At 43.3% G+C, this 57,671-nt stretch carries 53 protein-coding genes and 2 pseudogenes (1 of these 55 running past the window's edge); 15 read left to right on the top strand and 40 right to left on the bottom strand.

Annotation, left to right across the window (positions count from 1 at the left end):
* The 9 genes from bglX to ACSLP7_RS09710 all read right to left on the bottom strand — a co-directional run.
* Positions 1–1,928, bottom strand: partial view of a beta-glucosidase BglX gene (bglX, locus tag ACSLP7_RS09750; RefSeq protein ID WP_435579125.1) — the 5' portion only. The gene continues 358 nt to the left of window position 1, outside the view; the window shows 1,928 of its 2,286 coding nt (coding positions 1–1,928); its start codon is at positions 1,926–1,928; the stop codon falls past the left edge of the window.
* A 9-nt stretch (positions 1,929–1,937) separates the two neighbouring features.
* Positions 1,938–3,587, bottom strand: a complete 1,650-nt coding sequence (locus ACSLP7_RS09745) for a glycoside hydrolase family 16 protein (RefSeq protein ID WP_435579124.1) — start codon at positions 3,585–3,587, stop codon at positions 1,938–1,940.
* A 9-nt stretch (positions 3,588–3,596) separates the two neighbouring features.
* Positions 3,597–5,705: a hypothetical protein gene (locus tag ACSLP7_RS09740; protein WP_435579123.1), complete on the bottom strand. Its 2,109-nt coding sequence runs from the start codon at positions 5,703–5,705 to the stop codon at positions 3,597–3,599.
* Positions 5,656–7,143, bottom strand: a complete 1,488-nt coding sequence (locus tag ACSLP7_RS09735; RefSeq protein ID WP_435579122.1) for a RagB/SusD family nutrient uptake outer membrane protein — start codon at positions 7,141–7,143, stop codon at positions 5,656–5,658. The genes ACSLP7_RS09740 and ACSLP7_RS09735 overlap by 50 nt, the downstream gene beginning before the upstream one ends.
* A 4-nt stretch (positions 7,144–7,147) precedes the next feature.
* Entirely contained in the window at positions 7,148–10,174 is a 3,027-nt protein-coding gene (locus ACSLP7_RS09730) for a SusC/RagA family TonB-linked outer membrane protein (RefSeq protein WP_435579121.1), read from the bottom strand.
* A gap of 255 nt (positions 10,175–10,429) precedes the next feature.
* The gene (locus ACSLP7_RS09725; RefSeq protein ID WP_435579120.1) at positions 10,430–13,234 is read right to left on the bottom strand and encodes a two-component regulator propeller domain-containing protein; all 2,805 of its coding nucleotides are present in this window, start codon (positions 13,232–13,234) and stop codon (positions 10,430–10,432) included.
* A gap of 263 nt (positions 13,235–13,497) precedes the next feature.
* Positions 13,498–15,486 carry a cytochrome c biogenesis protein CcdA gene (locus tag ACSLP7_RS09720; RefSeq protein WP_435579119.1) on the bottom strand — a complete coding sequence of 663 codons (1,989 nt, stop codon included), beginning with the start codon at positions 15,484–15,486 and terminating at the stop codon, positions 13,498–13,500.
* Complete coding sequence (gene tilS / locus ACSLP7_RS09715) at positions 15,474–16,781, bottom strand: tRNA lysidine(34) synthetase TilS (protein ID WP_435579118.1); 1,308 nt, start codon at positions 16,779–16,781, stop codon at positions 15,474–15,476. The genes ACSLP7_RS09720 and tilS overlap by 13 nt, the downstream gene beginning before the upstream one ends.
* A 45-nt stretch (positions 16,782–16,826) precedes the next feature.
* The gene (locus tag ACSLP7_RS09710; RefSeq protein ID WP_435579117.1) at positions 16,827–18,134 is read right to left on the bottom strand and encodes an anthranilate synthase component I family protein; all 1,308 of its coding nucleotides are present in this window, start codon (positions 18,132–18,134) and stop codon (positions 16,827–16,829) included.
* Positions 18,135–18,168: 34 nt separating this feature from the next.
* Here ACSLP7_RS09710 and ACSLP7_RS09705 point away from each other — a divergent pair, with 34 nt between their 5' ends.
* Positions 18,169–21,729: a TraB/GumN family protein gene (locus ACSLP7_RS09705; protein WP_435579116.1), complete on the top strand. Its 3,561-nt coding sequence runs from the start codon at positions 18,169–18,171 to the stop codon at positions 21,727–21,729.
* Here the strand turns inward: ACSLP7_RS09705 and lpdA are convergent, their stop codons facing one another.
* The 3 genes from lpdA to ACSLP7_RS09690 all read right to left on the bottom strand — a co-directional run bounded on the left by lpdA (position 21,730) and on the right by ACSLP7_RS09690 (position 24,331).
* Complete coding sequence (gene lpdA / locus ACSLP7_RS09700) at positions 21,730–23,136, bottom strand: dihydrolipoyl dehydrogenase (RefSeq protein WP_435579115.1); 1,407 nt, start codon at positions 23,134–23,136, stop codon at positions 21,730–21,732.
* A gap of 90 nt (positions 23,137–23,226) precedes the next feature.
* A complete protein-coding gene (locus ACSLP7_RS09695; protein ID WP_435579114.1) occupies positions 23,227–23,871 on the bottom strand; it encodes a CPBP family intramembrane glutamic endopeptidase in 645 nt (214 codons plus the stop codon).
* Positions 23,864–24,331: an Lrp/AsnC family transcriptional regulator gene (locus tag ACSLP7_RS09690; protein ID WP_435579113.1), complete on the bottom strand. Its 468-nt coding sequence runs from the start codon at positions 24,329–24,331 to the stop codon at positions 23,864–23,866. Before ACSLP7_RS09690 ends, ACSLP7_RS09695 begins: the two co-directional genes overlap by 8 nt.
* Positions 24,332–24,486: 155 nt before the next feature.
* Between ACSLP7_RS09690 and ACSLP7_RS09685 the strand changes: the two genes are divergently transcribed.
* From ACSLP7_RS09685 to ribB, 9 genes and pseudogenes are all read left to right on the top strand, one after another.
* Positions 24,487–25,704 (top strand): aminotransferase class I/II-fold pyridoxal phosphate-dependent enzyme, encoded by a 1,218-nt coding sequence (locus ACSLP7_RS09685; protein WP_435579169.1) that lies wholly within the window; start codon positions 24,487–24,489, stop codon positions 25,702–25,704.
* Positions 25,705–25,819: 115 nt separating this feature from the next.
* Positions 25,820–27,292: a Na+/H+ antiporter NhaC gene (nhaC, locus tag ACSLP7_RS09680; RefSeq protein ID WP_435579112.1), complete on the top strand. Its 1,473-nt coding sequence runs from the start codon at positions 25,820–25,822 to the stop codon at positions 27,290–27,292.
* A gap of 70 nt (positions 27,293–27,362) precedes the next feature.
* Entirely contained in the window at positions 27,363–27,860 is a 498-nt protein-coding gene (tpx, locus tag ACSLP7_RS09675; RefSeq protein WP_435579111.1) for a thiol peroxidase, read from the top strand.
* Positions 27,861–27,863: 3 nt separating this feature from the next.
* Positions 27,864–28,226: a diacylglycerol kinase gene (locus ACSLP7_RS09670; protein WP_435579110.1), complete on the top strand. Its 363-nt coding sequence runs from the start codon at positions 27,864–27,866 to the stop codon at positions 28,224–28,226.
* A gap of 54 nt (positions 28,227–28,280) precedes the next feature.
* Positions 28,281–30,689: a DNA translocase FtsK gene (locus ACSLP7_RS09665; protein ID WP_435579109.1), complete on the top strand. Its 2,409-nt coding sequence runs from the start codon at positions 28,281–28,283 to the stop codon at positions 30,687–30,689.
* Positions 30,690–30,733: 44 nt separating this feature from the next.
* Positions 30,734–31,375 carry a LolA family protein gene (locus ACSLP7_RS09660; protein ID WP_435579108.1) on the top strand — a complete coding sequence of 214 codons (642 nt, stop codon included), beginning with the start codon at positions 30,734–30,736 and terminating at the stop codon, positions 31,373–31,375.
* A gap of 76 nt (positions 31,376–31,451) precedes the next feature.
* Positions 31,452–33,152: an LptF/LptG family permease gene (locus ACSLP7_RS09655; RefSeq protein ID WP_435579107.1), complete on the top strand. Its 1,701-nt coding sequence runs from the start codon at positions 31,452–31,454 to the stop codon at positions 33,150–33,152.
* Positions 33,145–33,366, top strand: a complete 222-nt coding sequence (locus ACSLP7_RS09650; RefSeq protein WP_435579106.1) for a hypothetical protein — start codon at positions 33,145–33,147, stop codon at positions 33,364–33,366. Before ACSLP7_RS09655 ends, ACSLP7_RS09650 begins: the two co-directional genes overlap by 8 nt.
* A 30-nt stretch (positions 33,367–33,396) precedes the next feature.
* Positions 33,397–34,540, top strand: a pseudogene (gene ribB / locus ACSLP7_RS09645) (3,4-dihydroxy-2-butanone-4-phosphate synthase).
* On the opposite strand, the gene ACSLP7_RS09640 reads toward ribB, so the two are convergent.
* The 3 genes from ACSLP7_RS09640 to ACSLP7_RS09630 form a co-directional block, all read right to left on the bottom strand.
* Complete coding sequence (locus tag ACSLP7_RS09640; protein WP_435579105.1) at positions 34,537–35,727, bottom strand: DegT/DnrJ/EryC1/StrS family aminotransferase; 1,191 nt, start codon at positions 35,725–35,727, stop codon at positions 34,537–34,539. The pseudogene ribB and the gene ACSLP7_RS09640 sit on opposite strands and share 4 nt — an antisense overlap.
* Before the next feature lie 64 nt (positions 35,728–35,791).
* Positions 35,792–36,430, bottom strand: coding sequence for an NAD(P)H-dependent oxidoreductase (locus ACSLP7_RS09635; RefSeq protein WP_435579104.1), 639 nt, complete (start codon positions 36,428–36,430; stop codon positions 35,792–35,794).
* An 83-nt stretch (positions 36,431–36,513) separates the two neighbouring features.
* The gene (locus ACSLP7_RS09630; RefSeq protein WP_291186192.1) at positions 36,514–37,272 is read right to left on the bottom strand and encodes a sulfite exporter TauE/SafE family protein; all 759 of its coding nucleotides are present in this window, start codon (positions 37,270–37,272) and stop codon (positions 36,514–36,516) included.
* A gap of 166 nt (positions 37,273–37,438) precedes the next feature.
* Here ACSLP7_RS09630 and ACSLP7_RS09625 point away from each other — a divergent pair, with 166 nt between their 5' ends.
* Genes ACSLP7_RS09625 through ACSLP7_RS09615 form a run of 3 tightly spaced genes read left to right on the top strand, consistent with a single transcriptional unit; the run spans position 37,439 to position 39,963 of the window.
* Complete coding sequence (locus ACSLP7_RS09625; protein ID WP_435579103.1) at positions 37,439–37,708, top strand: hypothetical protein; 270 nt, start codon at positions 37,439–37,441, stop codon at positions 37,706–37,708.
* A gap of 49 nt (positions 37,709–37,757) precedes the next feature.
* Positions 37,758–39,332: a SulP family inorganic anion transporter gene (locus ACSLP7_RS09620; protein ID WP_435579102.1), complete on the top strand. Its 1,575-nt coding sequence runs from the start codon at positions 37,758–37,760 to the stop codon at positions 39,330–39,332.
* Between the two features lie 4 nt (positions 39,333–39,336).
* A complete protein-coding gene (locus ACSLP7_RS09615; RefSeq protein ID WP_435579101.1) occupies positions 39,337–39,963 on the top strand; it encodes a carbonic anhydrase family protein in 627 nt (208 codons plus the stop codon).
* Between the two features lie 46 nt (positions 39,964–40,009).
* Here ACSLP7_RS09615 and ACSLP7_RS09610 read toward each other — a convergent pair whose 3' ends face one another.
* Entirely contained in the window at positions 40,010–40,459 is a 450-nt protein-coding gene (locus tag ACSLP7_RS09610) for a Na(+)-translocating NADH-quinone reductase subunit F (RefSeq protein WP_435579100.1), read from the bottom strand.
* Positions 40,460–40,569: 110 nt separating this feature from the next.
* On the opposite strand from ACSLP7_RS09610, the gene ACSLP7_RS09605 reads away from it, so the two are divergent.
* Positions 40,570–41,007, top strand: coding sequence for a YHS domain-containing (seleno)protein (locus ACSLP7_RS09605; protein WP_435579099.1), 438 nt, complete (start codon positions 40,570–40,572; stop codon positions 41,005–41,007).
* Between the two features lie 8 nt (positions 41,008–41,015).
* Here the strand turns inward: ACSLP7_RS09605 and ACSLP7_RS09600 are convergent, their stop codons facing one another.
* A complete protein-coding gene (locus tag ACSLP7_RS09600) occupies positions 41,016–41,474 on the bottom strand; it encodes a hypothetical protein (RefSeq protein WP_435579098.1) in 459 nt (152 codons plus the stop codon).
* Between the two features lie 199 nt (positions 41,475–41,673).
* Between ACSLP7_RS09600 and ACSLP7_RS09595 the strand changes: the two genes are divergently transcribed.
* The gene (locus ACSLP7_RS09595) at positions 41,674–42,087 is read left to right on the top strand and encodes a hypothetical protein (RefSeq protein ID WP_435579097.1); all 414 of its coding nucleotides are present in this window, start codon (positions 41,674–41,676) and stop codon (positions 42,085–42,087) included.
* On the opposite strand, the gene ACSLP7_RS09590 is transcribed toward ACSLP7_RS09595, so the two are convergent.
* The 23 genes and pseudogenes from ACSLP7_RS09590 to ACSLP7_RS09480 form a co-directional block, all read right to left on the bottom strand.
* Positions 42,088–42,372 (bottom strand): DUF2188 domain-containing protein, encoded by a 285-nt coding sequence (locus tag ACSLP7_RS09590; protein ID WP_435579096.1) that lies wholly within the window; start codon positions 42,370–42,372, stop codon positions 42,088–42,090. It abuts the gene before it with no gap.
* A gap of 18 nt (positions 42,373–42,390) precedes the next feature.
* The gene (locus tag ACSLP7_RS09585) at positions 42,391–42,780 is read right to left on the bottom strand and encodes a response regulator (RefSeq protein WP_435579095.1); all 390 of its coding nucleotides are present in this window, start codon (positions 42,778–42,780) and stop codon (positions 42,391–42,393) included.
* Between the two features lie 5 nt (positions 42,781–42,785).
* A complete protein-coding gene (locus ACSLP7_RS09580; protein ID WP_435579094.1) occupies positions 42,786–43,928 on the bottom strand; it encodes a sensor histidine kinase in 1,143 nt (380 codons plus the stop codon).
* A gap of 318 nt (positions 43,929–44,246) precedes the next feature.
* The gene (locus ACSLP7_RS09575; protein WP_435579093.1) at positions 44,247–44,603 is read right to left on the bottom strand and encodes a hypothetical protein; all 357 of its coding nucleotides are present in this window, start codon (positions 44,601–44,603) and stop codon (positions 44,247–44,249) included.
* A gap of 266 nt (positions 44,604–44,869) precedes the next feature.
* Complete coding sequence (locus tag ACSLP7_RS09570; protein WP_435579092.1) at positions 44,870–45,496, bottom strand: DUF998 domain-containing protein; 627 nt, start codon at positions 45,494–45,496, stop codon at positions 44,870–44,872.
* Between the two features lie 40 nt (positions 45,497–45,536).
* Positions 45,537–47,651: a hypothetical protein gene (locus tag ACSLP7_RS09565; RefSeq protein ID WP_435579091.1), complete on the bottom strand. Its 2,115-nt coding sequence runs from the start codon at positions 47,649–47,651 to the stop codon at positions 45,537–45,539.
* A gap of 92 nt (positions 47,652–47,743) precedes the next feature.
* Positions 47,744–48,649: a hypothetical protein gene (locus tag ACSLP7_RS09560; RefSeq protein ID WP_435579090.1), complete on the bottom strand. Its 906-nt coding sequence runs from the start codon at positions 48,647–48,649 to the stop codon at positions 47,744–47,746.
* Between the two features lie 287 nt (positions 48,650–48,936).
* Positions 48,937–49,125, bottom strand: coding sequence for an acyl-CoA thioester hydrolase/BAAT C-terminal domain-containing protein (locus ACSLP7_RS09555; RefSeq protein WP_435579168.1), 189 nt, complete (start codon positions 49,123–49,125; stop codon positions 48,937–48,939).
* Positions 49,126–49,168: 43 nt separating this feature from the next.
* The gene (locus tag ACSLP7_RS09550; RefSeq protein ID WP_435579089.1) at positions 49,169–49,801 is read right to left on the bottom strand and encodes an alpha/beta hydrolase family protein; all 633 of its coding nucleotides are present in this window, start codon (positions 49,799–49,801) and stop codon (positions 49,169–49,171) included.
* Between the two features lie 9 nt (positions 49,802–49,810).
* Positions 49,811–50,392, bottom strand: coding sequence for a GDP-mannose pyrophosphatase NudK (gene nudK, locus ACSLP7_RS09545; protein WP_435579088.1), 582 nt, complete (start codon positions 50,390–50,392; stop codon positions 49,811–49,813).
* A gap of 109 nt (positions 50,393–50,501) precedes the next feature.
* On the bottom strand, positions 50,502–50,951 hold the full coding sequence (locus ACSLP7_RS09540; protein WP_435579087.1) for a DUF4174 domain-containing protein: 450 nt from the start codon (positions 50,949–50,951) through the stop codon (positions 50,502–50,504).
* A 30-nt stretch (positions 50,952–50,981) separates the two neighbouring features.
* Entirely contained in the window at positions 50,982–51,527 is a 546-nt protein-coding gene (locus ACSLP7_RS09535; RefSeq protein WP_435579086.1) for a hypothetical protein, read from the bottom strand.
* Positions 51,528–51,534: 7 nt separating this feature from the next.
* Positions 51,535–51,891: a nuclear transport factor 2 family protein gene (locus tag ACSLP7_RS09530; protein WP_435579085.1), complete on the bottom strand. Its 357-nt coding sequence runs from the start codon at positions 51,889–51,891 to the stop codon at positions 51,535–51,537.
* Between the two features lie 43 nt (positions 51,892–51,934).
* Positions 51,935–52,789 (bottom strand): alpha/beta hydrolase family protein, encoded by an 855-nt coding sequence (locus ACSLP7_RS09525; RefSeq protein ID WP_435579084.1) that lies wholly within the window; start codon positions 52,787–52,789, stop codon positions 51,935–51,937.
* Between the two features lie 34 nt (positions 52,790–52,823).
* Positions 52,824–53,150, bottom strand: coding sequence for a hypothetical protein (locus tag ACSLP7_RS09520; RefSeq protein ID WP_435579083.1), 327 nt, complete (start codon positions 53,148–53,150; stop codon positions 52,824–52,826).
* A gap of 65 nt (positions 53,151–53,215) precedes the next feature.
* Positions 53,216–53,899, bottom strand: coding sequence for a hypothetical protein (locus ACSLP7_RS09515; protein WP_435579082.1), 684 nt, complete (start codon positions 53,897–53,899; stop codon positions 53,216–53,218).
* A 149-nt stretch (positions 53,900–54,048) separates the two neighbouring features.
* On the bottom strand, positions 54,049–54,585 hold the full coding sequence (locus ACSLP7_RS09510; protein ID WP_435579081.1) for a hypothetical protein: 537 nt from the start codon (positions 54,583–54,585) through the stop codon (positions 54,049–54,051).
* Positions 54,586–54,656: 71 nt separating this feature from the next.
* Positions 54,657–54,989 (bottom strand): DUF7677 family protein, encoded by a 333-nt coding sequence (locus ACSLP7_RS09505; protein WP_435579080.1) that lies wholly within the window; start codon positions 54,987–54,989, stop codon positions 54,657–54,659.
* A 13-nt stretch (positions 54,990–55,002) separates the two neighbouring features.
* Positions 55,003–55,578: an SMI1/KNR4 family protein gene (locus tag ACSLP7_RS09500; protein ID WP_435579079.1), complete on the bottom strand. Its 576-nt coding sequence runs from the start codon at positions 55,576–55,578 to the stop codon at positions 55,003–55,005.
* A 9-nt stretch (positions 55,579–55,587) separates the two neighbouring features.
* Positions 55,588–56,175 (bottom strand): Gfo/Idh/MocA family protein, encoded by a 588-nt coding sequence (locus tag ACSLP7_RS09495; RefSeq protein WP_435579078.1) that lies wholly within the window; start codon positions 56,173–56,175, stop codon positions 55,588–55,590.
* An 89-nt stretch (positions 56,176–56,264) separates the two neighbouring features.
* Positions 56,265–56,699 (bottom strand): Gfo/Idh/MocA family protein, encoded by a 435-nt coding sequence (locus ACSLP7_RS09490; RefSeq protein ID WP_435579077.1) that lies wholly within the window; start codon positions 56,697–56,699, stop codon positions 56,265–56,267.
* 12 nt (positions 56,700–56,711) lie between these two features.
* On the bottom strand, positions 56,712–57,407 hold the full coding sequence (locus ACSLP7_RS09485; RefSeq protein ID WP_435579167.1) for an FAD-dependent oxidoreductase: 696 nt from the start codon (positions 57,405–57,407) through the stop codon (positions 56,712–56,714).
* Positions 57,305–57,671 (bottom strand): annotated as a pseudogene (locus ACSLP7_RS09480) (hypothetical protein); the annotation flags it as partial. The pseudogene ACSLP7_RS09480 and the gene ACSLP7_RS09485, both read right to left, overlap by 103 nt.

Raw genomic sequence — 57,671 nt, 5'->3', positions numbered from 1 at the left:
CCAAATGGATACAATGGCGCATTGGATTCGTCCATATAATGCGACCAGAACACCAAGTTTGGCGCAGGAACAACAGGACGTCCTGTATTCTTATGATTGTAATATATCGGGATTTGACCTTTATCTCGAGGAGTGGTCATCGGCATCTTTCCGCTTGGGTTATAATCCCCGTAAAGCACCTGAGCAATCGCATTACCACTTTGGGTTCCCAATTGCCAAGCCTCGACGATCGCTGGAATATTCTCATCAGCCCAAGGCAAAGCCAATGGACGACCATTTTGCAACACCAATACGATATTCGGATTCACTTCATATACCGCCTCTAACAGTTCTTGTTGAACTCCTGGCAGGTCAATATTTACTCGACTTCTACCTTCTCCACTTTGCCAACCTACTTCTCCGAGATTCATGATCACTACATCGGCAGCACGTGCAACGCGGCGTGCCTCAGCAAATCCGCTTTTATCATCTTCATTGATTGCCGTTTCCATAACGAAGGAGTTCTCTCCTACGGTAACAGCAGCACCTTCTGCATAAGTAATGGAATTGTCTGGGTAGGCCGCCAAACCTTCTAACAGGGTTACTGCAGTATTATCATCAGCGGCAATTCTCCAACTACCCAGAGGGGAGTTTTTGTCATTGGCAAACTGACCGATAACGGCGATGCGTTGCCCTGACTTTTTCAAAGGGAGTAAATTGTTTTCATTCTTGAGCAGGACAATCGATTTTTTAGCCATATCCAATACAGCCTCTTGATGTTCTGCTTTACCAATAGTTTCTTGCTCACGTGCTTCATCACAGTAGCGATAAGGATCTTCAAAAAGTCCCAGTTCATACTTTACGGTAAGAATTCTACGAGCAGCATCTGTGATATAGGCTTCATCAACGCGTCCGTTACGCACTAGTTCAGCTAAATGCTCCACATACAGGTAAGATTCCATGTCCATGTCAGAACCAGCATTCGCTGCGAGTTCTGCGGCATGCTTACCGTCTTCTGCATAACCGTGTGCAACCATCTCTCCGATAGATCCCCAGTCAGATACTACAAACCCTTGGAAGTTCCATCTTCCCTTAAGGATCTCGCGTTGCAAGAATTGATCCCCCGTAGCTGGGATCCCGTTGAGCACATTAAAGCTGTTCATAAAGGTCTTTACATCGGCATCTACGGTGGCCTTGAATGGGGGTAGAACCATATTGTACAGCGTGCTGGTGCCAAAATCGGCAGTGTTGTAATCTTTTCCGCCTTCGGCAAAACCATATCCGGCAAAGTGCTTGGTACACGCTGCTATGGTAAAGGGATCTGAAAGGTCATCTCCTTGAAAGCCCTTAACACGGGCAGCAGCTATCAAACTGCCCAAGTAAGGGTCTTCTCCTGCTCCCTCCATAACGCGTCCCCAACGAGGATCACGTCCGATATCGACCATAGGAGCAAATGTCCAGTTAATTCCAGATGCCGCAGTTTCTGCTGCAGAAACTTCCGCAGATCTGCGAATAGCTTCCATATCCCAACTGGCAGATTCTGCGAGAGGGATCGGGCTTAGGGTTTTATAACCGTGGATCGCATCAAAACCAATAATCAGGGGAATTCCCAAACGAGATTCTTCCACTGCGATCTTCTGTACGGCTTTTACATTTTCGACTCCGCGAACGTTGAGCATGGATCCTACCCAACCTTTACGGAGGTGTTCGTATTTTTTATTTGCGGCTTCGTCACCTGCGGGGACAGGCCCGGTTACATTCCAGAAACCGTTGTATTGATTCATTTGACCTATTTTTTCTTCTAAGGTCATAATGCTCAATAGTGAATCCACTTGAGCCGTATAAGGACTGTCGCTGTTGGAAGCACCAGTCGCGGATCCGGATTCCGAATTACAGGCCACAAAACTTACGGCCAAAACTAATATCCCTAATAAAGCTGCTCTTTTCATTTTGGTATATTATTGATAAACGCGGATGTAATCGATTTCAAAAGTGGATTCCACAAATGCAGGGTCAATGGCTCCTCCAAAGGTTCCTCCCATGGCAACATTGACCAATAAGAAGAAGTCTTTGCGGAACGGTACCGCATCAGAATTCGGGAAGCTTAGTCCCACTACATCATTCACGTAGAAAATAATCTCATCTTCAGTCCATTCTAAGGCGTAGATGTTAAAGTCATCAGATACCCCTGGAGTAGGTGTGCTTTCTGTAATAGCATCACCTCCTGAATTACCAGGGAAGTGCAAGGAATTAAAGATCACGTCTTGGTTATTCCCAACGTGCTCCATGATGTCCATTTCTCCAGCACCTGGCCAAGGATTGGTATCAATGTCTGCACCTAGCATCCAGAATGCAGGCCATGTCCCACCACCAGTTGGCAATTTGGCGCGCATTTCAACACGGCCGTATTGGAACTCAAATTTATCTTTGGTGATCATTCGTGCAGAAGTGAAACCAGAACCTTCAAAGGTTTCTGCTCTGGCCGTGATCTTAAGCATACCGTCTTCTACAATTACGTTCTCAGGTCTGTCTGTATAGTACTGAGCCTCTCCATTACCCCAGCCACAAAGCTCAGGACAACCATCTCCAATCTCAAAGGTCCAGTTACCATCACAAGGGGCTCCTGGCACGTCAAACTCCTCTGCCCAAACAAGGACATCGTTGTTTCCGCTTCCTATATCTCCTGTAGCGCCACCAGCACAACTCGGAGCTCCTCCTCCACCACCTTCTGGTACAAAGGTGTGGTACCAAGCCAATTGGTTTCCTGGCGGATCGAATGGATCCTGAATTCCACGAACTACCAATTTATTCTCAGTAAGCTCAATGATCTCATATTCATTAATTCCAGCGAAATACGATAGCGTACTTCCAGGAACAGTCAAGGTTGAAGTTCCATCTGCCTCAATAAGGGCAAAATTGGTTTCTAAAGCGATTTGATCAGAAATGTCACGACATTCGTCTACAAACTCTCCAGGACTGGCATCCGGGAAGAAACGCTTCACCTCTGTCCAGTTAATGAAAGTTGCATCGCCAGGATTCAAAGTGTAAAAGAATCCTCCTGAACCGTCAAAGCTGAAGGTCAAGGTATCGTCATAAAGACAAGGATCCAATTGATTAGGCGCTGCGCTAAAGAAGTTTGGAAAATCTACTGCCGGATCACCCACTCCAAAGTGACCACCAGAACCTGAATCCCAAACCCAAGTTTTGCTACCGTCGCCGGCTAAGGCAAATTGCACTTCAGGGTCCAGAGTTAAGATTACATCCAGTTCTGCAGTAAGTTGCAATGAGCTGGAAGCCCCTCCTCTGCCGAAGGCCACTACAACGATCTCTCGTGTGTACTGGCCCACTTCGATATAGCGGAAAGTGGCTTCCTGTCCATTACTAACAACTACCGGGTCAGCATCAGGCTCGAAAAAGACATGAAAATTAATGGCATTATCTGCCGTTGGTAAAACACTAACTATGCCTGATTGGTCGCTGGCAACCGATAGTTCAACTTGCAAATTTGATGGTGCAGTGACGTCTCCGAAGGCTACATCATCTTCTTGACATCCCTGAACACCCAGAATCACTGTGATGATGAAAATAAACTGATAAATACGTTTCATAGTAAGTTTTTAAAATGCAAGTTGTATGTCGTCAAAATAATAAGTGGATCCATCTCCCGGTAGGTCTACGACAAACTCAAAGAAGATGATCACACGGTCATAAGTTCCTGTTGGACTCAATGGGGCGAAATCCCAGGTCAAGGTCTCCCAAGTGTCAATGACATTGGTGTTTACGTCTAATTCCACAAATTCGCCAGGATCTGCAGAGTTTTCCAGTTTCAATCGCACTGGAATGCCCGCTTTAGGCGAATAAGTATTGATAGAGATCATTTGTGTTGCAGAGAAATCTATCGGCGTATCTAGCTCTACAATAGTTCCTGCGAAGAACTGCGCGCCAACTGTCTTAATAGTTCTAACAACAGTAGCACTGGTATTGATACCTCCTGGAACAGCATTGGCCTCTACGGCAGAATCTGCTCCTTCAAAACCAAATACGGTATAGGTTAGATCTGGATCCTCAAAGTCTACAGGCAATTCAACGCCTGGATCACCTCCAGCAAGATCCAATTCAATATCGTCAAAGTAATAGGTCGATCCATCTCCAGGCAGATCAACGATAAATTCGTAGAAGATGATCACACGGTCATAGGTTCCTGTGGCTCCGGTAAAGTTCCAAACCAAAGTCTCCCAGGTATCGATGACAGTTGTGTTTACATCGAGCTCAACGAACTCACCAGCGTCCGCAGAATTCTCCAGCTTCATACGCACTGGAATTCCTGCTTTTGGTGAGTAACTCTTCATGCGGATGCTTGTAGTCTCGCTAAAGTCGATCGGCTCTCCCAGTTGTACGATGGTTCCAGCAAAGAACTGCGCTCCTACCGTTTTGGTAGTACGAACCACATTGGCACTGGTGTTAATTCCTCCAGGTACAGGGTTGGCTTCTCTGGCCGACTCAGCGCCTTCAAATCCAACGATACCGTAGTCTAAAGAGTCGTCTTCAAAATCTACTGGAAGTGTTACGACTGCACCAGTAGTTACGTTGGCTTGTTCAATATTGTCATAGTAGAAAATATCTCCAGCTCCGGTGTTTCCGAAGTCAAAAAATACGATCACTTTAGAATATTCTTGTGTTAGATCAGCTTCTGAGAAATCAAACCCGAGTTGTTCCCACTCGTTGGTCGTAGTGGTAACCGCATCGATCTCTGTAGCAATTGCAGGGTCATCAGCGTTCTCTAATTTTAGTTTTACTGTGGAACCAGCCAAAGGCGACCACACATCAATAGTGAAGCTTTGGAAGGTGCTGAAATCAATAGGGTCTCCTAATTGCAAGATGGTTCCTGCGAAAATATCAGCCCCGTCTTCTTTAAGGAATTCAGCAACTTTTGCACTTGTGTTGATTCCAGAAGGATCTGGATTATCAATCACTTGGCTTTGTGCTCCTGCAAAATCTGTAAAGTTGTAATCAATGGTCTCTGACTCAAAGTCGATCGGTAATACAATTGGATTGCTGATCTCAATGGTCACGGTTTCTTCTGCTGTTGCTGCGCCACCACTTAAGGCGACAACGCGTACATCGTAAAACCCAACGTCCGCATAGGTATAAGAAGCGGACTCTCCCAATCCGAATGGAGTCGGCTCTTCATCAGCAACCTCTCCAAAGAACACCTCAAAACTTGCGGCAAAATCTGCTGTGGCAGATACTTCTATAGTAAAAGCATCTCCGGTTTGTAGCACATTCACCGTTAGGTTTTCTGGTGCGCGGAAAGAAACTACCACCTCTACATCTAAAGTGGTGCTTTCACCTTCTAGATTGAAAGCTGTCAGCGTTGCCGTGTAGGTTCCTTCTGCATAAACGTGAGTGTCTTGTTGCCCTGGCGTAAGCTCTTCACTAGTACCGCCTCCATCACCGTACTCGATTGTGAAAGCAGAAGCTCCCGTTGCAGTTGGTGTAAAGGTTACAGTTCCTGAATTATCCTGAGCAAGAGATACTGATAAACGCAGGTCTTGTGGCTCGGTTATTTGATCCAAAAAGTCTAGATCACGGTCCTTATCACAAGCACTAAATACCAGTAAAAAGAGCACAGTCAGCGCTCCAAGTGGCTTAAGGGTTTTCATCAAATGCTTCATATTAGTATCCAGGGTTTTGTTCCCAACGGTTACCGGCCAATTGGATTTCAATGGCTGGAATTGGGAATAATTCGTGTTTACCGGTTTGGAAACCGTCTATTTCTGTTGCAGCACGCCCAGTTCTAACTAGATCAAAGAAGTGGTGTCCTTCTCCAACCAGTTCCAAACGACGCTCTAAGTAAATGGCTTCTGTCAACGCACTTCCTGTAGCCGTTACTGGACCTAATCCTGCACGATCACGTACTTCATTCAAATACATCTGCGCAGTTACATCAGAACCACCTCCGCGGTTGTGTGCTTCTGCTGCCATCAGCAGAACATCAGCATAGCGAATTGCTCTATAATTATTAGGGTTGGTCAAGTTTTGATCTCCAATGTTGGAATCCCCTTGACGTGCGATATACTTTCTGTTGTAGAATCCGGTATGCTCAAAACCTTCTACCCAAGACACTCCCGCGCCTCCGTTAAATCCGGCATTTTCTTCAGCAAACAATTCTATATTCAAGATACCTACATCGCGGCGCAAATCACCGTCCTCATAGGCGTCATAAGTTTCTTGTGTTGGAACATTAAAACTGAATCCAGAATCGTAAAGCGGTCCGCTAAAACTTCTGATTCCATTAAATCCGACAGCTACGTTTCCTTCACTACACTGTAAGCAAACAAAGCTAGCTCCTTCTACATCGGTGTATTGGATCTCAAAGACAGATTCCGGTCCGTTCTCACCTTCGTTCTCCCAGATCTCCGCAAAATCAGCTACCAAAGAATAAGTACCTGTTGCGATCAAGTCATCCAAGACCACACGAGCCTCGCTGAATTTATTTTGGAACAAGAGCACACGTCCAAGCAAGGCTTGAGCAGCACCGCGGGTTACGCGGCCTGGCACGTCTTGCACTACCGGTAAGTTTGCAATTGAAAACTCAAGATCATCTTCTATCTGTGCATAAATAGTTGCTACTGGAGTACGTTCAATGGTAGCCTCATCTCCAAAGAGAATGCGCTGATCTACCGCAAAAGGTACATCACCAAAGAATTTCACCAGCTCAAAATAGTAATAAGCTCTAAGGAATGTGGTTTGTCCAAGCACATTGTCTTTCCCAGAAAATTCCAGGTTGTCTTTAAACTCCATAATGAAGTTTGCGCGATTTACTCCAGCATACATCCAAGCCCAAATGTCTTGCAATTGTCTGTTGATTGGAGTGTGGCGCATATCGTCTATCTCCTGAATACCTGGTACATCGATGGCACTCTCACCACCTGCCAAGGTATTGTTAGAAGCGATCTCGCCCAACATCACGTTGATGTAAGAGCTTTGAAGCAAGTCATAAGCAGCGATCAAGGCTGCTTGGTAATCCTCTTCTGTATTGAAGAAGTTCTCTGAGTTCTGATCCTCTGAATCTACATTCACAAAATCATCGCTACACGCTGCAAAGCAGAATACCACTAAGCAAAACGCAAAAACTGATCTTAAAAATTGAGCTGTATTCATAATTTTAATATCTGATGTTTAGACCTACCAAAAACTGTTGTGCTGACGGATAGAAACCTTGGTCTATCCCTGCAGTCAATCCATTGCCGTTAGAGGCAGTTGGGTCAAAACCTGAATATTCGGTAAGGGTAAATAAGTTTATAGCAGACGCATAAATGCGCAGTTGTTTCAGTTTAAGCTTCTCCAACCAAGAGTCCTTTAAAGAATATCCTACTTGAAGATTCTGAAGTCTTAAGAACGATCCGTCTTCCACGTAGAAATCAGAGAATACGGTGTTTAAAGTCGCAGCATTGGTCACACGCGGGAAACTATTGGAAGTGTTTGGTCCTGTCCAACGCGAAAGCGAAGTTACTTGACGGTTGGTCAACTGTTGATTACGCTCATAGTTTCGGACGATATCGTTTCCTAAGCTTCCAAACGCATAGGCGTTGAAATCCCAATTCTTGTATTCAAAAGATAAATTCAATCCAAAGGAAAGATCTGGAAAAGCATCTCCTATATTGGTACGGTCTTCATCATTAATCACTCCATCTCCGTTAGTATCTACAAAACGAATATCGCCAGGCTGTGCGCCTTCTTGTAAGGCATGAGCATCAATCTCGTCTTGATTTTGGAAGATACCATCAGTTTGTAATCCGAAGAAATAACCTAATGGCTGTCCGGCTTCCATTCTTGAGATGAACTGATCCTGTCCAACACCAAAGGCGATTGGCCCTGGAATGAATCCATTGTCACTCTGTACAAAAAGCACCTCGTTTTGAATGAAAGTAACGTTTCCGCTCACATTGTATTTAAAATCTTCGTTGATCTCGTCTCTCCAACCCAATTGAAGCTCAACCCCTTTGTTCTCTACAGAACCTGCATTGATCACCGGCGGAAGGCCACCAGGACCGCTGGCTCCAAGCACTCCAGAAACAGGAGCTACAACCAAAAGGTCATTGGTGCGACGGTTAAAGTAATCAACCGTAAAGTTCATGCGGCTGTTGAAGAAGCGCGAATCAATACCAATATTATAGGTCTCTTGCTCTTCCCATTGGATCTGTGGGTTTGGCAAACGTCCTTGTGCACGCCCAAAGGTGAGTTCTTCATTAAATACATACACTCCTTCTCCGTTCAACAGTGAAACGAATCCGAAGTCTGCAATTCTATCGTTTCCAATGATACCGTAAGAAGCACGTAGTTTAAGGAAATCCAACCAGTCGGTGTTTTCCATAAAGGCCTCATCAGAAATAACCCAACCTGCTGAGAATGAAGGGAAGTACCCAAACTTGTTTCTTGGACCAAACTTGGTTGAACCATCGCGTCTGATCACGGCAGAGAATAAATATTTTCCTTTGTAATCGTACTGTGCACGTGCGAAATACGACAGCAAGCGCGCATCAAAGGTGTTACCTCCGTTAGGGAAGTTGTCAATTACATCACTGGCCTGAGCAATGGATGCATTGGCCACGTCGTTGTCAATAATATCAAAACCAGTCTGTCCTGTAAATTCTCCAACCGTTTGGAAAACAGAGGTACCAGCCGTTACTTTTACGTTATGCGCATCGTTGAAGCTTCTTTCATACTTTACAAAAGCGTCAAACGTATAATCTTTAAAGGTGTTTAGGGATTCGCCGACAGCACTTCTTTCAATATTGAAAACCTTACCTGCTCCATAATCTACGATTGGAGAGAAGAACCAGCCCTCAACTTCTGAATAGTTACCCTGGAAGCGCGCTTCTGCTGAGAATGCATCTAAGAAATCGTAGCGCAAACCTACGCTACCCCCAATTTTACGGGTTCTTCCTCGGTTAAATGTATTTTCAATCTGTGCAACCGGGTTGATCACCTCGTTTCCTAGACCTTCCGCTTTAGTGAATTCTCCGTTAGAATCACGAACCGCAAAGGTTGGCGCGTTATTAATAGCATTATAAAGAACGGATCCAATAGTGTTCTCTAGAATTCCCCGCCCTTCTACATCAGAATAAATGGCACTTGTAAATACATTGAAATTTTCTAAAAAGTCAAGGTTGTAGTTCAAACGAGCCGTTTTACGCTCAAAGTTTGATTTTTCTCCTCCACCGACAATACCGTCTTGGGTTAAATAGGAAACACTAAAGGAATATCTGGAGTTTTCTCCACCACCATCACCAGAGAGCTCTATACTTCCGATGGCGGCCGTTTTAAATACTTCATCTTGCCAATCTGTTCCTTGTCCAAAGCCACTGACATTGGTAAAAGGCGGTTGGCTTCCACCATTGGCAAAGGATTCATTTACCAATAGACCGTATTCTGTTGCATTGAGCACGGGTAACTTCCGCGTAGTATTTTGGAATCCTGTATACGTATTTAATGCTAAAGAAAGGGGTTGATTTTTACGTCCTGATTTAGTCGTAATAAGGATTACACCGTTTGCTGCACGTACACCGTAAATACCGGCAGTTGCATCTTTCAATACATTAATAGACTCAATATCCGTTGGATTCAGTACGCTCAGATCTTCAATCACGTTTCCGTCTACCAAAATCAAAGGCCTTGAATCTCCGTTAGTACCAATACCACGAATTCTAATATTCAAAGCACTTCCTGGTGCTCCAGAACCCGAAGTTACCTGAACCCCAGCTACCTGACCTTGAAGTGCTTGCTCTACTCGTTGTGGCTTTAATTCTTCAATAGTTTCTGAAGATAACACCGCGACGGCACCAGTAATCTCTTTACGCTTCTGTGTTCCGTATCCGACTACTACGACTTGATCAAGCGCCTGAGCGTCTTCTTCCATCGTAACGTTTAGTGTACCCGCACTATTCACAGTACGTGTGACAGTCTTAAATCCTAAATAGGTAAATTCTACAACGGATCCTTCTGGAACATTTTGAATCTCATAATTACCATCAAAATCTGTAATGGCTCCGAGGTTTGTATTTTGAACTACAACATTAACTCCTCCCAAGGGGATGTTTTGATTGTCGTAAACCGTTCCGTTGATGTTGAGTTGCTGACCCGATACAGTCAGGATAAAAAAGCCGAAAATTGCGGTAAAGAGCAGTTTCATAAATGTACTTTAATATTACATCCACTAAATTACACCACTACAATAGCGAATTCTCAATTTCCACCCCTACAAAATATATACATACTAAAATTTTAACATTTAAATTGATATATTGATAATATCAATTACCTAAAGCCTTAATTTACAGATACTTAATTACTTTGCTGTAAAGGCCGTTCGGATAAGATAGCACAGGTTTAGGTTAATATTGTATAGGTAATGTTGAGGGTAATTTAACAAATAAACGCCTCAACATTAAATGGAAAGAATGTGATCTACAAGAATAATGCCCGATGGCAGTTCCATTTTTTTGCGGAGTCGGTATCTACTTATCTCTACAGAACGAACAGAAATGTTTAGTAAAGGAGCAATCTCTTTAGAACTTAAATTAAGCCTTAAATAGGTGCATAATTTAAGGTCATTTGGGGTCAACTTTGGATACTTTGATTTTAAGGTTTTAATGAAATCCTTATCCACATTATTGAAGGCCTTTTGAAACAACTCCCAATCACTGGAATCATTTAGATTTTCTTCAATTATAGATTTCACGCGTTTTAAAAGCGCTCTTGCGTCCTTCTCGTCAATTTTATCCAAGTCTTTCTTAATGCCTTGTAGGGCCTCGTTTTTCCGAGCCATCCCCATAGTTGCAGTGGCCAATTCTTGGTTCTTACTAGCCATATCACGCTCCAGATTGGCATTTTTCAAGGCAATACTCTGCTTTTCATTTTTAAGGCGCTCTAGTTCTAATTGCTGATTGTTCTCGCGTTCGATCTTCTGTTTTTGCTTTTTATAGCGTCTACGATACACCTCATTCACCACCAGCATTGAAATTAAACCGAGAACTACATAACAACCAACCGCCCAATTTGAGGCATACCAAGGCTTAGCAATGGTAAAATTCATTCTGGCTGTATTAGTCGAAGAATTCAAGCCAATACGCGATTGCGCCTCTAGGGTATAGCTGCCTGGCGGCAGATTCTCGAAAACCACATTGTTGTCTGCGCCCCAAGTACTCCACTGTTCTCTATAATCAAGCAAACGGTATCGGAATTCTTTGCTGAGGTAAGTATCGTAATTAGGCGTATTGAGTTTGAGGTGTAAACTGTTAAAGCCAGACACAAAATCGGTATCCTCAGCAGCAATATCGCGCCGCTCCCCTTTCTCGCTTAACATATAACCATTACCTATATATACCGTATTGAGTCTAGGCACAAAGCCGGAGATGTCTAAAGTGAGGTACCCGCTGGTGGTCCCTAAAATATGGTCTCCTTCACTGGTATTACCTACTTCTTCAAATCCTATGACTTGATTGCGGATATCTTCTGAAAGTGATATGTTTTTCATTACTATAGAACGTCCAAAGGAACTCGGTCCATAGATCTTGATCTGATTGGCTCCAAACAACCAAAGGTTTTCCTGCTTGTCCACGTCCAATTGACCGGTAACGTATTGGTTGTCTAATTGGTAGGCTGAAGAGAGTAAACTGTCACGTTGAAATTCAGAATTACCTTCCTTTACATAAACCCCAGATTCCGTAGCGTAAACCAAGCGGTCCTTATAACTTACCATTCCTGAATTCTTCCCCAATGGAAGCGTTGTATCTCTTGTAATTTCAGTGATCTCTCGCTGTTCTAGATTTAGTTTTAAGTGATATACGCCTTTATACTCGTGATTGACCCATAGGTCTCCAGAAGAGTCATACAATAGAAAACGTGCAGAATAGGCAAAACCTTCCAGCACTCCTGCAAATTCCCAAGTGTTGTTATTTTTTGACAACAAACTTATGCCTTGATAGTTACCAACTAAGATCTTGTCAGGATCATCATTAACCGCTAAAAAGGTCCAACTCCCGGAATGACCGGAGAGCATCTTAGCAGAAGTTCCATCAATCAAAAAGGTTCCATCATTATGCGCACAAAATAAGGCATCACCAATGCGTTGTAGTTCCCATACTTGCCCATTGGTGCCATCAATACGCCTGAAATCCTCAACACTATTAATCGATCTGTAGAACAATCCTTGATTGGTGCCAAGATACAACCGACCCTCATGCTCAACAGCCGTATAAACACTCCCAATGGTGCCATTTATGTCGGTATATATCTTAAGAGGTGCATTTAGATTCAATACATCAATGCCATTATCTAAACCTGCCCATAAATTGTTATCTGCATCCTCATAAAGTGCTAAAATCGTATTGTTGGACAGACCGTTACGCTGATTGAACTGCGTGAGCAAATTTCCTTGACTGTCTAGGATCATCAAGCCATAGGCGACTGTACCAACAGCAAAATTGCCGTTCTCTAACTGAATAGCAGCATAAACTCGTAGATCACTGGCCATGTTATCTAAAGCTGTGGGCCAAGGGGTGTATCCTTCTGGAGTCAATCGATAAAAGCCAGAAGTTTGGCTCAGCATCAAAGTCCCGGTACTGGTCGGGAACAAGGCCACAACGCGGTCTTTATCAAAATCTGAAAGGTCTTGTGTGGGCTGGGCCAGTTGTTGATCGATCCTGTAAAAATCCAGCGCGTTATCCTGAAAGTAAAAAGTGTTGCCCTGACGATACATCTTAAAAATTCCCGGAGTGGGCACCGTCTCTATTGTCGCATTGCGCGTATTGTAAATGTAAATCCTGTCTAAGGATTGGAATAAGACCAAATCATCTACTTGTTGTATACTCCAAAATTGTTCGTCCTCTACAAGCCTGCCCGCAATATCCTTACTGATGGAAGTGTATTCATAATGCCCTGTGCCGTCTTTCTCCCAATAACCAAACTCCATATAACAACCTGAATAGACACGCTCGCCAATGGCTAGAACCGAGCGCATTATGGTCTTATTGGGAGAATTATACAACGTCCAGTTATTGCCATCATAATGAAGCAGTCCTTCATTATTGGCAAAGAACAAATTGTTTTGTGTATCCTGAGTAATGCTCCAGTTTTGATTTCCTGCCTGATAGTTCTTAGAAGTGAAGGCTTTGATCGGAGGAATCTCCTGACCAAAACTCAGCCCAACTGTCAGGAAGAAAAATAATACGCAAAACCGTTTCAATCTCATAAGTTGTGAAGTTACCAAAAATGGAGGACTTAGCGCTTTTTAAGGCCTTGAAAAATACGTGGAAATACGTATAGGATTTACGTCAATACCACACTACTTTTAACCAACTAAGAAAGCGTGCTTTCGTCGTTACAATTAATAATTTTTTGTGGGGATGAATTTTTATTAATAGGCAAAGCACGTAACTGAAGCTCTAGGGCTTCAGTCTTTGCTAAGTTAGGTTTGTCTAAGCACTCTTGCACCTCGTGTTCAGAGTGCTTTTTTTATTGACTGAAATTAAACTTTAGAGCAGGTTTTTCTTTGTACTTCTCCAAACCTTGTTTTAACCAAGCTGCGTATTCTGAGGCATCTGGAGTGTATCCAATAGGCGTATTGAGCAGATTGAGATCTGCGTCCATCAGCACATAATAAGGCTGAGAATTATTTTTAAAGTTGACCGTTTGAAAGGTGGCCCATTTGTTTCCAATATTGCGAATGGACTTTAAGGAGCCGTCTGGACGAACAAAATTGAACTGCTCCTGCTCTGGCAAGGCTTCGCGGTCGTCCACGTATAGAGAGATCAAAACATACTCATCATGCAATAGGGATTTGACTACTGGTTCTACCCAGACCTGCTCTTCCATCTTTCTGCAATTCACGCAAGCCCATCCGGTAAAATCTATGATGATTGGCTTTTTAAGGCGTTTTGCCGCTGCTACGCCTTCTTCAAATGTGGCATAGGTGTATTCTCCGTGAATATCGGAGATCTCTTTGTCATAAACGCTGTAGAACATCGGTGGTGCAAACCCACTCAATACGGGTAAATTAGATTTTGGTGGATTGGGAATCCCCAAACTCATATAGCCTGCAAAAGCCACAAACAGCAATCCTAAGACCACAGGAACCGCTTTGCGCTTTCTAGGTCCATCATGCGGAAACTTGATGAAACCAAACAAATAAGCCGCTAAAGCTAAACTCAACAGTATCCAAATCCCTAAAAAGACCTCACGCTTGAGCAAGCCCCAATGAGATACCAAATCAGCATTGCTTAAAAACTTAAAGGCAAAGCCAAGCTCCAAAAACCCTAATACCACTTTAACGGTAGTCATCCATCCGCCGCTTTTGGGCAGAGAATTCAGCCAGTTTGGGAACATGGCAAATAAGGCAAATGGAAGCGCTAGGGCCAATCCAAAGCCTGCAATTCCATAGGTGAGCTGCCAAGCGCCACCATCGGAGGACAAAGAGTTTCCCAAAAGGGTTCCTAAAATCGGTCCTGTACAACTAAAAGAAACAATGGCTAGGGTGATCGCCATAAAGAAAATACCTAGGACTCCACCTAGGGAAGTCGCCTTTTGATCCATTTTAGTTCCCCAAGAACTCGGCAAAGTCAATTCGAAATAACCGAATAATGAAAAGGCAAAAACCAAAAAGATCACAAAGAACACCACATTCAGCGTCACATTGGTCGATATAGTATTGAGTATTTCTTCATTGATGGAATCCAAAACGTGAAACGGCACACTCAACAACACGTAGATCAGCGCTATAAACAGCCCGTAGAGCAAGGCGTTAACAATGCCGCGTTTTCTGTTTTCTGATCCTTTAGTGAAAAAAGAAACGGTAAGCGGAATCATCGGAAACACGCATGGAGTCAGTAAAGCGATTAGTCCACCGAGAAATCCGAGCAAAAAGTTCTTCCAACCTGAGTTTTGCTGTTCGTTCGTTTCTAAAAATTCTGTGTTGCCCATCTCCAATACCAAGGCATCGGTAAGCTCTTTGTCCTTTGCTGTAGCCTCAGGATTGTCAACAATTTCAGCACCTCCAGGCACTTTCAATGGAATAATAGCATTCTCAAATATGCAGCGCTCTGCGTCACAGGATTGGTAATCAACTACAACGCTTAAAGGAGCCCCCTTTTTGTTCTGGACCAGGCTTTGTGTAAAACGTGCGCTTTGTTCATGAATCCCGATCTCCATTTCAAAGGTCTCGTCATACTTGCGCTTCACCTCGCTTTCTACAACATCTTCTATCACGGTATAATCTCCTTCAGCAAACTCATAGGAGATCTCCGTAGGAATAGGCCCACCCTCGTCCATATAATAGGCGTAGGTATACCACTCTGGGATTATCGTCGCATCCAAGGTAATGCGAATGGTATCGCCATTCTGCTCGTTTACTTCCGCAGTCCATTTGATGGGATCAGTGACCTGAGCCTGAGTGGTAAAAGCTAAAAGAACTAAAAGAACACTGTATAAATATTTTAATCGCGCCATGTAATCTGAAGCAGGTTTTTGGTGTTGTTGCTGACTTTGAAGCGATCATCTGCCCGATGACCAACCACCCAAACTATCTTGGAGTCGCTGCAAAGTAGCCATATTTTTTCTTTTTCCAGTCGTGATATTTTCTGGTTGATGAAGTAGTCACTGAGTTTCTGTGAACCTTGCATTCCGAAGGGAAAAAATCGGTCTGCGGCCTGCCAAGTTCGCAACTTCAAGGGCCACTTGAGCAAATCCGCATCTACAATTAGGGTGTTTTTATCACAAGGGCTTAGCGCATCGATCTGCTCAAAATGCAAGTCAATGGGCAAATGATCCGTTTGTTCTGAGGATTCGATTGTATAGTGTTCAAATGATTTACTGCTGATGGATTGTAAAATCAACAATTCCCGATCCTTGAGCAATTGGTAATCATCCGTGCGGACCTCAGTGCCCGATTGGCCTATTGGCAATCGGTATACTGCATCCCAATCCGTGAACCCAAAGGGACTCAGTAATTGATACAACACTCCATTTGGCGAATTCACCCTGGAGAGCGCAGTCAGGTCAATAGACAATCCATTTGTAGTAGGATTCCAAACGACTCCTTCTAAGCCCTGCATATAGGCGGAGATTAGTTCATTGGCTTGCTGTAAATGCTGCTGCGTTTCCCTAAGCTTATCAGTAATGTTGGGAAATACCTCTTTGAGCGCAGGAACAATTGTCAAGCGCACTTGATTTCTCAAATAGGCCTCTGAGGCATTAGAACTGTCTTCACGCCATTGCAGATCATTGGCATTGGCATGCTGCAAAAGAACTTGCCGATCAAAATCCAACAACGGACGTAAAATGGTTCCATTTTGCCGAGGAATGCCCTCCAGACCCTTAACACCGCTTCCTCTACTCCAATTCATCAAGAAAGTTTCTAAAGCATCGTCTGCATGATGTGCGGTCATGACATAATCATAACCGTGAGCATCACACAAATCATCAAAGAAACTGTAACGCAGACGTCTGGCCAACATCTGCAAAGATTCCTTAGTGGTGTCGAGCATGGTTTTGGTATCAAAGACAACATCGTGCAACACCAAGTTGTGCTTTTTAGCGAGTTGCTTCACCAATTGATGATCTGCATTGCTTTCATCACCTCGCAATTGATAATTACAATGCGCCACAGCGATATCAACAGCTTGCCTTCTCATAAGATCCAAAAGTACGCAACTGTCTAATCCTCCGCTAACAGCAAGCAAAATACGCTTACCATCAAGGCTGGGTAAAATCGTTCCGAATTGTGCTGAAAAGGAATCGAGCATGCGCAAAGATAGGATAAGCCAGCTAATGGTTTTGTTAAGTCTTATCTAAGAATTATTCTCCAGAACTTCCCGCATGGCCTTGGCCTTTAGCAGACATTCTTCATATTCATCTTTGGCATTGGCCGCTGCGGTGATGGCTCCGCCGACTGGAAAACTCAAATAGCCTTTTTGAGCATTGTACAATATGCTTCTGATGACCACATTGAAATCAAAATCGCCTTTAGGATCAAAATAACCGATGGCTCCGCTGTAAACTCCGCGTTTAAAATCCTCTTGGGCTTCGGCTATCTGCATGGCAGCTAATTTAGGCGCTCCGGTCATACTTCCCATGGGAAAGGTAGCTTCAATCAGGGCTACACTGTTCGTGTTTTCAGGAACCTCAGCCGCTACTGTGCTTATGAGTTGATGCACCTGTTTAAAACTGTGCAACTCACAAAGCGCTTCTACCTGAACAGTTCCAGGAACCGCTAACTGGGAAAGATCGTTACGCACTAAATCTGTGATCATAATATTCTCACTGCGTTCCTTGGGATTATTCTCAAGTGCTTCTTTTAAAGCAAGATCTTCTTCTGGAGTAGCCCCGCGTTTCGCTGTTCCTTTGATCGGTTGAGATATCACACGAGCACCGTTTCGTTTTAAATAGCGCTCTGGTGATGAGGAAAGTATGTAATGGTCGTCAAAACGCACAAAGGTGCTGAAAGGAGCTTCTGCTATGGCGTTGAGATGATCATAAATACGCCATGGATCAATGGTAGCATCCATGGCATAGAATTCTTGACAGAAATTCGTTTCATAGATATCTCCGCGTTGTAAATGATGCTGAATCTTATCAAAACGCTCAAAATAAGTGTCTTTAGTAGTTCTTAATCGCACCCGAATCGACTTCTCAGTATTGGTATATTCTACAGGCATATCGACAAGGGTGGCGCGGATGCCTTGGAGATCTGGGATAATTAAATCGATTAAATCCTCAGGATAACTGAAACTACAGATCTCCCCTTTAAGAATGATCAAGCGCTGTGGAACTACAAAATGCAAGTCAGGAAATCCCAAAACATCAGTGTTGTTAGAGCTCAGGTTCTCCAATTCATTTTTAAGATCGTAACCCAAATACCCAAACATCCAATCGGGATGGGCTTCACGAAAGTCCTTTAATGCTTGAAAAGCGGTACCTGCTTGGGTTGCCAAACTCGCCAAAGATCCTAGGGCAAACGCACAATCAAAGGCAGCTCCAGTGGAATTTTCGGTGTTGGAGTCCAAGCAAACCACCTGATCAAATTGCCTGCTCCACGCAAAGAGTTGTTGTTTGAATCGACCTGGGGATTCTAATTTAAATCGGTAAGTTTTCCTCAAGAAATAGAAATATTATGCCTTAAAATTACTATTATTGAGTGTTACAAATCCCTTTATTTATAAACAATTGAACTACCTGCGCTCTTCGGCCAGCAAATCTGGTCTTTTACCGACACTCTTACTCTGTTTATTAACCGTTCTCACCTCCTTTGGACAAGACAGCGGGCATCAGTTGCTGTGGAAGATCAGCGCAGCAGATAACTCCCGTGTTTCTTACCTATATGGGACTATGCATTTACAAGACAAACGGGTGTTTAATATCAGTGACTCACTACTTCCTGCTATAAAACGTTCTGAGGTGTTTGCTTTGGAGCTCCACCCAGACAGCATGACCAGCTATATCGATGATGAGCTTTCCGAAGCTTACAAAGAGAACATTTATAAACGCATACTCTCTGAAGAGGATTACAAAAGGTTGGATGATAAATTCATGGCTGCTAAAGGGATGGCCTTGGAGGACTATTATACCTTCAATCCAGACATTGTTGAGGCCGCCTTAAACGACATAGAATACGGAACCAAAGACATGCCCAACTTTTTGGACGGCTACCTCTACTCCATTGCCTTTCAGAATGGAAAGATAATTAATGGGCTGGAACAGGTAGAAGATCAAATAGAACTTCCAGAAGAGATTGATGATGAGGCTTTAAAAGCACGAATACTCGAAATGATCGAGGTATCTCCGGACCAGTACCGAGAGACGGTTGAGCAAATGATCAACCTTTACAATTCTGGCGCCATTGACTCCATTCACGACTTCATTATGGAGAACGATCAATACGACGACACCATGGTGCGTCGCAACAAGGTTATGCTAAGCAGCATGGTAGAAATTATGAGCAATAAGAGCTTATTTGCTGCTGTGGGAGCCGCGCATTTGCCAGGAGATGAAGGTTTGATCAATTTACTGCGCAACGAAGGCTACACTGTGGAGCCGGTTGAAGTGACTTTCAACAATGCCAATAATTATGAAGACTATCAACCTGATCCATCAGGCTGGTTTGAAAGCAAGCATCCAAAATACGGCTTGACACTGCGCACGCCTATCCAACCGGAGTATTATCAAAGAGATCCTCTTTTGATCTATTACACGCCTGACCTGCTTTCCGGCTTGACCTTTGCCTATATGCTTAGTGAAGAATTGCCGATGCCAGTGATCTCTGAAAAGAACATCAAAGGCTTTTTGGCGGATTATTTCTCAGACGATGACAATACAGAATTAAACATTATAAGCGAGCGTGAATTCAAAATTGACGGGCAGGATTTCTACGAATGTGTTGTTAAGAACTCAGACGATGAATATTTGCGCTTTGCCATCAATGTGGAGTCAGATCAATTTATGGCCTTTTTGATAGAAACAACCGAAATGGGCGTAAACAGCGGCAGCGCTGATGCCTTTTTTGAATCCATAAGCCTGACTAAACCGGACCCAGATGCCACCTATCAAGGAAAATGGCGTCGCTACACCAATGAAAAAGGTGCCTTTAGCGTTGAAATTCCGGATGTGGAAATGCAGGATATGGATCGCGAAGTAGAGAATCCGTTGGATCCTGAGGGAGAGCCTTATTATATGAACATTGATTTTATTTCTGATCCTCAATTAGATTACAACTACTTAATTCGATACAATGATCAACCCGAAGGTTATTATTTGGTCAATCAGGAAGAAATTTTAGAGACTCTAGGAGCCGAATTACGAGCTGGAATTGAATTGGTTGGTGAACCCATTAAGTTTGAAGAGCAAGGCGTTAGAGGCTTTATTGCGTATTTGAACTTCTTTAATACGTACAACGGAGTCTTCAAGTTTTACTTCCGCGGCAACAGAAGTTATGCCTTAATGGCGCAGGCCAAAGAGAAAGGCGAAGAAGTAGATCCAAATTCTCGATTCTTTACCAGTTTTAAGCTGGAACCCTTTTTGGAAGACGAGGTCTCCGATTTCAAATACGAAGATCTGTTCACCATGGAATCTCCTGCTGCCTTGACGCTCTTCTCTGAAGAAGAAGGCACCGATGCGGACGAATTCTTATACACCAAATCCTACACGGCCACCTCAGCAAATACAGGCGGGTTGTATATGATGGAAACCAGCAAATTGAATCCGCTCTATCGCACCAAAGACATAGACGCCTATTTGGATACAGCCTTGGTTGACATTTTAGAGTACCAAGACTCCATTGCAGAAAAAGAGTTGATCAACATCAAAGGAATACCTGGCATCAAAGCCCGTATTGTGAATCCTAACAGCAATGTACAGCAGTTTATTCAAACCATGTATGTAGATGATCATTTGGTTCAGCTCTACACCTGTTTGGGACAAGACGAAGTAGATAAAGGCCTACAGGAATTATTTTTAGAATCCTTCAAATACACGCGTAAAAGGCCAAAAATGGACGTGCGCGCCTCTAAAACCAAAGAGATCGTAGCGGCACTGATGAGCCCTGACACCTTACAGGTTAAGCGAGGACAAACTGCCCTGCTCTATCACGATTTCACCACGGAAGATGTAGACCTTTTGCTTACTGCTCTGCCCTACAAAGCCATTGAAATAGAAGGTTACGAGCTCAACAAAACGGATTTGATCGTACCGATAACCAAATACGGTAACAAAAAACATATGGAAAAGTTGTTGGATTACTACCGATCAGAATCTACCGAAGAAAATATCAAAGAGGAGATCGTGAGTGAATTCTTGAACTTCCAAGATATGCAAGCAGATCGTATTTTGATGGATCTTTTGGTAAAGAATCCACCCAAGCGTACAGACGAGTATTTCTTGGCTTTCTATCAACTGGAAGACAGTCTGGATATCTTGAAGCGTTATCCGAGAGAATTGGCGCAGCTATACAGCAATGATGACTTTAAGGATCAACTCATCGGTCTTTATGTGGACCATATGATGGGTATGGATGAGCTGCCAGAATTATTCTCAGAATTGCAACAGCGTATCATTGATGACATTCCAAATCAAATGGCCAAGTACCAAGACACTGTATTACGCAATCAAAGTTTCCATTTGAATGAGAACCTGCTTTATTACTATATGAGTATAGCCGAATCTGATCCGGCGGTGAACGCAGAAGACAGCGGCGAGATTCTCAAACAGATCTTTACACCCTATGCCAAAGATCCTTGGACCAAAACGGAATCCATGCTCAAATACATGGCCATGGGCTTTACTGTAGAGCCAGACATTCTCAAACAGTATATGGATCCCTTTTACTCGCGTTACGAGATCATGGAGGCTTTAGTGGATGCCGAATTGAGCGATCTGATCCCAGCGGAGTATTTGGAACCCAATGCGTTTACAGAGCTCTGTGTATACAATTATGTGGGTGATTACGTCTCGGAATACAACAACGAGGTGAAAAAACTCGGAGAGATTGAAGATGATGGCGTCACTTACGGAATCTACAAGATCATTTCCACCTCAGACGATAGCGAACCCGTAATGGCGCTAGGGATCATTTCAGCACCAAATCTCAACGATTTTGGTACCAATGATGCCTTCACCGAGTTCGATGAGATCAAAACGGCCTGGAAACTGCAAGCGCGTTCCTTGATTCGTCAATACAAACGCGCGATGAGCGAGGAATGATTAAATGTGTAATGGACGTTTGTCTGTAGCATCCAATGCAGCCTCTTTTACAGCTTCTGCATAGGTTGGGTGCGCGTGACTCATACGTGCAATATCTTCTGCACTGGCGCGGAACTCCATAGCAGTAACCGCCTCACTGATCAAATCAGCAACACGAGCTCCTACCATATGAACGCCCAATACCTCATCCGTAGCAGCATCGGCAAGAATTTTCACAAATCCATCGATATCACCACTGGCACGAGATCTACCTAAGGCGCGCATTCCAAACTGTCCCACTTTGTAGTCTACTCCAGCTTCTTTGAGTTGATCCTCTGTTTTCCCAACAGAAGCAACTTCTGGCCAGGTGTATACTACTCCAGGAATTAAGTTGTAGTTGATATGTGGTTGCTGACCGGCAATGGTCTCTGCAACAAACACACCTTCTTCCTCTGCCTTGTGTGCCAACATAGCTCCTTTTACTACATCTCCAATAGCGTAGATGTTTGAGACGTTGGTTTGCAAGTGTTCATTTACCTCAATACGACCGCGTTCGTCAATTTGGATTCCAGCTTTATCAGCGGCCAACCCATCCGTATACGGACGACGCCCTACAGAAACCAAACAATAATCTCCGGTAAAGCTTACTTCTTCACCTTTTTTATTGTTGGCCTTGATGGTCACTTCGTCGCCATTGCGCTCTACAGAAGTAACTTGGTGAGAAACGTGGAATTTCACCCCTTGCTTTTTCATCACTTTAGTGAGTTCTTTACTCTGCGCACGGTCCATGGTCGGAATGATTCGATCCATGTACTCAATAACAGAAACATCAGCACCCAAACGGCGGTAAACCTGTCCGAGCTCCAATCCAATAACTCCTCCACCGATGATCACTAAGTGTTTAGGGATTTCTGGCATTTTAAGCGCTTCAGTAGAAGTGATGATGCGCTCTTTATCAATAGTTATGAAAGGTAAGGTCGATGGCTTACTTCCTGTAGCAACAATAATGTTCTTGGCTTCCAGGGTTTCTTCTCCACCTTCAGTCAAATCAACTTTTACGTGAGTGGAATCTACAAAAGAACCCATCCCGTGAAATACGGTGATTTCGTTCTTTTTCATTAAATAGTCGATCCCTGAAGTAGTTTGATCTACCACCGATTGCTTGCGCGCGATCATTTTCTCTAAGTTCACTTTCACTTCACCCGGAACTTCAATTCCGTGCTCCTCAAAATGCTTAACTGCATCCTCGTAGTGGTGAGAAGAATCCAAAAGGGCCTTACTTGGAATACAACCTACATTTAAGCAGGTTCCTCCTAAGGTATTGTACTTTTCGATCAGGGCAGTTTTCATCCCCAATTGTGCACAACGAATGGCTGCAACATAGCCCCCAGGGCCAGATCCAATTACTACTACATCAAATGAACTCATAAAAAATGATTTTAAATCGACTGCAAATTTACAAAGCTTTTGGCGTTCTACCTAAGTCCTTAGTCGCAATATTACCTCCCTCCTTAAGTCTTAAGCTGCACAGGCATCCATCCCTGGAAAAGCCAGCATATCTCCCATCCCAACCGTAAATAGCCAGTTGCCGTAAACCGCGTGTTCAATACTGACTAGTAAGGTCGATCGCGTTTTAAAATACGTATAAGCAAACAGCAACCCGCCAATAAAGGTCAATACGGTTACCAAGGTATTCCTAAAGAATATGTGAGCCAATGAAAAGACCACGGCATTTACAAAGATCAGCACCTTCTTAGATGGAAATAAGGCCTCAAAACGACTAAAGAAATACGTTCGGTAGATCAATTCCTGCGGCCATACGGACAGAAAGGTATAGACTCCTAAGATCTTTACAAACAATTCTGGGTCACTCTTAGGCACACAAAACAAACTGCTGGGCGCCTTCCACAAAACAAAGAGCGTGGTCACAATCCCAATGATTAAGAACTGCAGTCCAATGCGCTTCCAGAAGGGCTTCCACGGATAGTTTTTAAACCACTTTAAGGGTTTGTCAGGATCCTTGACCAAACGCACAATGATATAGGTCAATCCCGCTACGGCCAAGCCTGCTTTGATCCAGATGGAATAATCCCAAGCAAAGCTCACGGGCAAAAGAGCGAAGAAGATCAAAAACTCTGCCCCGAGCAGGTATTTGTTACGCATGATCCATGACATGTTTGGTAGTGTGTTTCACCGCACTAATCACAAAAGAACTGTGTGTGTTTCCGATATACTGCAAGGTGGTCAATTTAGTCACCATAAACGCCCTGTAGGCCTCCATATCCTCAACGGCTACCTTTAAAAGATAGTCGTAATCCCCACTGATGTGATGACATTCTAATACTTCTGGCAAGGCAATGATGTCTTGCTCAAAGGTGGTCAAATAGTCTTTGGCGTGTTGGAGTAGCCTGATCTGGCAAAAAACAACAAAGTCTCTTTGAATTTTACTCTCGTCCAAGAGCGCCACATAATTTTTGATGATTTCATTACGCTCCAATTTTTTGATGCGCTCATAAATGGCAGTTGGAGATAAATTGAGTCTTGAGGAAAGCTCTTTATTGGTGATTTTTGCGTCTTCTTGCAGAATATTTAGAATCTGCTTATCTGTTTGGTCAAGTTGCATAGAAAATTTTTCGGTGTTCGTAGCTATTTTCAGAATGGAGCATAAATTTTTAACTAAGATATGGCTTTTTAGCCAAATAAATTACTAATTAAATGTAACAATTTGGTTAAATCTACAAATCCCAATTAAATTTGATGAATAAAACCCTAGTTAAAATGGCATTTAAACCTGCAAACAATATTCAAGACCTCCAATACTTTGGAGAATTTGGTGGTGTCAACCCTTCCATCTCGGATTCCTCCACCTATACCTTCCTTTCAGCAAAGACGATGTTTGACACTTTTGAAGGCAACGCTGACGGTTGTTATCTCTACTCGCGACACAGCTCACCGAGCAACCTGTATTTGGGAGAAGCGCTGGCCGCTTTAGAAGGCACAGAGACGGCCAATGTGACCGCAAGTGGTATGGGCGCTATCTGTCCGGTTTTGCTGCAGTTATGTGGTCAAGGCGATCATATTGTTTCAAGCAGAACGATCTATGGAGGAACCTATGCTTTCTTAAAGAACTTCACCCCAAGAATGGGCATAAGCACTAGTTTTGTTGACATTACTAAATTGGATTTGGTTGAGGCAGCTATTACTGAAAACACCAAGGTCCTCTACTGTGAAGCCGTCAGCAACCCGCTCTTGGAGGTTGCCGATATTGCAGCCTTATCACAATTGGCCAAAAAACACGGATTGAAGTTGGTGGTTGATAATACCTTCTCCCCGCTTTCTATTCCTGCGGGCCGACTAGGTGCCGATGTGATCATTCACAGTTTGACCAAATTCATCAACGGATCTTCGGATACGGTTGGTGGAGTTATCTGCGGAACTCAAGAATTTATCGATCAGCTGCGCAACGTCAATGATGGTGCGGCCATGCTTTTGGGCAGCACCATGGACAGTATGCGGGCAGCGTCTATTTTAAAGAACCTTCGTACGCTTCATATCCGCATGAAACAACACAGTCATAATGCATTCTACTTGGCGCAAGCCTTTGAGAGTTTAGGCCTAAAAACAGTTTACCCAGGCTTACCTTCGCATCCAAGTCATAAAGTGTTCTCACAAATGATGAATGCAGAGTACGGCTTTGGCGGTATGTTGACTGTTGACGTAGGTAGCTTAGATAAAGCCAACGAACTCATGGAATTGATGCAAGAGCGCAATCTGGGTTATTTAGCGGTTAGTCTTGGATTTTACAAAACCCTTTTCAGTGCACCAGGGAGCTCTACCTCTTCTGAGATCCCTGCAGATGAACAAGAAGCAATGGGTCTGAGTGATGGGTTGATTCGTTTTTCTGTCGGCTTGGATAATGATATCGCTCGTACCTTCAAACAGATGAAAGCCTGTATGGAAGCCGTTGGAGTGCTACAGACTGCGGAACTGGTTTAAGCACAACCACTTGAAAACACAAACGGGCCTCGCGCCCGTTTTTTGTTTTGCCCCAATGCTGCGTTTGCAATTCGGAGGCTAAAATCGTAACATTACAGTTCTATAAACTAACAGCATGCAGAACGATCCCGACAATATTGAAAAGATCCCCATTGAAGATCAAAAAATCATAGACAATAAAGAGCTGAACATTTTGGAAGCTCTGGTACCTGTGGTCATCCTTATGGGGCTTTTGGCTTATAACATCTTTGTCAAAGACGGGGCTTGGTTGGGAGATTTCTCCAATCAATTCATCCTGCTTATCGGCGGTGGAGTTGCCTTAATTCTAGGGCTTTTCAATAAAGTGACCATATCGCAGATGATTCAAGAGGTTTGGGAGAACCTAAAAAGTGTGTTTGTACCTATCTTGATTTTATTGCTTGTGGGAGCATTAGCGGGAACCTGGCTGGTCAGCGGTGTTATTCCGGCAATGGTTTATTACGGCTTAAAGGTGTTGAGCCCTGAGATCTTTTTACCCGCATCTGTTATAATCTCTGCCATTATCTCTATTGCAACCGGAAGTAGCTGGACCACCTCTGCCACAGTAGGTATTGCCCTTGTGGGAATTGGGGTTGCATTAGGCATTTCTGGAGGTATGATCGCTGGAGCGGTTATTTCTGGAGCGTATTTTGGCGATAAGATGTCGCCGCTAAGTGATACCACCAATCTAGCACCAGCAATGGCTGGGACAGACCTCTTTACGCATATCAAATACATGGCGATCACGACAGTGCCTTCTATTGTGATCACCCTTATTGTATTTAGCATTCTAAGTTTTAGTGCCGATGTTAGTGGAGACGCCGATGTCTCTTCTATCCTAGCCACTATTGACGCAACATTCAACATCAACCCTTGGCTGTTTGGTGTACCCTTGGTAGTAATTGGAATGATCCTTTTAAAGGCCAAACCCTTAGTTGCGCTTTCCGGAGGAATCGTTGCGGCGATAATCTTTGCGCTGATTTTTCAGGCCGATGTTCTTGGGCGAATCGCAGATTCTAATATCACAGCTGTTTTCAATGCGATCTTTGTAGATACGGCTGTGGAGACTGACAACCCAGACCTGAACGATCTTTTTGCCGCTGGCGGCATGTGGGGCATGAATTGGACCATTGCTCTAATCCTTTGCGCTATGGTCTTTGGAGGCGTCATGGATGCCATTGGTGCTCTGGCAAGAATCACCAAAGCATTATTGAGTCTTGCGGATTCTGTTTTTGGTTTGTTCGCTTCTACGGTGATCAGCTGTTTAGGGCTCAATGTCGTAGCTTCAGATCAGTATTTGGCATTAGTTATTCCAGGGAAAATGTTTAAGCAGGCCTATGAGGACCGCGGATTGGCTCCGGAGAACTTATCCAGAACCCTCGAAGACAGCGGTACGGTAACATCTGTATTGGTGCCATGGAATACTTGCGGAGCTTACCAGAGTGGCGTTTTAGGTGTTCCCGTAGTTGACTATTTTGCCTTTGCGATCTTTAATTGGTTGAGCCCATTTATGACTTTGATCTTCGCTGCTTTCCGTATCAAGATCCGTCAATTAGCGACCTCAAAATAATCGACATTTTTTAAGAGTTCCTTAATGATATCTCTTTAAGGGCATCGTATTTTTGTAAAAAACAACAACTATGGCTTCTATTACCTTGGGCGGAAACCCCGCCGAAACTGTAGGATCACTTCCTGCTGTTGGATCTCAAGCTCCTGACTTTAGCTTGGTAGCCAACGATATGTCAACAAAAACACTCGCAGATTACGCGGGTAAAAATGTAATCTTAAACATCTTCCCTTCTGTAAACACAGGAGTATGTGCTGCCTCTGCAAGACGCTTTAACGAGGAGGCTTCTAGATTGGAGAACACTACTGTGCTTTGCGTTTCTAAAGACCTTCCTTTTGCACAGCAACAGTTCTGTGCTGCAGAAGGTATTGAGAACGTAGAGATGCTCTCTGATTTTAAAACCGGAGCTTTTGGACAAGACTACGGTGTAACTATTAAAGGCGGAGCCTTTGATGCACTCCACTCTAGAGCTGTTGTAGTAGCAGACGCTAACGGAAACGTGATCTACAACCAGCAAGTGGCTGAAGTTGGAGAAGAGCCTGACTACGCTGCTGCACTCGCTGCGCTATAAACAATGAAAAACACCTTCATCGGCAAACGATTAATGGCGTTTAAATACGCCGGCCGCGGGGCCTGGCTGCTGCTCAAGAATGAGGCCAGTATCCAGGTTCAAGCGGTTATTGCCGTGGTGGTGACCGTAGCGGGATTCTATTTTGAGATCACCGCTACAGAATGGATCCTTCAATTTTTTGCCATTGGTTTGGTCATGGCCACAGAAGGTGCCAACACAGCGATTGAAGAAATCGCGAACTTCATCCACCCAGAGAGACATCCTAAAATTGGCTATATCAAAGACGTAGCTGCAGGCGCTGTATTTTTTGCTGCAGTTATCGCAATTGTCATTGGTTGTATCATCTATATTCCCTACTTTGGCTAAGTACTATTTACATTAGGTAAGACGTTAACAATTTGTACCTTTGTTTTACCCTTTATGGCCAAAAAGAAAACTACTAAACGCAGCGCTAAAAAAGCCAAACGATTCCAATTACCAAAACTGACCCTTAACCGGCAACAGCAGGTGGTTCTGGGGAGTTTTTTAATGCTCTTTGGTCTGGCGTTGACCCTAGCCTTTGCGAGCTTCTTTTTTAACTGGCAACAAGACCAATCCATTTTAGGGGAGTTGAGCAATAGAGATACCGAAGCCGCGAACCTCTTGAGTAAATTCGGAGCAGGTTTAGGGAACTTTTTCATTTATAAAGGTGTGGGTATTGCCGCCTTTATTTTCTCTACCCTCATCACTTTAAGTGGAATCTATTTCTTTTTTGATTTAAAGCGGACAGCACTAGGTCGTTTTTGGTTTTGGGGCTTATTGGTTATGCTTTGGTTAGCCGTTTTCTTCGGATTCTTTAGTAGCCAAGGTGGAATTTTAGCAGGAACTGTAGGATATGAAATGAACGATTTCTTGCAGGATTATTTAGGTTTCACAGGTACTGCCATTCTGATGGCCTTCTTGCTGATCGCCTATTTGGTATTGCGTTTACGAGTGACTCCGGATAAGGTTGCAGCCAAACTCAAAAAGACCAAAGAATCCATAGCAGAGGACTTTAAAGACGAAGCTTCTTCAACAGAAGAGTCCACAGAAACACAAACCATTGCTGAGTCAGAAGAAACTGTATTACCTGCACCAGAGCCCATAACGGTTACACCGGTGGCAGAAGAAAAACAGTCGAAACCTCTGGAACTCACTCCGGACCCTGAATTGGATAACATCCAACTTAAAAAACCGAAGACTGAGAAGCAAGAAGAAGAGGTCACAATGGAAGTTGAAGCGGCCGTTGAGGAAGAAGAACTTCCGGCAGATAAGACCGCTCAAAAACTAGTAGAAGACTTTGGTGAGTTTGACCCAACCTTGGAGTTAGGTAACTATAAGTTTCCGCCTTTAGAACTGCTAAAAGATTATACGGGCGGTGCGGGGATCACTATCAATCAGGAGGAACTTGAAGAAAACAAGAACCGTATTGTAGAAACCCTACGCAATTACAAGATCGCTATTGCGCAGATCAAAGCCACTGTGGGTCCTACGGTAACCCTTTATGAGATCATTCCGGAAGCCGGGATCAGAATTTCAAAGATCAAGAATCTGGAAGACGATATAGCCCTGTCACTGGCTGCCCTTGGTATTCGTATCATTGCACCGATCCCTGGGAAAGGAACCATCGGTATTGAAGTGCCCAATAAAAATCCACGCATTGTATCGATGCGCTCGGTGATTGCAGCAAATAAATTCCAACAGGCAGAAATGGCCTTGCCACTTGCCCTAGGAAAGACCATCGCCAACGAGACCTTTGTCGTGGATCTTGCTAAGATGCCACACTTGCTCATGGCAGGGGCTACGGGACAAGGTAAGTCGGTTGGATTGAACGCCATATTGACCTCCCTACTTTACAAGAAGCATCCGGCAGAGGTGAAATTCGTTTTGGTGGACCCTAAAAAGGTAGAACTGACCTTGTTCAACAAAATTGAACGCCACTATCTGGCTAAGCTACCTGACACTGAAGAAGCCATCATTACAGACACCACAAAAGTGATCTACACTTTAAACTCGCTCTGTATTGAAATGGACGCGCGTTACGACTTGCTTAAAGATGCTATGGTTCGTAACATTAAAGAATACAATACCAAGTTCAAGGCACGAAAGCTCAATCCGAATAATGGACACCGCTTTTTACCCTATATCATCTTGGTAGTTGATGAATTCGCGGATCTGATCATGACCGCAGGAAAAGAGGTGGAAACACCTATTGCTCGTTTGGCTCAGTTGGCTCGAGCAATTGGAATCCACTTGATCATTGCCACCCAAAGACCTTCTGTAAATGTAATTACGGGTATCATCAAAGCGAACTTCCCGGCACGTATTGCCTTTAGAGTAACCTCTAAGATCGACTCACGCACCATTTTGGATGCTACAGGGGCCGATCAGCTTATTGGTCGCGGAGACATGCTTTACACCCAAGGAAACGAGGTGATCCGACTGCAATGTGCTTTTGTCGATACCCCAGAGGTGTCTAAGATCACGGATTATATCGGCGGACAAAAGGCCTACCCAGATGCGCATCTGTTACCAGAATACGTAGGAGAAGAAAGTGGTACAAATCTTGATATATCTAAAGACGACCGCGATTCGCTGTTCCGTGAAGCGGCAGAAGTGCTGGTAATTGCCCAGCAAGGCTCTGCCTCTTTATTGCAGCGCAAACTCAAATTGGGATACAACCGAGCAGGACGTATCATTGATCAATTGGAGGCTGCAGGAATTGTTGGCCCTTTTGAAGGCAGTAAAGCCAGACAGGTTTTGGTCCCGACCATTGAAGCCTTGAATCAGTTGTTGGATAATGAAGTATAAATCAAAAATGAAGTTGCACTGAGCAACAAAAAAACTTAGAAACCATGAGATCGATACTACTCGGTTGTTTATTAGTTTTAAGCGGAGGATTTGCCGCTGCACAGGACGCGAAGACTTTGTTGGATGAGGTATCCGCTAAAGTGCGTTCTTATGAAAATATTGTCATCGATTTTAAATACAGCCTCAACAATGAGAAGCAAAATGTAAAGCAAGATACCCGTGGCAATGTGACCTTGGAGGGAGATAAATACCATCTCAATATGCTGGGAACTACCCGCATCAGTGATGGCGTTAATATTTACTCCATTGTCCCTGAAGATGAAGAAGTCACCATCTCTACCATTGGCAGTGATGAAAATACAGGCATTACTCCTAGTGAAATGCTGACCTTCTATGAAGAGGGCTATACGTATAAAATGGACATCGTTCAAAACGTAAAAGGACGTAAGATCCAATACGTTAAATTGATGCCGATAGACAGCAATGCAGAGATCAAGGATATCTTGCTGGGTATTGATAGCATGACCAAGCATATTTACAAGCTGATTCAAACCGATGCCAATGGGACAGAGTTTACTATTACTGTTAATTCTTTTAAAACCAATCAGCCCATTTCAAAAACCTTGTTTAGTTTTGATCAGCCTAAGTATGAAGCAGACGGCTATTATATCAACAGGCTGAACTAGCGGCATTTGAAAATTCTTGATCGTTACATACTGGTCACCTACATACGCACTTTTTTTAAGCGTATTCTTTATCCTGATGTTCATTTTTATCCTCCAGACCATCTGGTTGTATATCTCTGAACTGGCGGGAAAGGGATTGGACATGGTAGTAGTACTGAAATTTTTGATGTACTTCTCCCCCAAGCTGATTCCGCTAGTATTACCACTGACGATCCTGGTTTCATCCCTTATGGTTTTTGGGAACTTTGCAGAAAAGTACGAGTTCGCTGCCATGAAATCTACGGGTATCTCGCTGCAACGCGCTATGCGTAGCTTGACCCTCTTTATTGTGACCATAAGCTTTACGGCTTTTTGGTTTGCCAACAGTGTTATTCCATGGGCAGAATATAAATCCTTAAACCTCAGGCGGAACATTGCCCAAAAGAAACCTGCCATGGTTATTGCAGAAGGGCAATTCAGCTCTATTGGTGATGAGCTCAACATCAAGGTAGAAGAAAAGTCGGGGGATCGAGACCAGTATCTGGATCAAGTGATCATCCACAAGAAAAAACCAAAGATTGCCGGGAACTATACGGTCATGGTCGCCGAGCGTGGGGAATTGATCGGTTCTGAAGATTCCAATCTTTTATCACTCAAACTAGACAATGTATATTATTACGACGAGGTCCAAGTACGGGATGTCAAAAAGAAAAAGCGAAAACCCTTTGTCAAGAGTTATCTGGACACCTATACCATTAACATCGATCTGAGTGAGATCAACAATATTGATCTGGAAGCGGAAGGAGAACTGAGCAATCACGGGATGTATCCTATCTCTGAGCTGATCCCTGCCATCGACACCCTTTCGGATAATTTCTCGACAGACATCAAGACCTTTGCAAACACCATGTACTTGCGCTCCGGGGTTGCGAGTATTGGAGACAATTACGCACCTAAAGAACCTCTGGATTCGATTTACAACCCTTTAGACGCCTTTCAAGTTTCCGATCAGAAGAAGATCATTCAAATAGCCCAAAGTAGCATTAGCGGAACCCTACAGACCTTAGAGGCAAAGAAGGATGAGTTCTTTTTAAAGCGGAAGAACATCATCAAGCACGAAATTGCCCTGCACGAGAAATACGTTTTTGCCATTGCCTGTATCATCTTATTCTTTATTGGAGCGCCCTTGGGGGCGATCATAAGAAAAGGTGGATTTGGCTTGCCTATGGTGATTGCTATTTTGCTCTTTTTGACCTATCACTTTATTGGAATCTTTGCCAAGAACAGTGCAGAAGACGGATCTTTAAACGCTGTATTGGCCACATGGCTCTCTAGTTTGATCCTATTGCCTTTAGGAATTTGGATCACTTATAGAGCCACTACAGACCAAAACGTCTTTGATTTTGACAGTTTCTTTGGAAGATTTAGACGCAAGCGTCAATTGGCACCGGTAATGGCCAATCGGGTTGCCTTGTCCCAAGAGCAGAAAGATGAGCTATACGCCTTAGATAACGACGGGCTTATCCAAGTGGTCAAGTATCACCGAAAATTTGGATATAGCAGTACGTATCGCAATCAGGCCCTACTCTACTTGGAACAACGCGGCATCTCGGAATTGGAACTGCGCATGCAAGGCAATTTTGAAGATCATATCTACAACGAAAGCATATTGGCCTATGGCGAGTACAAGAAATACTCTAAGCAAACACTTTATTTCTACTTGATCAATCTGACTATTGTATTTGCTTGGCTGATCAGCAGTGTATATAGTGCCGGAGAATCTTCTTGGTTTGGTTGAGAAAGCCCTACCGATAATTGCCTATATCAGCTTAGGTATAACCTTGATCAAATTGATCCAAACCTTGATCTGGCACAATAAGATCTACAAAGCCATGAAAAAGAAAACTCCTATTGAAGTTTTTGTGGCGTACATTCTCTTTGGGATTCCGTTTTTCTACTTCTTTAGACGCACTTTCAACAAACGCATTGAAGCAGACATAAAACAACTATAAAGACCGTATCTTTGCATAAATTTTGAATTCATGGAGACGGCTCAATCGCAAATCACACTCAATACTATAGAAGAAGCCATTTCAGACATTCGCGCTGGTAAGGTGGTTATTGTTGTGGATGATGAGAACAGAGAGAATGAAGGTGACTTTATCGCTGCTGCGGAATCTGCAACCCCAGAGATGATCAATTTTATGGCCACTCACGGTCGCGGATTGATCTGCGCTCCGCTTTACCGAGGAGCGATGTCAAGAACTGGAACTCAATATGATGGTAGAAAACAATACGGTTTTACACCATACCCAGTTTACGGTTTCTGTGGATTTGATCGGACACGGTTGTACTACGGGTATTTCTGTACACGATCGTTCCAAAACTATCAAGGCTTTGGTGGACAAAAACACCAAGCCGCATGATTTAGGCCGTCCAGGACATATTTTCCCTTTGCGTGCCAAAGAAGGTGGGGTGCTACGTAGAACCGGGCATACAGAAGCCGCTATTGACCTTGCGCGTCTTGCTGGAATGGAACCTGCAGGAATTTTGGTGGAGATCTTAAATGAAGACGGAACCATGGCGCGTTTACCGCAATTGGTAGATGTCGCTAAGAAATTCGATCTTAAATTGATCTCTATTGAGGATTTGGTTGCCTACCGCATGCAACACGATTCCTTGATTGAGAAAATGGAAGACTTCCAGATCGCCACGAATTTTGGAAGCTACCGTTTACGTGCTTACAAGCAAACCACTAATGATCAAGTACATTTGGCCTTGACCAAAGGCAACTGGACTACTGATGAGCCTGTGGCTGTTCGTATCAATTCTACGCTAGTCAACAACGATATCCTCGGAACGCTGACCAACAACGCAGACAAGAAGCTGGACGATATGTTCAAAGCTGTGGAGAAAGAAGGAAAAGGTGCTGTGGTCTTTATCAATCAGCAATCGCAATCCTTGAATTTACTTAAGCGCTTAGGAGCATTGAAAGAGCAGCAGTCCGGAGACGAAGTGGTAAAAGCACCGCGTATTGCCATGGATAATAAAGACTTCGGAATTGGCGCTCAGATTCTACACGACCTCGGCATTGCTAAGATCCGACTGATCTCAAACAACCAACAGACCAAACGCGTTGGAATGATTGGTTACGGTCTGGAAATCACAGATTATATCAACTACTAAAGGCTAGAAAGCACTTCACGCATGGTCGCGGCACGTTCGCGGACCTGCTCCTCAGTCCACGATAGTTTTACTAAACAGGACAGGTTTCTACCCATCCAATGATCGCTCTTGGAGAAATCTCTATTTTCTAGAGACAACAACTCTGTTTTGATCGCTTCTGATAGTGGTCCTGCTCCTGTAGCATTTTTGAGATGTGCCCATCCTCGGATATAATGCCAATTGTTGTTGTACCAATAGAAACAGGCATCAATACCTGCTTCTGCTAGCGCCTTTTGCGCCTTTGCCGCTTGTTGCTCAGTATCCATAAAGAAATTGATGAAGGAATGATTACCCGCTGCTCCTTCTGGTATTCGACGTGGAGTTACATTAGGTAGATCTTTTAAAGCCTCGGCAATGATGCTGAAGTTTCTCTTCTGAATAGCGAGAATTTCATCAAACTGACTGAGCTGCCCCAAGCCCACTGCAGCTTGTAATTCACTGATGCGGTAATTGTAGCCTAAAAACGGATGGCCTTCTGCCCCACGATCGTTTCCAATATGGTCGTGCCCGTGGTCTTGGTAGTGATCGGCGCGTTTGGCAAATTCCGCATTATTGGTGATCACTCCTCCGCCTTCTCCGCAGGTAATGGTCTTTACAAAATCGAAAGAAAAACATCCCAGATCGCCATAAGCCCCTAAGGCAGTACCTTGGTAGGTTCCACCAATGGCCTGACAAGCATCTTCCAATAATAACAGATCGTGTTTCTCACAGATAGCCTTTAGCGGATCTAGATCTGCCATAGCCCCACACATATGAACCGGCATAACACATTTGGTCTTGTCAGTAATTGCAGCTTCTACGGCTTTTGGATCTAAACAAAGCGTATCATCTATGTCCACCAAAACCGGAACTGCACCTATGGCGATAATAGACTCAAAACTCGCGACAAAGGTGAAGGTGGGCATGATCACTTCATCCCCAGCTCCGATACCAGCAGCTGCTAACGCCACCGTCAAGGCGGCGGTACCGCTGCTAACCAATTGGCAATGGTCAACGCCCATTCGGTCTGCAAAGGCAGTCTCAAATTCTTTGGCCTTCCAGATGCCATCGCGTAGGCCATCAAAGCCGTAACGCATCAAAATACCAGTGTTTAAAACGTCTTGTACGTGTTGGCGTTCTGCAGCGCCAAAAAGTTCAAATCCAGGCATGAGCTATATCTTTTAAGCAAATATAGCATTTGCACGGTGCCCTCAGGCGGGCAATTGTAGAAAGTTATTCAATGTTGATAATCACGTTCTCGCTGCCGCGTCTGACCTTTTTAAGATCGGCCATAAAATCATCTTCAGCACGGTATCCTACTGGTAATACCAAGACCGAATGCAAGCCTTTGGTTTCCAAGTCTAAGAGTTCATCATAAGCCTTCGGATCAAAGCCTTCCATAGGACAGGAATCAATTTGTTCCACCGCGCAGACCGTAAGCAGATTTCCCAAGGCGATATAGGCCTGTTTATCCATCCAACGGCTAATCTCCTGCTCAGTCTTATCAGCAAAACTATCCAACAAATACTTTTCAAAAGGATCTAAGATCTCACGAGGCGTGTTGCGAATTTCCTCCACGCGCTTAAAGTGATCCTTGATGTAATTACTATCTAATGTGCGTTCGCGACAGATCACTAAAAGATGTGAGGCATCACTGACTTGCTGTTGGTTCCAGCTGTGAGCGACCAACTGCTTTTTGAGATCGGCATTGCTAATGACCACCATTTTTAAGGCCTGTAGCCCGTAGGAAGTTGCTGTGAGATTGAAGGACTCACAAAGCGTATCTACTTGCTCTTGGGTCAATTTTTTATTCGGATCGAATTTCTTGGTGGCATAACGCCAATGGAGTTTTTGTACAACTGCTGATTTCATACTGCAAAGATACGACGCTTGCCACTGCGCAGAAACCGCGATTCCATAAGAAACTCAAATAGTAGAAAAAGTACTGTCAATGGCTAGGTGGAGAAAAACCAAAGCTTGGTAGCCATCGCGAGCACCATGATCACCAAGAATATCTTGACCAGTTTATCTCCTTTGTCTACTGCCCAACGGCTCGCCAGCCAAGCCCCGCTTGCACTTCCAATGGACATGACCAAGCCGTAACTCCATTTGATATCCCCGGCCAAGGCAAAGGTCAACAGAGCACCGATGTTGAAAATAAAGACCACAAAGACCTTAACAGCATTGGACTTGACTAAACTCATTCGGTTTACCATGGACAAGACTAAAAGGATTAAAAAGCCGGTTCCGGCCTGAATGAATCCGCCATAAATACCAATGATAAAAAAGAAGCCCATACTGACCCACAAATGTTTACCACTTAGACGTTCAACAACTTCTTTTACACCGCGTTTACGTTGACTCACCAAATAGATCACCACCGCGATCATAACAAAGGCCAGAATCTTATTGAAGAGCGATTCCGGCAGGTCTATGGCGATCCTCGCCCCTATGACAGCTCCCAGCGTAGCTGGAATAGCCAGCCAAATACTGAAGGGAAAGGTATTCACTCCTTTGGAATAAAAACCTGCAGAACTCGATAGGGTTTGCAGCAGTATGCTGATTCGATTGGTTCCATTGGCCACAGCGGCGGGCAAACCCATAAAGATCAACACGGGCAGTGTCAACAACGAGCCTCCTCCCGCAAAGGTATTTACCACACCAGCTACAAAACCGGCGCCGACGAGCAATAAAAGATTCCAATCAAATTCCATCACTCGCAAAAATAAGCCATTAATACACGTAAATCTCGAGGGAGTGAACCAGAACGTTAATAATTTTTAACACCATCGGCATTAAAATCATTTATGATATTCATAAAAAGGCGTTATATTTACCTCTATGAGGAAATCCCTATTTTTATTTGTAATCTCTGGTGTATTGAGTTTATCAATATTGGCTCCCTCTGTTTGTACCTTGCTGGAAATCAGCGCAGAAACCTCTTTAGTTCAAGAAACTGATGACGAATCTAAAAAGGAAAAGACAGAGAAAGAATTAGAGGAAAAGCAATGGGACACCCCTCGTGAGAACAACGCACTTCTCGGTTTTACACAGCTCAGTCAAAATAATTTTGGCACCTACATTTCGGGCTATGCGTTACCGGCCAAGGAAGTGAGTTCCCCACCTCCAGAAGGCATGACCCGCCTCTAGGTCTCATTTCATTTTATTTCAACCGCCCTTAGGGCAAAAATTGCAAGTCATGCTAAAACACATTAAAAACGACTTGCCTGCAAGTATTGTCGTATTCTTCGTTGCACTTCCACTCTGTTTAGGAATTGCACTGGCCAGTGGAGCTCCTCTCTTCTCTGGATTAATTGCAGGTATCATTGGAGGAATTATCGTAGGATCTTTAAGTGGTTCGAGTATTGGAGTTTCTGGACCAGCCGCTGGATTGGCCGCGATCGTATCGGCCGCTATCATTTCCCTGGAAGGCTTTGAGACCTTCTTGCTCGCTGTTGTATTGGCGGGTGCTATTCAGATTGGCTTTGGATTGCTGCGCTTTGGGATCATTGCCTATTACTTCCCATCTTCAGTGATCAAAGGGATGTTAACGGGAATTGGTATTATCATTATCCTTAAAGAAATTCCGCACTTCTTTGGTTACGACAAGGACGCCACAGGCGACTTTGCTTACAACCAAATGGACGGACAGACCACCTTTTCGGAATTAGGCAATATGTTGGATTACATCAGTCCAGGAGCGACACTAATTGCAGTGATCTCTTTGGCAATTCTGATTCTGTGGGATCGTGTCCTGACTAAAAAATCAAACATCTTTAAACTTATCCAAGGCCCTTTAGTAGCGGTTGTTTTGGGGATTATCTTTTTCTCCTTCACCCTTGGGACAGAAATGGAGATCAGTAAAGAACATTTGGTACAAATTCCTGTTCCGGAAAGTTTTGATTCCTTCTTAGGGCAATTCACTTTCCCGAACTGGAGCGCCATTACCAGTTCAGGAATTTGGGTGACCGCCTTTACCATTGCCTTGGTGGCCTCTTTGGAGACGCTACTCTGTGTAGAGGCTACGGATAAACTCGATCCTGAAAAACGCGTAACACCAACCAATAGAGAACTTTTAGCTCAGGGAGCCGGAAACATGGTTTCTGGACTTATTGGAGGATTGCCAATTACTCAGGTGATTGTGCGTAGTTCCACCAACATACAGTCTGGAGGTAAGACCAAGCTTTCAGCAATCATTCACGGATTCTTCTTGATCCTCGCTGTGATTGCTATTCCTACTCTGATGAACAAAATTCCACTTTCTGTTTTGGCTGCGGTTCTACTTGTGGTTGGTTATAAACTTGCCAAGCCTGCCTTGTTTGTAAAGATGTACAATTTAGGTTGGAAGCAGTTTGTACCCTTCGTGGTGACTGTTTTGGGGATTGTTTTCTTAGACCTACTTAAAGGAATTGGTCTGGGATTGGCCGTTGGAATTGTAGTTATCTTGATCAAGAGTTACCAGAACTCACACTTCTTGAATATTGAAGACAAGAGTAATGGCAAGCGCAAGATCAAAATGACCTTGGCAGAAGAAGTTACCTTCTTTAACAAAGGAGCTATTTTGAAGGAATTAGATGCCTTAGAAGAGAACTCCTATTTAGAACTAGACGTGCGCAATACGCGCTATTTAGACAATGACATTATCGAGATACTGGAAGATTTTCAGGAGAAAGCAAGGAACAGGAATATTACTATTAATCTGATATCCGAACGCGGAACTGTTGAAAACCCTGAAAGCTATATCGAATTCTTTAAATTAAAACCCACTTCATAAACAGATGAAAGCACATACTAAAGAAACTCAGGCGGCAATGACCCCCGCCTCCGCCCTCCAAGCATTAATAGATGGTAACAAGCGTTTTATGGCGGGAAAGATGGTTGAAAGAGACCTGAATGAACAAATCGCCGACACGGCCAATGGACAGTTTCCTTTTGCTACTGTACTGCATTGTATCGACTCACGCGTGTCTGCTGAATTACTTTTTGATCAAGGGATTGGTGATGTTTTCAGTATTAGAATTGCAGGAAACTTTGTCAATGACGACATTTTAGGAAGCATGGAGTTCGCTTGTAAATTGGCAGGCACTAAGCTGGTTGTAGTATTAGGACATACTGCTTGCGGTGCCGTAAAAGGTGCTTGTGACCACGCGCGTTTAGGAAACCTAACCACACTGATCAATAAGCTAGAACCAGCTGTAGAAGCTGTTAAAGAGCCGACAGAGCCGGAAGAAAGAACTTCAAAGAACATTGACTTTGTCAATGCTGTAGCGAAGAAAAATGTCGAAATGACCATGAGAAATATTCGAAACAGATCGGCTGTACTCAAAGAAATGGAAGAAGACGGTAGTATTGCTATTGTTGGAGGAATGTATGATATCGCCGATGGAAGCGTGACCTTTTACTAGATCTAATATCACTTAAAAAAAAGCCCGGTTATTGACCGGGCTTTTTTTATGCAGTTTGCAATTGACGTTTTCTGTAAATATCTTCCAAGGCGTTTTTATGTGGTAAAAACTCTGGAATCCTGTCTAAACGACATAGTTCACTAATTGCTGCAAGCAATCCTTGGTAGATCACCTTAGGGTCTGCAGGGTCCTGGGGTCTTTTACTTCTGTGATCTAAGGGTAGATCGTATCCGCAGCCCTTTAAAAAAGCTGCTTCGATTCGCAGCAGTTCACTGGGTTGATATCCGCAATAACGACGACCGATTCCTTCATGCACTTTCCCCACATAGTTCAGATCGAGACTTCCGTGCTGATCGGAAAAATGCTTCCAGGCGCTCCATCCATTACAAAGCGTTCCTACGGCACAACGGCAAGAATCCTCTGGATGTAATTGCCCATTATAAAAACCTTCATAAAGCGCATTGAGCGCTTTGTCAAATCGTGTTGGGGTCTGCATAGCCTTGTTTTTCAGTAAAGTTAAAACGCAATCGGCAAAAAAACAATGCCTGAATTCTGTTTTTCTGTAAGGAGTTGACCAGCCAAGTGACTACACAAAAAAACAAGAAGATGTACAAACAAATCATATTCACGCTTGCTGTTGTGCTGAGCAGCGCTTCCCTATTCGCCCAAGACGTTAACGCTAAAAAAGGAGTTGCTATTCACGGCTATGACGTAGTGGCTTATTTTGACGGAAGCACACAAGAAGGGTCAAAATCTCATGAAATTCAATACGAAGGAACGACCTATCGCTTTTCTTCAGCGACTAACGCAAAGCGTTTTCAAGACAATCCAGAGGGCTTTTTACCCGAATACGGTGGTTATTGCGCCTATGCGATCGCAAAAAATGGAAAGAAGGTAGATGTAAATCCGGAAACCTATGAGATCCGTGATGGAAAGTTGTATCTGTTCTATAATTCTTGGGGAAACAATACCTTAAAAAAATGGCTTAAAGAGCCAGTGGCACTGCAGAAGTTGGCGGATGCCAATTGGAACCCACAAAACTAAGGAGTCTATCAAGGAGTGAATTCCTCCTCAACAAAATAGAATTTCTTTTTGTTGTTCTGAATTTCAATGCGCTCAATAGAATCGAAAGGAATACTAATATCATTACGCTCCGGATTCAAGAAGCTTCTAATACCGCTTAAACTATCATTTTTAAGCTCCATAGTATCAAAATAAAACACTGATTTACGCCCGTTATACTCGTATATACGGGCTTCTATGGTGGGATTGTTCTGTAAAAATTTTGACTGGCCATTCTTGTCTTTGACAAAGACGTATTCCATGTCGTAAGCATAAAAATACACGGGGCCCAGATACAGGCTATCTGTAGAGTCGAGCTGCGTAAATACAGGATACTCTAGCATTTGAATTTTAAAACTTTCGGGGCTGACTGTATAAACCTGACAGCTAATGACTCCCGCAAGAATACCCGATAAAAGCAGCAATTTGATGGCTAGTTTTTGCCCCATACGCATGGATTTACACTTAAATTCATAACAAATTATATGCCAACTATAAGGTACGAATTAATTGTTATTCAAAAAACAGCTGATATCCTTTCAGGCAAGACGATACTAAGGCATTGAAAGTGAATGTCCGTAGGGCAATTAAATAGAAAGAAGAACATAATTTTTGTAACTTCAGAAGATAAAAATCGAGCCAACCCATATGAAAACACTAAAAATATTTTGCCTTTTAGTTACCCTATTCGCTTTACCGACTCTTGTATCTGCTCAGGACGAAACCGCGGAGACCCAACAGTACGAAGCTATCTTTACTGACAAAGACAAAGGATTTTTGCGTTTGTGGTATTATGAGCAAGTCCTAAAAATGGAGTTGGCAGAGGACCAACAAGATGATTACTATACTCTGCTTACCTTCTACACTTACAAAATGACCAAGCTCGCTCTGCCTAAATACGGCTATACCGACGCAGAACAAAAGCAAAAATTTGACGATCTGGTGACGCGCTTAAATGCAGACATGAAGGACTTTTTAAGCCCTGAGAATTATAAGGTCCACTTGGAGAGTTTTAGTAATATCCGCGATAAGGTCTATGCGAAACGCGGCTGGACCGACTAGTTAATCATCAAAGCTGATTCGGTCTCGAATTCCGCCATCTTTGCGGTGAATGATCACATCGGCCTTCTTTTTACGCGCAATACTTTTAGCGCGATTGATCGCTGTACTTTGTTTTCGGTGTTTTGAAGTAATTCGCTTATTTCCTTCTCGGCGTACCGCCCATCCGTCTTCATAAGGAACAACGTGCTGGTGCCAGGTACGCGGACGTGAATTTTTCTGGGTCGCCTCAAAGATCTGAGTAATGATCTCTAATAAGGTCTTTAAGAAGGATTTCTCTTTGGCCATGGGCCGAAGTTAGGGAAATTAATCAAACACATTCATGACTTCTTGGATGGTCATATGATCCAAAGGCTTGTTGATGTATTTGACCACGGTTCTTGACTGATGAGCACGCTCAATGTCTTCTGGATTGAGCGAAGTGCTCAACATAACTACCACCAAATTTTTTCCGCCAGTTTGCTCAAGGACTTCAAAGTTCTCTAAAAACTCCCATCCGTCCATGACTGGCATATTAATGTCTAGGAACAACAGATCAACCTGCTCCTCTCCTGCCTTTAAGTATTCAAGACCTTCAATCGGATTTTCAAATGCCACAATCTCTTCAGTAACATCATTCCTGGTCAGCATAAGCTTGTTGAAGAAATTGGTGTTGTGATCATCATCGACCAACATGATTCGTTTTAATCTTTTCATAAGTACTATTTAGGGATGGTAAAATAAAAAGTGGAGCCCTTACCTACTTCCGAAGTGAGCCAGAGCTCGCCGCGGTGCAACTCAACCACTTTTTTACAGTGAGACAATCCAATTCCCGTACCCGGGTACTCAGCGCGGTTATGCAACCGCTTAAAAACGTCAAAGATTTTTCCAAAATGTTCCTCTGGAATTCCTATGCCGTTATCACTAATGGAGAAAGTATAGTGGGTGTCACTTTCTTCCATGTTTATTTCAACAAAAGGATCTGTATCTGGCGCAGTATACTTGATACCGTTTTGAATGATATTCAAAAACAAACGATGCAAATCACTTCTGTAAGCTTTTATCTTTACTGATTCACCAATGTAAGCCACTACTGCTTGGGAACTTACAATGGTATCGTTCAGGTCAATTTTTATTTCTTCAATAAGTCCGCAAACATCTACCTCGGTCATTTCTGTTTCGCGTCCGATTCGAGAATACTCCAAGAGAGAAGTAATAAAATCTTTCATTCTGTAAGCAGATCCCTGAATTACCTGTAAACATTCGTTCACTAAATCATTAGAGCTATCAATCTCTTCTTGAAGTAGTTTGGAGAAGGACAATATGGAGTTCAAAGGTTCCTGTAGATCGTGAGAAGCGATATAGGTAAACTGCTCCAATTCCTTGTTTTTATTAATTAAGGCGGTGTTCAAATCAATAAGGCGTTGGCTCGACTCCCGTTCTGAGGTATAGTTAACCACTGAAGTTATATTGTTGTGTGCACCGAGCATGCGAATGGGCTTACCCGATTCATCGCTAATCATCATTCCCCGACAACGTATGTATACCGTTGATCCGTCTTTGTGGGTGTAGCGCACAATTTGATCGTATGGAATTTGTGGGTTTTCAAAATGCCTGTTCAGCATTTCTCCAGCGATTTTTAAATCATCCTGGTTGATGATATCGCGCCAGGCAGAAGCTTCATGTGGCATTAAGGCCGGATCATAGCCCAACTCCGTCCAGAATTTAGAGCTCATCCATTCTACCTCTGGGTTTTCGAGGTCCCAATACCAAATACCATCGAGAGATCCCTTCTGAATGAAATCAAAGATTCTCGAGTCTTTTTTAACTAAATCATAAAGCTCTTTCTTTAAATAATGGTCCATGCTTTACTCTAATTAAAAAATTAGTTCAACTACATTAGGCAGTATAACTACCTGATTAAGCCACACAGGAATGGCTCCAATAAAATGGGGGGTATGTAAAATAGCCGAGGGTTCGAATTGCTACCGAATCTTCTGAATCAAAGTTTAGAATACTGCTTACAGGGAAGCGAAGCACGTTAGTCCCAAACTTATTTAACGACCCATGAACCTACAATCATGCTATCAACTGCAAGATAAGGAATAATTAAAGTAGAATTAAACTAAATAAGGAATCGAGTTCTAGAATAAAAATCTAGTAAAGCAATTTTATGCCGTCTATTATTCTGCTTTTGCCTTAAAAACTGGATTTCGAAGGTGAGCAGCAAAAACTGTCGCAATGACAATCAACAGTACAACTTCATGAGGTTTTCCTTTGTAAAGATGAATTCCTGTAATTAAACTCATATAAAGGACCAGCAATGCTGCGCCATAAAGGACTGTTCTTGGAAGAAGAAACAAGACTGTCGCGATCAATAAGAAAATTCCAGTTGCAATCATTATTGCTGGACTGTCTACAACTTTCCCAGCCTGATCCGCATTAAAGATTTTATCCAGAGCATTAGGCACATAGATTAAACAAAGTAATAAGGAAGGAAGCCAACGAAAGATCGAGGCTAGGTTTTGATTAGCTTTCATGCTATTTGGTTATTGTATCTGCCTGTATGCTCAGCAACTTCTGCTCCAACTTAAACGTAGGCATCTACTAGATATTGAATTTCGTCACTTGAATAAGGGACCAATAAAGAAAAAGAACACTAGGAGTACACAAATTACGGTAAGGATTTTAGTTTGAAGATGCCTCTTTCCATCATTTCGGGTAGTAATCCAACGATATACACCCACGTATGCAAACACTAAAACTGTGTACATGATCAAATCCGCAGCATAATCTTCTCCCGTGGCTAAACCCCTTCAGTTTTATAAAGCGTACTGGCACAAAAGAAAATCCATAACATAAAGAGCAGTTCAATGATCCTTTGAATAAATCCAATATAGGTCGATTGCGGCATGGCAAGCAAAACCAATACAAGTCCTAAAGTGAGGATTCCTGCTACTACTGAAAACTGACTTAAACGCTTAACCGACTTCAGTTTATTAAGTTCCCAGCCAATGATCATCAAGCAAATCGGCACAAATAAATACGTCAACAACCCCACTAAACTATGAATGAGCTGTGAAATACTGGGATCGATCAATTCTTTATTGCAACCGGCATCACAAGGAAAAAGAGCCACCATAACCGTAGCCAAACCGTAAAAGATGCCAACGCCCAAAAAACCGGCATTTAGCCCACGAGTCCTAGGGTAATACTTTCTTGCGGTAAAACAGAACCAAGCGATCAATAATCCGCTGGGGATGTATGCTAAAAACCGTAAATAAATGCCATACTGAGTATCAATTGCATAAGACTCGCTGATGAGTTGACTCATGAGATCATAGCCCGGAACAAGCATCCCTCCCACTGCAGTGGCAATGGCAAACAAGGTGATTCCAATAATCCCGGTCCAATAGGTTTGTTTGTTATTCAAATTGAATGGTATTTATTGATGCATGTGCAAACTAAAAGTGTCAAGCCTTCTTCTTCCCTAGAGAAACCTCATAGTCTTCAATATTCCCAACAATCTGAACACTGAGAAATTTCGTTTTACGCTTGGGGTCTACCTCTACGATCTCATCTTCTTTCATGGGGTCTGACACCGAATCGCGACGGCTGCCAAAGATCTTTTGCCAAGCGGCTTTCCTGACGGTCTTCCAAGGAATTCGCAAGGAGTAATCTATGTTTTGATCGCTGTCATGAGTGCCCGAAAGCTCCATATGCCCAAGAGAAGATTCAATGGTCATGTTGGGAATGTTGATGGTACCTCGATTCACCGACAGACTATTTTGCAGCGTATCAAAGCGGATGTTTCTCAAATTCTTATCACCCATATAATCAGACAGGGCCAACATCGGGTCAAAATCTCGCAGACGCCCATCTAAAACCTCAACCTCCATATTGATCTCTGATTGGTCCAAATCTGCAACCATATCTGGATAGATTCTAATCTTCCCGCTGATGGTAGAGGTAAGTCTTCCCATAAGGTTTTCAGAGACCAGATAATCTTGCCCGAAGTTTTCAAATTTGAAAAGCAGCTTATCCAATTCCACATTGCTCATTACCAAGTTGGGTTGTACGTAGATATGCTCTGGATCGCTTCCATTGAAATAGCCGCTAAGTCTAATGTTTCCTCCTGCGGCGTCCATATTCAAAGTATCTACATAGATATAGTGATCAGGTGTGGTTCTGAGTTCTGCTTTGATGTTTTGAAGATCGATCTTGTGGTAAATGAAGTGACCAATATCCGCCTTAAAACGCATATCTGTAAAGGGCAACTCATAGATATTGAATGCTTCTGCATGCTCGGGAACATCAGCTGTTGTTGGGTTGGTGTTCGTCGCAGGTTCAACCTCGGTGAATTGAAAATTGAACAGTTCATCAAAGTCGATATAGTTGGCCTTGACAAAAAGATAATTGTCCTGTTGTTTAACTGCTGCATCCTCACCCAAATAGTAATTCAGATCAAAATTGAAGTTTGTAGAACCGATCTCTCCGTGAAATCCTTTGACCAGCAAATGCTCGTCTTCATAAAGGATGTCTCCCCTAAAATTGGTAAAGCGCAACGGATGCACCTCCATCTTGGTGTCTAATTTATCCAAGGCCAATTCAATAGAATGCAGTGTAGAATCCTTGTAGTGCATACTTGAAGTAAAATGCAAGGCCAGATCATCAAAGATCTCGTGGCGGTAATCCTCAGGCACATAATTTTCTCCTTTATAAGAGAAGACGTCCTCTAAACGCAGTTTCTTGGAAGTCAGGTTGATGTCCAAATCCACATCTCCATTGAGCTCTGGTTGCATCCAAAAGGCAAAATCGTGAATCAGTCCGTCAAAATGAAAATCGCTATCATCAATAAATCCAGTAAAATCTACAATTTTTAAATCTGCTTCATCGATTAAGATGTCCGCGTGAAAATCGTGCAGTTTATGTGGATAGTGTTTTAAGTTGGCATTAAGACTGTCTACAAAGAATTCTCCTTTGGGCAGAAACTCCGATTCTGTGAAATCCCGTGCCGCAGCTTTAAAGGATAAGCCCAGGCTCATGTTCTCGATCTGTTCGTCGATCCCCTTGGCAATTGAATCTTGTGCACTAAATCCGCTGAGCTGAGCAATGTCGAGCTTCTTTGAAAGAATGTCTAAATGCACATCCACCGGTGTATCGGTATGATGAACTATAGCAGGTAGGTCTGACAAGAATCCGCTTATGGACAAATCAGAATTACCCATATACATTTCAAACTGTTTGAGGGTGGCCTCTTTACCATTCATGACCAGATCCACATTCAAACTGTCTAAGGGCGCGGGGAACTGCTTGGCATCCAAACTGAGATTCTCCACCTTTAAAGCGGCAAAATAAGCTTGATTGAGTTGCTGCAAAGCATTCTCTGGATGATCAATATCAATGATGTCGTGGAAGTTCATCTCTAAGGAGACACTCCCGCTTGCATTTTGTACCTGCTCCAGTTCAAAGAAGTCAGTGATAAAGTCCAGGTTAAAATTGGAATTGACCTGCATATCCACCTCTGGCGCGTTGAAATTCTTTACAAAGAGCGATCCTTCAAAATCGCCTTTTTTCCAAACTGGCACGCATGTCTGTTATGGAAAACTCCATGGTGCTGGCATCCCGATTGGCTCCGTTGGTAAAATGACCTTTGAAACCCATTTGATCAATCTTCTTCTCACTCGCCCTGTTCTCTAAAAAGGCCTTCCCAGCTCCAAATTCCGCATTGATAAAAGGTCTGTTTCCTAAATTGGCCGCTCCTTCTATGGTCGCGGAAAAGTAAATTTCCCCAGCGTTGTTGTAACGCTCCAAAAACGGGGATGACATCTGCGGGTGCAAAGGCAATCAGCATATCAAAATTGGGCTTGGTCCCGGTGATGGTAAGATCCAGATCCACATCGTTCAAAATGTCAATAGACCCGACCAACTCAAAATCGCCATTCTCCATTACGATCCCAGAAGGCTCAATATCCAATATGCCCGTATCCTCATTGTAAGAGACGTCTGTGTGGAGCTCAAAATGTTTCTTACGGATAAAGGTGGTATCGCCATCCTTGATCACGTTCAGCTCTAATTCAGTATCGATATGACCCGCAATAATACTGTCCTTTTGAATGAATCCGCCCTGTCCTGAATAAATGAATTTTTCCACATCTGTATTGGTGGCCTCATCCAGGGTGTGCACATCTAAATTCTTGAACTTGATTTTTTTCAGGTGGATGTTGGTGGTGGTTGAATCTGCTGGCGTTGGTGCTTCTAAAGCCAGTTGAATGTTGGTGGTATTGTTCTCATGGATCACCAAGTTGAACACCCCGTCCTCGACTAAAATGGATTGAATGTCGTAGTTGCCATTGACTATGTCCCACAGATTAAAACCAATATAGATGTCTTTGACATCCATTATAAGCGGGGCCCCGTCTTCTTTGGTCTCAAAGATCTGTACGTCATATACCTTGATGGAAATATCCGGAAAGTTTCCCCAAAGTGAGAGCTCACTGTCTCCAATTTTGACAAAGCCCTTGATGCTCCATATTGAGCTTGGCGATCTCCCCTTTAATGATCTCCGTTTGATGGTTTTGCACATAAACAATCAGCCCGCCAACAATTAAAATTGGGAGTGCAATCAGTGCCAATAAAATCCGTTTATGTGATTTTTTAAGCTTCAAAGCTGATGCAAATTAGTACAGGGAGTTAGTTGCTCTTTAAAAGTAACGAATTCAAGTCAAATGGATTGCCTGAATAGCAGGTTATAAGGTAAATGAGAAAGAAGTTATCAAAGTGATCGCAAAAAAAGCAGCAGTTCTTTTCGCGCAGCCTGCTTGGCATTCAAATCTCCCTCTGGGTGTACCGCCCTGATTGTAGGTGTACATTTTATCTCCGAGTCGCATTTGCCCTTGCATTTGAAGTAGATTTTTGGTCGGGATTGGTACTGATCAAATGTCCTGAAGCTTCATACTGTAGATTCTTTACCGGATATTTAAAATTGTACTTTCCCAATCGAGCTGCTATGCTATCAGCCATAGTTGCGGACGGCCAAACCTGATCGTCCTTCCCAGAGATAAGTAATACAGGACCTCTTATTTGTTCTACGGCAATGGCAGCTTCAGCAGCTTCTGGCCTTGGCTAATCCTGCGTTCCAGTATCCCAAGAGGTCTAAATGCTCTTCGCTTCCCCCCTGCATTTTTTCCATGGGCACAAAAGGGATTGCTTGTCCCTTAAAGGTCCAACTGGGTTTTAGTGCATCGGAATTATAAGGCAAGACGGTATTGGACCAACTCACCGAACTAGGCGCATAGGCCACTACACCGCTTACCCGTTGTGGAAAATTTGCGGCTACCACCAAAGCCAACTCCGCATTTCTAGATGCTCCCATCACCACAATGCGATCTGGGTCTACTTCGGGTTGTGCGATTAACCAATCCAAGGCCTTTTCAAAATATTCCAAGGCTATATCCTCTGGCAGTTGTGGTAAGTCTCCAACACCTGAGTATGGCAAGGACAGTCCATACATATTGTTTTGGGCCAGATATTGTGCCCAATAATCGCCCCATTGCCCACCACCAATTAAAATTACTGTTGTCTTTGCCTGGTCGTTGTCTTGTGCAAAATAATTGGCCCAAAGCCCGTTTTGTTGAATAGGACGCGCCTTCACGCCATTAAACAACAAGGCATAAGCAGTAAAATATCCGCCCACCAAGAATCCAATGATTCCAAGGCCTAGCAGTAGTTTTTTCATAATAATGGTTTATAGTAACTCATGAATCTTGGCATATTGCAATAACATAATGGTCTTTCCGTCCTTGATTTCTCCGGAGTCAATCATTGCTAAGGCATCATTAAAAGCGAGCTCTAAAACCTCTATGTTCTCCTGCTCTTCTTCCAAGCCTCCGCCTTCACTGACCTTCATGCTGTTGTCATACTCCGCCACAAAGAAATAAAGGATCTCGGTGACCGAACCCGGTGACATATAAGCCTCGAACGCTTTTTGAACCGTACTTATTTTATAGCCGGTCTCTTCCTCGGTTTCTTTTCTGATGCAATCCTCCGGATTGTCCTTATCCAAAAGTCCTGCACAGGCTTCTATCATCATCCCATCATCATTGCCGTTGATGTAAGTAGGCAGTCTAAATTGACGGGTAAGGATCACCGTTCCCTGCTCCTTGTTATAGAGTAAAATAGCCGCGCCGTTGCCCCGATCATAGGCTTCTCTGGCTTGGGTCTCCCAGGTTCCGTCTGGATTTTGGTAATCAAAAATGACCTTATTGAGTGTATACCAATTGTCTGAGAGGATCTGAGTTTCTTTGATTTTAACGCGTGGGTTGTTCATGTTGGGTTTTGTATAAAAATAGGATCCGAAATTTGCTCTGCGCGGATATTAAAAGTATTGATTATGCTGGAAATTAGATGTTGAGTTGAGGTCGATTTAAAGAAGAACATCAATTGTTTTTACGCTCACTTGTGCGCATCGGCATGGCATCAATGGTTCTGAACAATTCTTCGAGCGTCAGTATTTCTGTTTGACGTAGTTTTACGCCTCCGTCCAAACCAATTAAGAGTACTTCAAAGCTTTTGGAAGTTTTGAAAAGCCTTTGGATCGATCCCTGCTTTAGCTGACCAGCTTCGCGGTTTGAATCTGCTGTATAATCGACAAAATCATATTCCGAGTCACGAATCATATAAAAGACCAACTTGCGCTCTTTGAGCCCCGATTCCGCTCCTTTAAATTGCTCCAACTGTTTTTGAAGCAACTCATTATCGGCTGTATTAGCATTTATAACTAGGATCCGGTGTTTCCATTTGTGAACGCTCAGATCTTGTCCAGAAGTGTTTTGTGTCAACATAATAGTCAAGACTACAGTAAGTAATAAAGCGTAACGATTGCCCATGGTATAAGTTAATCAAAATTCAAGACACCTTTAGTAAGCGGTGCCTACAACGCCAATAGTAAACTCGCTTACCCGCTCTTCAAAATATACGGTATTGTGATCGGCATCATCGGAATCACATAGGCCCTCACGCGGGTTCACCGTGAAGTAAATACCCACATCTTCATATTCTGCATCTACTGTGCTGCAATCCATGGTATAACCCCATTCGGGTTCTCCATAAACAGCCAATACATCTTTGATCCTTAAACGTCTGTTCACTTTGAGGCCCATTTGGGTATACCCTTTCCAACGATCTGGGTGAATCGTAATAGCAAAGATCTCATGCTGCTCATCGCCCTGCATCTCAAAAAGCGAAATTCCGTCACGCTGAAAATAATGCTCATAAGAATATTGATTCCATGTAATTAGTTTAGGTTCGTCATGCAGCAGCTCCGCAGCTTCTGTAACAGACATCCCTAGTTTAATTGCACCTACACAAACGCCTTCCACAACTACTTCCTTTCTGGTGTTGGTAAAAGCGCAAAGCAGCACTAATAGTAGGACTGCGGTGATAATTCTCTGAAATGGTTTCATCTTCTGTTTATTGAGTAAGTAAGTCATCTCCTCTGCCCAAATAAGCACGTATGGCCTTGATCTGGCCTTGAGCATTGAATTGCATCACATCTACCACATAAAGCTCTTCAGTATCGTTTACGACAATTTTCAACTCTGCCGCGACCGTATCCGCATTTTCATAAGTTTCCAATACGTCTATAGTGAGCGAACGTGCAGCCTCAAAATTTTTTTTGGTTTCTATGAGCGCCAAGGATTTACCCACAACACGTATTTTCCAATCACGCAGTACAATGTCCTCTGCAAATAAGTCTTCCATAGCCTGCAGGTCTTTTTCCGCATACTTGCGCAGATACAATAGCGCTAGGTCTGTATTGGAGTTCATAGTGTTTAATGGGTTTAAGGATATTTGTTTTTAGGCGGATGTATTAGTGCTGATTAAACCAGTCTGTGGCCAAGTCCCACAGGACTTTGCGTCTTTTGCTAAAGAACTTCATATGGCCTATATCTTTAAAACCGAGTTCTTGTGGATTTAGTGTGTGTATTTTGGATTCGATCTTGCTATATACTCGGATCATATCCTTAACCGTATCCAAATTGGCAATATCATCATCGCTGGCATGTACCCATATGGAATTCAGTTCAAGGCTGTCATAATGATGATTGAGATCTTCCCTATCGAGCGCAACCTTGACATAACCTTTACCGTTACACCACTGAGACCATTGCTTTCCGACCAGTTTTGGAAGCGGCTCTCCCATGCCAACCCATTGTGACTTGGTGTGCCCAAAAAGCAAATTGCTTGTGGGGATATAAAAATTCAGAAAAAAGGCAGACATCAGTTTAAATGGATACTTCGCGTAATGCAAACTGCCCGAGGAGCTTCCAAAGTTGAACATGGAGCTTAGGTCATGCGCATTGTCCATCAAACCCACAAGTTGCCCGCCAGCGCTATGCCCTACCAGATGATAGTTCGTATTTGGCAACTGCTCCTTAAGCGTATTTAAGGCTGCCGAAAGGTCCAACTTACCCCAATTTATGAGCGAAGCATTTACCCCGTTCAACGAATCCCCTTTAGAGCCTCCAATGCCTCGGTTGTCAAAGGTCAAAGTAGCAAAGCCATTTTTCGCTAAATGCGTAGCAAAGGATGCGTAAAACTCTTTTTTGATTCCGGTGGCCGGGGCGATCATCACGGCTGCCTTTACCTCATCCGAAGTATAAAGCATACCCGAAAGTTCAAAATTATCATCGCAACGTATGGAAAGCGCTTGTTTTTGGATCAAGATAACTGGGATTTGCAACTAAGATAAGACGCCTTTAGCGATTAAAAGAACTGTAACGCACTAAAGTCCAACAAAAAAATAAACCCAAAAGTCCAATGCCGTAATAACCGTAAAAAACCAGAAGTAACATTCCCAAACTGGTAAATAATGCAAAGGTCTTTAAACCGCGTTTGGGACCGCGCTTAGCCCGATTGCGTCTATAATTGATGGATTCAGAAAGGAAAACCTCATCGGACTTTTTGAGGTAGTATTCAATCTGCGCTTCTGAGAACCCCTCCTGCTCCATCTTAGCTCGGATCTCGCTGGAGCCTAGTCCTTGCATCCGCAGCGAAACACTGTAGTCCAATTTATCTTTAATCATCGTGGTAGTCCTTCTGTGCGTCTACCTAAAGATACATAAAAGACCTAATAGTTTTAGACTACAGATCACATTCCGTTTAAAGCCTGAGCGTAGGCATTATGGATGGTTTCGAGTTCAGACTCAAAATTATTTTCATTGATAGTTCCACCCAGTAATTGTTTGTTTGCACCAACAAAGACCGCTTGAAGATTTTCTATTGTTTTAAGATTCTTGTCAATGCCCTCTATCATCTCCGGAGCTAAAAACATACGATAGCCGGCTGCTGTTTTCTTTATTGGCAGCGTGCGCTGAACACCTTCCATTTTTAGTGTTAGCTGCACCACGCCCTCAGCATCTGGCTCTGTAGCTCCTATAAACTCGTAGTCGGCGGCGGTGCGAGCTTTTAATTGCGGGCCGATAAGGGTTGCGCTAAAGTTGAAGGTACGGGTTTTCATCCCTGCAAATCCATCAAGCGAGACCACAATACGCCCCTCTAGGTTTCTTTTTACGTGGCCTGGAAATTGCTCAGCCAGGCTATTTTTAAAACTTACAAAAGCTTCAGAAGTCGCCATTCCCATTTGATCAAATCGCAATATAGCAGCCGCAGAGGCTTCCTCATAGAAATACGGCAAAGGGTTGTGATCCTCTGGTTGTTGGCTTACCTGACCAAGGGCGATGACAAAATTCTCTGGAGTACTGGTATCATAAGGATCATTTGTACAGGCCAATAGCGGAATCAATAAAAAGGCAAAGAGTTTTTTTAAATGCATTTTGTTTTGAATTTCTCAAACACCCACAAATAGAATTAGCCACAGCAATTGCGTGGCGCAAAGCCTAGATCAGGTAATTTGACGTTAAAATTGGGTGGGATGAGAGTCTAAAGATAAATAAATCTGGGGATTTCTTAGACGCTAAACTACTACCGCACAACGGCCATATCAAAACCGACGTATTTGCTTTTTGTCCACATGCCCTGCTCCTTCATTTTGATATAAAGCTTGTAGGTGTAATTCTGTCTACGGCCTTCAAAGGTTTGCCAACCTTCATTATCAGTGCCTGTGCTTTTAAAGTTGCTCTTCAAATAACTCAGCAAGTGGTCGTAGAGCACCTGAGCCTGCTGGTCTGATTCTGTGTAGGTATTGGTTGAAAGCGAAAACAGATTACCGCTGGCATCAAAATGATAATCTATATCTGCAGTTTTGCCGTTGCTCAGCACGAGCTCATAGTACAAATAAAGTGCTCCATCAGCTTGTTTGTCTTCCTCATAAAGTTCAATATTAGAGCGTCTCGATTCGACTTTCTTTACACCGTTGACATCGGAATAAAACTCTGTTCCGCGTAAGGCACCACCTGTGTTTGGCAAGAGAAGTTCATCAGCCAGCACGCTTGCAGAAGTTTGCCCACTTAAACTAAGACTCATCAATATTAATGCTGTAGTAAGTATATTTTTTATCATGGAGATTGAATCTATTATACTGTCACCTCTAATTTAGTGGAATTATATTCCATTAAAAAGCACTGGATAGATTAATACAGTGTTATCTCCCACTCTTCAAAGGGTGGTTCAACAATATACGGACCTTCCTCAAAATAAATGCAAGTGGCTATAAACTGAGCTGCCCGCTTGGCGCTGTGCTCAAAGTTAAGCACGTTTCCGGCTGCGTCCATCTGAATGTTATTGGTGAAAATGCTATACATCATCTCTACGTTTGACGGATTCTCATGCAAAAGCTCAACATAAGGCACAGCGTTCAATTTGGAAACCCCAGTGACAAAAGCTAAGCTTTGATTGGAAAAGTAATACGTAAAGAATCGTATGGCGTTTTTAAGGCCGTCGGAGACCGAGTGTGTTGTGTTCATAAGACTAATTCAACTAAACCATACCATTCAAATACTCCACGAATCGGTTGCCGCGCTGCGAATCTCCTTCCAGTAAATCCAAAAAATTATCTGCGTAGCGATGGGCTGTATTCAGATCATCAATATCAATATAAACCACAGGGTAATCGTTGTTCTCTGCACTCATATTGGTATCAAAACACAGCAAGCCATAGTCCTGAAAATCTGCAAAATAGATATAACCCTTCCCTATAATTCGATCGGGTACTATCGCGTTAAAAACCAATTCTAAAAGGAAATTCAGTTCCTTATCTGGCAAGTGACTCGGGAAGTTAACGTCTTTATCTTCTATGCTCAACTCATAAAAGTGTTTGTGCTTTAGAAAGCTCTTATACGACTCGGGTAAGGCATGTCCAATTTTTGTTTCAACGACCGTCAGATCTTGATCCGTCAAAACACTTGGGATTGGTTTCCAACCCCGCCAATCATTAGAAGGCTCAATGGTCGGATCCTGCATGGCCTCTGGTATGGGTCCGGGGAACATCATTTGAACTTTTGCCTCAGCCATCTTGGCCAAAGCGATATCCACAATTTCTTGAATTCTCTGCATAGTTAAATTCTACTCTTGTAATTCTATAGTCTTATTCTGAGCAGCACTCTCTTTGGCTGCTTCTAAGATCTCTACCACCAACAAATTGTTTTCCAAAGAGTTTAGATCATAGGCTGGCAGTTCCACCTCGCCTCTAATTACTGCCGTGAAAAGTGCAAAAGGATCATCATAGGGAGCGGCACGTTCTTCTAGTTTTAACACCTCTTCATCATAACCGTCATAGCCTTCAGAAATCCGGATTCTCAAATCGTGTCTGTTGTCTGCATAGACCACACCCTCCAGACCGTAGATCTCCATGTCCTTTCTACCGATAGGCCAGTTCCAAGAGCCTTGAATAATTGCTACCGCATCATCATACTGCAAAAGTATAATGGATTCATCTTGAACCTTGGGATTGTTCTCTGCCTGTAATTGTGTAGAAATAGCAGTCACACTGTTGGGTCTTTGACCATCCATAAACCAGGTCAAGAGGTTAGCGCCGTAGCAACCAAAATCAATTTCAGCGCCTCCGCCGTTTAAAACAGGATCGGTCAACCAATCCAGAAACTCTTTATTGACCCCGATCTTTTTAGGCCCTTTGTGACCGTCATGAACCATGATCTTTCTAATGGAACCTATTCTGTTCTCTGCCTTAACAAGCTCGTAAGCCTTGTGGGTAGTTGGGTACCAGGTGGTCTCATAATTAGTTAGCAGATGAATGCCGTACTTTTCTGCAAGGCCTTCATCTTTAAGGCGTGCTCCATACTTACCGCCAAAGGCTTTTCTACCATGACGTGTATTCCAAGAGGCGCTGCAGCCTCTACTACCTCTAAGTGCGCATAGATGGTTCCAAAAGCCGTAACCGCCTCTGGTTGGGTATTGTTGAAAAGTTCATCCATGGTATCATAGACCTTATCCATGGAAAAGTTGTATTGGTCTGCATAGCGCTGGGCCAGTTCTCGGTTAGGTTCTACAATGCCTACAATTTTAATATCACCACGAGGCTCGCTGCCAAAGATCCAATGCACATGGGTATGTGTTAAGCCAATCACTCCAACACGCAGTGGCTCCTTGGCATTTTGACTGTGCAGATCAGCTCCGAATAAAACAAGACAAAGAATCAGTATTAATCTGTTTCGCATGAGTTTAAAGAATTATGATTTAGAGAGCAGCGCCTGAGCAGCTACGCGACCGGCTTCCATAGCTGCATTTAAAGAACCGTTCAATTGTGCATCACCTGCCACAAAAACAGATGCCATAACTTCAGTGCTCTCTGGAGCCATCGTCATTTTAAGATCTTGAATATCAGGCAGCGCCTGTACAATATCATAGTGCTTAATATAAGTTACTTGCTTTGCGCCTGTATACTGTTTTACCTCGGTCTCAACAGCTTCAAGGAGTTGCTGGACTGAAACGTCGCTATACTCAAGCACGGTGACGGATAAAATCGTTTTTTCAGAGGTGGCATCGGTATAGGCATAAAGGTTGTTGGTGTATTTACCAGAATCAGACACCAAAGCGATGGTCTCTTTAGGGATGTTAGTTTGATCCACCTCAAAATAGATACACATGCAAGATTTCCAAGCGTTATTGGAAAGTTCCAATCCAGATACCAGAGAAGCTGTATTACTCGTAAGGATAAGACCCCTATGCGCCAAATGCTCTCCGGAGCTCAATTCAATATGATCCGTAGTTACCGCTTTTACCTCGGTATTGAATCTGAATTCCGTGTTACTCAATTTACTCTTTAATTGTTCGCTGATAGCGCCAATACCCGCTTTAGGGATGGTCGCATAGCCTTCCCCAAACATCTTATAGACAAACTCAAACATTCTGCTTGAAGTCCGCAGGTCAGGCTCCAGGAATATCCCCGCAAAGAAGGGCTTAAAAAAGCGCGTAATGATTTGGTAGAGAACCCAAAGTTTTGGAGATACTCAAGTGTTGTGCTTTCTGGAGTTTCAAAGATCTCGGCAATTGATTTGCGTTTCAAACGCTGATTGAGTTTGAGGATCTTCAGCTTGTCTGCCAAAGAACCGATATCTGCAAGCATCGTGGAAAAAGCACCCCTAAATTCCGCAGCGGATCGCCAATACGATAAGATTTGCCTTGAGCAT

Origin of the sequence: Gilvibacter sp. (assembly GCF_965601605.1) — a bacterium.
GTDB lineage: Bacteria > Bacteroidota > Bacteroidia > Flavobacteriales > Flavobacteriaceae > Gilvibacter.
Note: the sequence above shows the minus strand (reverse complement) of the source record. Positions and strands in the feature narration are given on the sequence as shown.

Coding starts and splice junctions, on each gene's coding strand:
- ACSLP7_RS09745 (WP_435579124.1), bottom strand. CDS start 3,587: ATGAAACGTATTTATCAGTTTATTTTCATCATCACAGTGATTCTGGGT.
- ACSLP7_RS09735 (WP_435579122.1), bottom strand. CDS start 7,143: ATGAATACAGCTCAATTTTTAAGATCAGTTTTTGCGTTTTGCTTAGTG.
- ACSLP7_RS09730 (WP_435579121.1), bottom strand. CDS start 10,174: ATGAAACTGCTCTTTACCGCAATTTTCGGCTTTTTTATCCTGACTGTA.
- ACSLP7_RS09725 (WP_435579120.1), bottom strand. CDS start 13,234: ATGAGATTGAAACGGTTTTGCGTATTATTTTTCTTCCTGACAGTTGGG.
- ACSLP7_RS09720 (WP_435579119.1), bottom strand. CDS start 15,486: ATGGCGCGATTAAAATATTTATACAGTGTTCTTTTAGTTCTTTTAGCT.
- tilS (WP_435579118.1), bottom strand. CDS start 16,781: ATGCTCGATTCCTTTTCAGCACAATTCGGAACGATTTTACCCAGCCTT.
- lpdA (WP_435579115.1), bottom strand. CDS start 23,136: ATGAGTTCATTTGATGTAGTAGTAATTGGATCTGGCCCTGGGGGCTAT.
- ACSLP7_RS09695 (WP_435579114.1), bottom strand. CDS start 23,871: ATGCGTAACAAATACCTGCTCGGGGCAGAGTTTTTGATCTTCTTCGCT.
- ACSLP7_RS09690 (WP_435579113.1), bottom strand. CDS start 24,331: ATGCAACTTGACCAAACAGATAAGCAGATTCTAAATATTCTGCAAGAA.
- ACSLP7_RS09685 (WP_435579169.1), top strand. CDS start 24,487: ATGGCATTTAAACCTGCAAACAATATTCAAGACCTCCAATACTTTGGA.
- nhaC (WP_435579112.1), top strand. CDS start 25,820: ATGCAGAACGATCCCGACAATATTGAAAAGATCCCCATTGAAGATCAA.
- tpx (WP_435579111.1), top strand. CDS start 27,363: ATGGCTTCTATTACCTTGGGCGGAAACCCCGCCGAAACTGTAGGATCA.
- ACSLP7_RS09670 (WP_435579110.1), top strand. CDS start 27,864: ATGAAAAACACCTTCATCGGCAAACGATTAATGGCGTTTAAATACGCC.
- ACSLP7_RS09665 (WP_435579109.1), top strand. CDS start 28,281: ATGGCCAAAAAGAAAACTACTAAACGCAGCGCTAAAAAAGCCAAACGA.
- ACSLP7_RS09660 (WP_435579108.1), top strand. CDS start 30,734: ATGAGATCGATACTACTCGGTTGTTTATTAGTTTTAAGCGGAGGATTT.
- ACSLP7_RS09655 (WP_435579107.1), top strand. CDS start 31,452: ATGTTCATTTTTATCCTCCAGACCATCTGGTTGTATATCTCTGAACTG.
- ACSLP7_RS09640 (WP_435579105.1), bottom strand. CDS start 35,727: ATGCCTGGATTTGAACTTTTTGGCGCTGCAGAACGCCAACACGTACAA.
- ACSLP7_RS09635 (WP_435579104.1), bottom strand. CDS start 36,430: ATGAAATCAGCAGTTGTACAAAAACTCCATTGGCGTTATGCCACCAAG.
- ACSLP7_RS09630 (WP_291186192.1), bottom strand. CDS start 37,272: ATGGAATTTGATTGGAATCTTTTATTGCTCGTCGGCGCCGGTTTTGTA.
- ACSLP7_RS09620 (WP_435579102.1), top strand. CDS start 37,758: ATGCTAAAACACATTAAAAACGACTTGCCTGCAAGTATTGTCGTATTC.
- ACSLP7_RS09615 (WP_435579101.1), top strand. CDS start 39,337: ATGAAAGCACATACTAAAGAAACTCAGGCGGCAATGACCCCCGCCTCC.
- ACSLP7_RS09610 (WP_435579100.1), bottom strand. CDS start 40,459: ATGCAGACCCCAACACGATTTGACAAAGCGCTCAATGCGCTTTATGAA.
- ACSLP7_RS09605 (WP_435579099.1), top strand. CDS start 40,570: ATGTACAAACAAATCATATTCACGCTTGCTGTTGTGCTGAGCAGCGCT.
- ACSLP7_RS09600 (WP_435579098.1), bottom strand. CDS start 41,474: ATGGGGCAAAAACTAGCCATCAAATTGCTGCTTTTATCGGGTATTCTT.
- ACSLP7_RS09595 (WP_435579097.1), top strand. CDS start 41,674: ATGAAAACACTAAAAATATTTTGCCTTTTAGTTACCCTATTCGCTTTA.
- ACSLP7_RS09590 (WP_435579096.1), bottom strand. CDS start 42,372: ATGGCCAAAGAGAAATCCTTCTTAAAGACCTTATTAGAGATCATTACT.
- ACSLP7_RS09585 (WP_435579095.1), bottom strand. CDS start 42,780: ATGAAAAGATTAAAACGAATCATGTTGGTCGATGATGATCACAACACC.
- ACSLP7_RS09580 (WP_435579094.1), bottom strand. CDS start 43,928: ATGGACCATTATTTAAAGAAAGAGCTTTATGATTTAGTTAAAAAAGAC.
- ACSLP7_RS09575 (WP_435579093.1), bottom strand. CDS start 44,603: ATGAAAGCTAATCAAAACCTAGCCTCGATCTTTCGTTGGCTTCCTTCC.
- ACSLP7_RS09560 (WP_435579090.1), bottom strand. CDS start 48,649: ATGTGCAAAACCATCAAACGGAGATCATTAAAGGGGAGATCGCCAAGC.
- ACSLP7_RS09550 (WP_435579089.1), bottom strand. CDS start 49,801: ATGAAAAAACTACTGCTAGGCCTTGGAATCATTGGATTCTTGGTGGGC.
- nudK (WP_435579088.1), bottom strand. CDS start 50,392: ATGAACAACCCACGCGTTAAAATCAAAGAAACTCAGATCCTCTCAGAC.
- ACSLP7_RS09540 (WP_435579087.1), bottom strand. CDS start 50,951: ATGGGCAATCGTTACGCTTTATTACTTACTGTAGTCTTGACTATTATG.
- ACSLP7_RS09535 (WP_435579086.1), bottom strand. CDS start 51,527: ATGAAACCATTTCAGAGAATTATCACCGCAGTCCTACTATTAGTGCTG.
- ACSLP7_RS09530 (WP_435579085.1), bottom strand. CDS start 51,891: ATGAACTCCAATACAGACCTAGCGCTATTGTATCTGCGCAAGTATGCG.
- ACSLP7_RS09520 (WP_435579083.1), bottom strand. CDS start 53,150: ATGATTAAAGATAAATTGGACTACAGTGTTTCGCTGCGGATGCAAGGA.
- ACSLP7_RS09515 (WP_435579082.1), bottom strand. CDS start 53,899: ATGCATTTAAAAAAACTCTTTGCCTTTTTATTGATTCCGCTATTGGCC.
- ACSLP7_RS09510 (WP_435579081.1), bottom strand. CDS start 54,585: ATGATAAAAAATATACTTACTACAGCATTAATATTGATGAGTCTTAGT.
- ACSLP7_RS09505 (WP_435579080.1), bottom strand. CDS start 54,989: ATGAACACAACACACTCGGTCTCCGACGGCCTTAAAAACGCCATACGA.
- ACSLP7_RS09500 (WP_435579079.1), bottom strand. CDS start 55,578: ATGCAGAGAATTCAAGAAATTGTGGATATCGCTTTGGCCAAGATGGCT.
- ACSLP7_RS09495 (WP_435579078.1), bottom strand. CDS start 56,175: ATGGTTCATGACGGTCACAAAGGGCCTAAAAAGATCGGGGTCAATAAA.
- ACSLP7_RS09490 (WP_435579077.1), bottom strand. CDS start 56,699: ATGCGAAACAGATTAATACTGATTCTTTGTCTTGTTTTATTCGGAGCT.